This window comes from Aureimonas sp. AU12 (assembly GCF_001463705.1).
In the GTDB taxonomy this organism is placed as follows: Bacteria; Pseudomonadota; Alphaproteobacteria; order Rhizobiales; family Rhizobiaceae; genus Aureimonas.
Genome location: NZ_BBWH01000054.1, coordinates 1 through 45133 on the forward strand (window position 1 = coordinate 1; position 45133 = coordinate 45133).

Sequence of the window (45133 nt, forward strand, 5' to 3'; positions counted from 1 at the left end):
GGGGTGGTTCGGCTTGGTCAGCCGATGCTCGATGGCGTGGACCTCGCAGATCATGTCAAAGCGCATCTGCCGGGACCAGGCGATGTTACGGTTGCGCGGCTGCTCGGCGAACTGGATGCCCTTGTCGGTCAGGATCGTGTGGATCTGATACGGCACGGCTTGCAGCAGGTGTTCGAGGAGCTCCCAGGCTGTTCGCCTGTCGGCTTCATCGACCAGGTGGGTGACGGCGAATTTGCTTGTCCGATCAATGGCGACGAACAGGGTATAGCTTGCCTCCGCCGGTCTGCACCTCGGCGATGTCCAGGTGGAAGAAACCAATGGAATAGCGCTTGAAGCGCTGGCGCTGGGGCTTGTCGCCCTCGACATCTGGCAATCTGGATATGCCGTGCCGCTGAAGGCAGCGATGCAGGCTCGAGCGCGTCAGTGGGGGATCGTCGGCTGTAAAGCGTAGAGGCAGTCATCGAAGGGCAGCAGCGTATGCCGGCGAAAGGCAATCACCATGGCTTCCTCGGCCTTGGTCAGAACCGTTGAGCGCGGCTCGTTTGGACCTGTCTTCATGTCTTCCAGGGTTTGACGCTTACGCCACTTGGCCACCGTCTTCGGATTGATGCCCAGCTCCCAGCTCAACGTCGCGAGCGAAGCTTTCGATCGCTGTATTGCTGCTCGGATGGCGTGCGTGGTCGTGGCGCTGCCGTGACGAACCTGTCCCATAGAGCCACTGGTAGTGTCCGCGCTGGTGGTGGAAATTCGGACGTCAAACGGTGTGACGGAGGTGGCCACCGGATTGGCCGGCTAAGGTGGAGTTGCGAGACTTCAACCTGACCGGAGAACCCGATGACCGAGGACAGATTACCGCTTGCCGAGCTTCTGGCGAAGGCGGTTACGGCGATTTCCTGCGGACGATCGCCGAGAGCGTGATGCAGCTCATCATGGAGGCCGACGTGGAGGGCATGATCGGCGCCGGACGACACGAGCGGACGCTGGACCGGGCGACCTATCGCAACGGCTATCGGGACCGCTCGCTCGACACGCGGCTCGGCTCCTTGCAGCTTCGGATCCCAAAGCTTCGGCAAGGCAGCTACTTTCCGCCGTTCCTGGAGCCGAGGAAGCTCTCGGAGAAGGCGCTTGTCGCCGTCATTCAGGAGGCCTGGATCAGCGGCGTGTCCACCCGGCGCGTTGACGATCTGGTGCAGGCGATGGGCCTGTCGGGCATCGGCAAAAGCACGGTCTCGAAGCTCTGCACCCTATCGGCAAATGCAAGCATTTGCCTGTCGGGCATGGGGACATCGACGAGCGCGTCGGCGGCTTCCTCGATCGACCGCTCGTTGGCGATTGGCCCTATCTCTGGCTGGACGCGACCTACCTGAAGCAGCGCGAGGGCGGGCGCATCGTCTCGGTCGCCTAGCCAAATGCTGTGCATTTGGCTGACATAATCGCCGTGGCCGTCAACACGGACGGTAAGCGCGAGATCGTTGGCCTTCACATCGGCCCTTCGGAAGCGGAGACCTTCTGGTCGACCTTCCTCAAGAGCCTCGTGCGCCGCGGCTTGTCCGGCGTGAAGCTCGTGATCTCCGATGCCCATGAAGGGCTGAAGGCGGCTATTTGCCGGGTGTTCAGCGCCTCTTGGCAGCGCTGCCGAGTCCACTGGATGCGCAACGCCCTGTCCTACGTTCCGAAGGCGCAACAGAGCATGGCGGCAGCCGCCCTACGCCAGGCCTTCATCCAGCCCGATCGCGCTGGCGCGGCTCAAGCGTTGCGCCACGTCGCTGATCAGCTCCGGGGGAAGTGCCCCAAGCTCGGGGCTTTCATCGACGACAGCGAGACCGACGTGCTGGCGCATCTGGACTTCCCCAGCCAGCACCGCACCCGGATCCATTCGACCAATTCCCTGGAGCGCCTGAACAAGGAGGTGAAGCGTCGTGCTGACGTCGTCGGCATCTTCCCGAACGAGGGCTCCATCATCCGCCTCATCGGCGCGGTCCTCCTCGAGGCCAACGACGAATGGCAGACGCAGAACCGTTACATGCAGACCGAGCCAATGGCCGAACTCATGGCCGCCAGCACCAAGCCCGAAACCGTCCGACTTTCCACCGCAGCCGCCTGAAACGGAGCCGCTTCAGTTACACACCAATTTCCACCACGTTGACGGACACGACCCAAAAGTGTTTCAGAATGCGAGATCAGGGTTTGGCTCGGGCCGCCACGACCCGATCCAGCTCCTCGAGCTTGTCGCGCAAGGTCTCAGGCAGATCGTAATCGACCTGGAACCCTGGTTGGCTTTCCAGCACACGACGGATTTGCTGCTGAAGAGCCTTGTTGGCAAGGGTTTTTGCGAGATCAGACATGCACTGCTATCCAAGAATTCGCCTCGGTGAGGACGGGCTTGGATGGACAAGGTGTCGCAGCGTGCTGAGGTTCCCGTCAGGCAAACCGTCAGGTTGCCTTCTCGCAGGACGCAGCCGGATGAAACGGAATTATCAATTCTGTTTCATTGAATTTGCGCTCCGGACCGAACCCTAGAAATCGAGGTTCCATTTCCAGCGCTCTCCGATCGGCAGAGCTTTTCGTGCCGCTGCCCGGCGCTCGAGATAGCGCGGCCCAAGCGTTGCGCCACGTCGCTGATCAGCTTCGTGGGAAGTGCCCCAAGCTCGGGGCTTTCATCGACGACAGCGAGACCGACGTGCTGGCGCATCTGGACTTCCCCAGCCAGCACCGCACCCGGATCCATTCGACCAATTCTCTGGAGCGCCTGAACAAGGAAGTGAAGCGTCGTGCTGACGTCGTCGGCATCTTCCCGAACGAGGGCTCCATCATCCGCCTCATCGGCGCGGTCCTCCTCGAGGCCAACGACGAATGGCAGACGCAGAACCGTTACATGCAGACCGAGCCCATGGCCGAACTCATGGCCGCCAGCACCAAGCCCGAAACCGTCCGACTTTCCACCGCAGCCGCCTGAAACGGAGCCGCTTCAGTTACACACCAATTTCCACCACGTTGACGGACACGACCGAGCCTCCTTCCAATTCGAGGAAAGGATCTCACCATCAAACCCTGAGATCAAACACCTAGTAGGCATGAATACGTATCGATTCAGATGCTGACTAAGAACACGACTGATTCCTCATCCAAAAATTAATTTGAATGCCACTTCACACCACTCCATTCCACACCGCAGCTGCCGTAGAATAACGCTTGGACGTTGCACAACTTCATGATGTTTGCTTACACGCTAAGGTATTTCCTCAGCCAATTTTTCTTGTCTTTCATCTTTGCAAATGTCTTCATGCAACAATAGAACAAATCTTGATGCTGCTTGTCCGCAATAATAATTTGATAAGCATACCTTACTCAGATAATTTCATCGCTTTAATCATTTTTTTTACATTGAAAAATAAAAGGAGAGGTAGTCCTTGTCGGGAGATGTTCGATGAAAATTCGTATTGGTATGAAACTTGGTGCCAGCTTTGTCGCCATTTTGGCAGCCACTGCGGCGATCGGCTACCTGAGTTATGGGGCACTGGCCAGTGCCGAGCAGACGATCTTGGACTTTGCCAATCGTCCCTTCCAGCAAGTGCAGGGTCTCGGAGGCATCCAGACCGGTATCGCACGGGCCCGCATCTCGGGGCGTGCTATTCTGATCAACGGTGATCCGGCAGCTCGAGAAGGCGATCTTCGGCAGTACCGCGAGGCTTGGAAACTGGTGGACGAGCAACTGACTCGCTACACGAACGCCGTCGTGACCGACTCCGGTCGTGCCGCTATCGCGGGCCTTCGCCCGCAGATCGATGGTCTACGCGGCGTAATGGACGTCGCAATAACCGCGGCACAGGCAGTTGATCCCGACGAGGCAGTGAAGGCGAACCGAACTGCAAGCGAAGGGCTTGCTCGTTTCGATCGCGCTGTCGCAGATCTTGGCGCCAATGCTCTGCCGCAGTTCGCCGATCGCATCGAATTGTTGCAACTACCTGCCTTGCGGGCTGCATTGGCGATGATGACGGCAGTTGTGGAATTGGACGAGGGAGCCATGAACACCGCAAAAGCTGAAGTGGCCCGACAAGCCATGCTACTTGAAGAAAAAATCAATCTTCTTCGCCCGCAACTGGCAGCTAGCGAGATGGATCGTTTGAATGCAGCGGCGACGCAGTGGTCACGGCTGCATTCAGAACTAGACTCTCTCGTCGCGAAAACGATGGAGCGACGCTATGAGACAGCAGTTGCTGCCTTCAAGGCACAAGTTGAGCCAGCCAACACACTGCGAGATAGCGTCGCCCAACTCAACGAACGTGCCGGGAACGTTGCTAACGGCTTCGTTGGTGACATTAGTAATTCTATCGCTTCGTCCAACCGAACCCTTCTCCTTCTCTTGAGTGGGGCTATCATGGCTGGGCTGGGACTTGCGACATGGATGTCTCTGTCGATCGCACGGCGCCTTCGCCGCTCAGCCGATTTGGCGGTGGCGATTGGTTCAGGTGACTTGGCTCAGAACCTGAACGCCAAGGGCACTGACGAGATCGCGGATCTGCAGCGGGCTATGGCCGCGATGACGGAGAAGCTTCGAGAGATAGTCCTCGACGTGCAATCGTCGGCCCAGCAGGTTGCGTCCGGATCAACCCAATCAGCGGCGACCGCCGAGCAGCTATCGTCGGGCTCAACAGAACAGGCGGCGGCGTCTGAAGAAGCGTCGGCGGCGATTGAAGAGATGACAGCCAACCTGCGCCAGACGTCCGAGAATGCGTTGCAAGGCGAGCGCATCTCCCAGGAGGCTTCGGAGAAGGCGCGCCGCGGCGGCGAGGCGGTGGCCCGTTCGGTTGAGGCTGTTCGCACGATCTCGGATCGTATCAGGATCGTTCAAGAAATTGCTAGACAGACCGACCTTCTGGCGCTCAATGCCGCGATCGAGGCGGCTCGTGCTGGTGCGCACGGGAAGGGTTTTGCGGTCGTTGCATCGGAAGTGCGCAAGCTTGCGGAACGCTCGCAGGAAGCAGCTGTCGAGATCGCCAGATTGTCTGATGAAACCTTGTCGGTAACCGACGAAGCGGGCCGTATGCTAGAATCACTGGTACCCGATATTGAGCGGACGGCGGAGCTTGTCTCCGAAATTTCGGCGGCATGCCGAGAGCAGTCTGTCGGCGCCGATCAAATCAATCAAGCGATCGTTCAGCTCGATCAGGTCACTCAATCGAATGCCGGTGCAGCCAACGAAATGTCCGCCACCGCTGTACAGCTATCGACAGAAGCCTCGCGCTTGAGCGAACGCGCCAGCTTCTTCCAGACTGGAAATCTAGCGGGCACCGGTTTTGTGTCGCAAAAGGCCGGCGGAAGAGAAACCGTACACGCTCTCCAGGAACGAGTGAGTTCTCTCAACGCCGATAACGTTGCCAAGACGCGGCAGCCTGCTTCGGGGCGTGAGAAAGGCTTGGAACTGGAGTTTGATGGCCGCTTCGAACGTCGGAGCGCGTAAGGTAGGACCCATTGATGGGAGTGATCGGCCCTCACTGAATGGTCCGTCAGAATGTTAGGTGTTTGATCCCCGGCTTTGGCGGCGCCATCTTTACGTAGGAGATGTCCGCACCCTCTCAACCGACAGGCTTATGCTGGCATGGGCCGAAAGCCCATTTCTGGTTCGGACCGGTCGCCGCGAAGTCCTGATCCAGGAGGTTCGGCGCGATCGGGAAGGCGGGAAGGCTGTCGGTGGTGCGCTGGAAGCGCCGCTTCTTCCCGGCTTTCATACCGTTCTGGCGCATCAGACGGGCAACGCGCCGGCGCCCGATCGGCAAGACAGCGTCGCGGAGCTCGTGCACCATGCGCGGGCTGCCATAGGTCCCATTCGACAGGGCAAAGGCTGCCCGAACGTAGGCGAGCAGCATCAACTCGGTACGCTGACGGTGACAAGCCGGACGCTTCTTCTAAGCGAAGTAGCCGTTCGAACTGACGCCGAGGACCTTGCACAGGCGCTGGACAAGGAAATTCTTCTTCGCCGCGTAGATGAGACGGAACCTCATCAACTTCCCTCCTTGGCGAAAAGTCGCGGCCCTCTTCAGGATCTCGCGCTCTTGGCGAAGGAACTCGTCTCGAGCCGCAGCCGCAGCCGCTTCAGCTCGGCCGCCATGTCCTCTTGGCGCTCGGGAGGCGGCGCTTCCAAATCACACTGCTGACGCTTGTCGAGCCGGCGGCGCAACGTCGAACGTCCGATGCCAAGGTCCTCGGCGATCTCACGCTATGTGCGCCCGCTCGTCTCCATCAGACGAATGGCCTCTGCCTCGAACTCATTGCCGAACCGGCGCTGCGGCTTGCGCCTGAAATGCTCCTCTTTTCTTGCGAAGAACTCCACTTTCCAAGCCAAGTCCAGGCGGCACTTTCACCGAAGCCCGCAACGCCTCCGAGACTATGCGCGACCTCGCCGCCCAGCACTACGATGCGATAATCGATTCACCCTGGCTGCCCCGCACCGGCTCCAAAGCCTCCCACGTTAACGTCATCAGCGCCATAATCCAGTCGCGTGACTTCCTTACCGCCAAGGCCCGGTCCGAGAACGAGTTGCACTAACCCAACCTGCACCAAGATCCGCTTCGCCGGCGGCGCCGACTTCAACGACCACGACCTGATCTAGACGAAGCTCGACACGGTCCGCAGGCGCTACCCCGACACGGTTCTGATGCACGGTGGCAGCCCCACCGGTGCGGACCTGATCGCCGCCCAATTGACTGCCAACTGCAAGGCCAGGAAGCTCGGCATGACGGTGGTGCGGGTTGGGGGCTGACGCCCTTTCTTCCGTTCCCGGCCAGAACCGCCGTCGGTCCGACTTTCCGTCTAACGTTCACTCTGATCGTCTCATAATGACCACGCCCCAAAGCTTACGGTTATCTTAGTATACAAGCATTCCATAACAGAAAAAGCGCAATCAGCGGGGGAGGATGCGGTATACGACTTCCTTTTGATTGAAACGTAAATTATTGCAAGCCTAACATATAGAGTCATATCTATTAAAAAAGCAAAATACTGAATGCCATTTAATTGTTTTAGTTGATGACATCTGATACGAAGCCAAACGGCGTGAAATATCTCGTCGTTTTTTATTTGACCATAGTGCATGGCATTCGCGCCACGTGTAAAATTGAGCGCTTTTACAATGCCTGTTTGCTTTCTTTATCTCGTCCGTAAGTTTGAAGCAGAGGCTGGCATGGCGTCGATTGATCGCCTTCTCAAGACTGGGGGCGAGGAAGCAGAGGAAATCTTAGCAGATTGCCTGCTCAGGACATTTATCCAACGCTCTGATACGGAGGGATATGTCAGCCTGACACCGCTTGGTGTTCGACTAACAAGCGACTGACGAATGGCGACCGTTATCTTATGTGAAATGTTCGATACTCCCGACCAGCTGACGTGAAAGGATATACCGATACAGCTTCTCTTCGCCCTCGATATGCAAAGGGCGCGAAGCCCTACCGCCAATATAGCGCTGACGAAAACCCGTGACACAGCAAGCCGAGGGTCGATGACCAGCGGGTTCTGAGCGGCATCATCTTGTCAATTGCAACGGGCTGTGCTCACCAAAGGACTATGGTCCCGCCGAGACGTTGTACAATCGCTGGAAACGCTGGGGCGTGATGGGGATCTTCGTGCGCATGATGGAAGGGCTGGCTGCCGCGGGGGCCGAGCAGAAGACGGTGATGATCGACGCGACCTGCCTGAAGGCCCACCGCGCGGCATCGAGCCTACGGGTTAAAAAAAGGGGCTTGGACGACTGATCGGCCGCACTAAGGGCGGCATGAACACCAAGCTCCACGCCGTCACGGATATAAACGGTCGCGCCTTGAGTTTCTACATGACCGCTGGGCAGGTCAGCGATTATACAGGTGCGGCAGCTTTGCTGGACGATTTGCCGAAGGCGCAATGGCTGCTCGGCGATCATGGTTACGACGCCGCTCGGTTCCAAGATGCCTTGGAGGCAAACGGCATCCAGGCCTGCATTCCCGGTCACAAATCGCGGATTGAGCCCGTTAAATACGACAAGCGCCGCTACAGACACCATAGCCGCATGGAGAACATGTTCTGACGTCTGAAGGACTGGCGACGCGTCGCCACCCGTTACGGTCAGTGTCCGATGGTCTTCTTCTCCGCCATCGCGCTCGCAGCTACCGTCCTATTCTAGCTCTGATCAACGAGTCCTGACCCTAGCCATCCGTGCTGAAATTCAGGGGGTCACGCCAGAGGCGACTAAGCTTGCATCGCCGTCGAAATCATAACCTCCGATTCGTAGGGAGTTCGGCAGACCTTGTTGCGCCCATTTCGTTTGGCATCATAGAGTGCGCCATCGGCGCGCCGCGTTGCCGGCTCGAAATGGGTTAAAGCGGGCGGCATCTCGCTGATCCCGATGCTGATGGTGATCCGAATTGGCTTTCCATTCGGCAGGAGAAAGGGTTCAGCCTCGATGACCTGGCGCAACTGTTCGGCAATGGCTGCCATCGGGCCAGTGCCGACATCCGGCAGGACCGCCAGGAACTCTTCGCCACCCCAACGTGCCACGATATCGTGCTTTCTTAGGGCCTCACTCAGCCGCTGTGCGAAGGTGATGAGCACCGCATCCCCCGCCTCGTGCCCATGTGTGTCGTTGATCGACTTGAAATGATCGATGTCGGCCATCAGAATGCCGGCGAATTCCCGGCCAGTAGAGCGCTCTAGGCGCCGTGCGAGCGCTGCCTGAAACCCGCGACGATTGACGAGACCCGTCAACGGGTCGGTCGCGGCGATCTGCTCGAGCATGAGGACCGCGTGCTCCTTGGCCATGGCGATATAGCCGAAGTAGACAAGGATCCCGGACGCCTGATCGACGATCATGGAGATCATCGCGCTTTCGGTCGAGTTCATCGGAATGTCGGTACCCAGCAGCATCACGAGCGTCGCCGACAGCGTCAATGCATAAAGGGAAAGCGTTGCAGACACGATGTAGGCCGACCAGAGACGCTGTTCAGGCTTGCGGCGTACCGCTTCGACCGCACCCACGCCCGCATAAACGGCCATCAGGACGAAGACGCTCGCGAGCGCTGACCGCATCGGAACGCCGACTACCAGCGCTGTGACATAGGCGATACCCGGCAGGGCGATCATGGACATCACGATCGCGGGAGCGATCCTGCGCTGGTTGAAAAGGCGCAGCCCGCTCCATGATAAGATGAGGCTGGCAGCGTAGCACGTATAGATGATCAACGCCTCGCCGGACGTGAGCCATCGGGTCGGCGGAACGGCAGCCATTAACGCCGATCCGATCATGGAAGTCAGGATCGCGCCGATCCAGTGCCACAGACACAATTCGCGCGGTTGCCGCAGGGCGACGACCAGGAACACGACGAGGTAGGCGCCGCGACTGAGCGCACTCGACAGATGCAGCGTCTCGAGATCAAAAGGCATGACGCGCGATCCATCTTGATCGTTTGATGCTGAAAAGTATGCGCTCTGGGAAGTCCTAGCACGCTTCAGGCTTCCGTTCGTTTCGGACTTACAGCCTCCACCGGAACAGCGCTTGCCATCAACGACCTTGAGTGCATCACAGAATTTTCAATATCACGTAAATATCCATAGATTAAATTTTATATCAAATACATTTTGATGTTACGATTAGTAAGTTATAAATACGATGTATTAATGCGATGTAGATACGACAAATTTAGACCATTGCTATAAGCGTTACCAAGCTTTTTAGCTTGTAAAGTTGACGAATGAATTGTGCAGGATGTGTCGAAATGGCTATAAAGTCAGTATGTTTTGCCGCAGCAATGTTGATCCAGGGGCTCGCGCTGTCATGGTCATCTGCACAGGCTGCCGATCAGTTCGACCAGGATCTCGCTCCGCCTATGGCCACACAGGGATTAAAAGCTGGCAATTGGCTTGTCCGAGGTCGGATCGCGGGTCTGATGCCGGTGAACGAAACCTCGACCGTCGGATTGATCGGCGGTCACATCAATGTGCCCGATATGCTGCTTCCGGATTTGCAGATCGCCTATTTTCTCACAGACCACATCTCCATCGAAGGCCAAGCGGGCATCATTCGAACGCGTCCCCGCATCGTCGGCTCGTTCATCGGCGATTTTGATATCGGGAGCATCTGGAGCGCGGCAGGAGCTGCGTCCGTCCAGTACCATTTCATGCCGGAAGCGCGTTTCAACCCCTATCTCGGAGCCGGCATCAGCTACTCGCGTCCCGTCTCCATCAAGCCAGATGAAGGCATCACAGACTTCAGTGTGTCGGCGCAGACGAGCATCATGATCCAAGCCGGTGCCGACTACCAGATTGCAGGAAACTGGTTTGGGAACGCAGTTGCAAAGTATCTCTTCGTTCCTGAGCAGACGTACGAGAGCCAAAGTGCAACCTTTGTTTCCGACTCCAACATGGTTTTCGCAGGTGTCGGGATCGGATATCGGTTTTAAGCTCCTCACTTTTTCAGGCGCTACAGCATATTTTTGGGGTCTAATAACGTGATTGCGCGCGTTCGGACTTTTTGGGTTCAGGTCTGTCCGTTACATATTTTAGAAAGTGTTCGTTCAAGGCGCTTCGGCTGAAAGGGATTGAGTCCAACGCGCATAGGTTAGGCCTCAGGCTTATGCCGAACACAACAAATTGTGCCGGTGCAGCCGGGATGCAGAGATCGCTTCGCCGAATGCCGTAGCAAGCCGCCCGCCCTTGCGATCCTCTCGTTCCAAGAGAACGACACGTCGGGCCAACTGCGGATCGCCGAACGGTAGGCACAGGAGGCCTGGTGGCATATCCGACAAGGGAAGGACGGCCACACCGAGGCCCTTCTCGACCATCCGCAGGATGACTTCCTGACTGTCGAGGACCATCTCCTCACGAACCTCGAGCCTTTGACGCCGGAGTTCGCGCTCAATAGTCCGCCCAGCCCATGCACGACTATCAAAGCGGATAAACGGGTGTTTGGTTAGCAGATCGGGGACGATTTCCCCGGCGCACTCCGGCGGCGCCACGAGCCAAAATCGGTCCTCGAAGAGCGTCGTCCAGACAAGCCCCGCAGGGTATGGCCTCACAGGCTCGGTCGTCACCGCAGCGTCCAAGTCGCCCGTCGCCACGAAGATCGCCAGTTCAGCCGACATTCCTGCAGAAACGTGAACTCGGACGCGAGGATGTGTCTGACTGATCACGACCAAAGCATCGGGAATGACGCCCGATAGGGCGGTCTGGATCGCTCCAAGTCTGAGGCGACCTGCCAGAGCATGCTCGCCGCCCAACTCGCCCGCGATCCCCTCGTAAAGCGTCAAAATCTCATGCGCTCGTCGCAACACGATGCGTCCGGCTTCGGTGAGCTGGGGGCGGCGTCGGGACCGATCGAACAGTGGCATTCCGAACTGTTCTTCCAGCGACTTTACCTGAAGACTGACGGCGGATTGCGTGAGGCCGACGGCATTTCCGGCGCGCGCGAAGGAACCATGGTTAGCGATGGCAACGAGGGTTTTAAACGCACGAAGGGACATAGGCTTTCTACGCCTGCCGTACTGATAAGGAACGCATTCGCGAGTTGAATTTCCATTCAGGTATTCGACCGATGACGAAACCTCATCGTATGGACGAGAAGATAGCATTTATCCTGGGATGCCCTTTTCCGCTAGGTCGTGAACGAACCAACCTTGAGGGGAACGACAATGTCTTCATCCATCGCTTCTCCATTCGGCCGTCCATGCGTCAGGCAGGCGCGACGACCATTTCTGACACCGCCTTACGCGATAGAGGACAGCCGCGAGGTTCTTGCGTGACCGATCGGGCGAGCCTCGAGAAGGCATGCCGAAAATTCGTGTCCGCTTTTGGACTGCGGCCATGACCGAGACCATCGTCTACGCCCTCTTACCGATCGTCGTCCTGATCGGTTTCGGTTTCTTCCTGCGAGTCCGCTGTTTTCTCGACAAAGGGTTCTGGCCGCAGGCTGAACGGCTTGGCTATTTCGTCCTGCTGCCGAGCCTGTTCTTCCACGGGTTGGCGACGGCTGATCTCCAAGCGCTTCCCGTCAAGGAACTTGCGGGAACTCTTATCGTGTCCACGCTGGCGGTTGCCGGAACCGTGATCGGTCTGCGCTCATTCTCTCGGCTCGACGGCCCATCCTTCACATCCCTTTTTCAAGGCAGCGTGCGCTTCAACAATTATGTTGGTGTCACGCTGGCAGCGGGACTGTTCGGAATGAAAGGCATCGCACTGGCGGCCATCTGCAACGCGGCGATCGTACCGACAGTGAACGTCCTCTGCGTCCTTGTTTTTGCACGATACGGATCGGCGCAGCTCACCAAGCGCGGCATCGCGCGCCAGCTCGCGACCAATCCACTCGTGCTGTCGTCGCTCGGGGGGATCGCCTTTCAGCTCGTTGGCTTGGGCCTTCCACCCGGGCTGGAGCCCGCGCTAAAGGCGCTAGGGGCCGCATCGCTTCCGCTGGGTCTTCTGTGCGTTGGATCTGCTCTGAACTTTCACTCTGCTCGTCAGTGGGTTGGCCCAGTCACCTACTCGTCCCTGGTCAAGTTCGTCGCCATGCCGTCGGTCACACTGGCAGTGGGGCTCGGTGTTGGCCTGAACGGGCCGGCGCTGACAACCGCACTTCTCTTCCAGGCTCTACCCACCGCATCATCAGCTTACATTATGGCTCGTCAACTCGGGGGCAATGCACCGTTGATGGCGGGGATAACCGCGGTTCAGACGGTGATCGCGCTCGTCGCGCTTCCACTGGTCCTGATTGGGCTGAGCAACTGGACATAGGCTCAACGAAACGGTCAGTTGCCTATGTGGAACGGGACCGCTCAGCGGTCGCCGTCAGGTCCAGTTCCCCCTCGCGGCGGCTGTATGCTTATGTCCGGCTCCGTGCTGAATGAGAACACCGGAAGCCTAGCGAGGTTGAACAGCAGAGGCGACCACTTTCGCCATCACACACAAGGTTCAGGCCGCTATGCCCGAACCGCCTTCACCCAGCCTGATGCGCTGGCCGCAGACCGCTTTAGCCAACGCCTCGTCATGCGTGACGAGGATGACCGCGCAGCCGTCGCGATCGGCGGCTTCCACGATCATGTCGATCATCTCCTTCTGGGTGATCAGGTCGAGCCGCGAACTCGGCTCGTCCGCGACGATCAGCGCCGGCTTCAACAGAAGCACGCGCAGCAGCGAGAACCGCTGGAGTTCGCCGCCCGAAACCTGCCCCGGCATGCGATCGAGGAGGCTCGGGTGCAGTCGCAGACGCTGCATCAACTCGCCGATCCGATGGTCGTCCAGTCGGTGCCGCGCCACGAGGTCGGCCAGCGTGCGGCGCAGCTGTCGACGTGGCGGGAACGCCAGGACGGGATCCTGGTAGAGCTTCTGGAAGGCGGTCGGCGACAGGCCGCCGGCGCGGTGCACCGATCCGGCATCCGGCCGCACGAGGCCGAGCACGGCATCGCCGAGGGTCGACTTGCCGCAGCCGCTCGGGCCGGTCAGCCCGACGATCTCGCCCGGATGCACGCGCAGCGACAGATCCGCGAAGAGCTGCCGTCCGCCGCGCGAGACCGCGAGGTCCCGAAGCTCGAAGACGGCATCGGCGCCGGTGGCGCCAGCCCCGCCGGGGTCGCGCCCCGGCCATTGCCGGGGATCGGCGGCGAGAAGGGTGCGGGTGTAGGGATGGTCCGGCGCCGACAACACGGTCTCCGCGGAGCCGCGCTCGACGATCTCGCCCTTCCACATGATCGCGACGTCGCCGCCGAGCCGGCGCGCCACCTCGAGATCGTGGGTGATCGTCAGCAGGCCCCCGCCGGTCTCGATCCCCTTGCGAAGGAGATCGACGACGTCCCCGACACGGGCGGCGTCGAGACCCTTGGTCGGCTCGTCGGCGATGACGATCGGCGCGCCGCCCGCCTTGGCGGCGACGAAGGCGAGGCGCTGCGCCATGCCCCCAGAAAGCTCGAACGGATACCGCGCTGCCGCCTCGCCGAGGCCGACGCTGGCAAGGTCCGCCGCGCCGGTCTGTTCGGCCTCGGAAGCCGGGCGGCCGGCCACGAGCCTGTGCGTCTCCTCGACCTGGCGCCGAGCGCGCATCGTCGGGTCGAGGCTGAGCCAGGGCTCCTGCGGAAGCACGGTGATGGCGTGCCCCCAGAGCGAGCGACGTCCGGTGGCGCCGGCCTCCTCGGCGAGATCGCCGATCGCGATCCGGCCACGGGCCGAGAGGCCATCGGGCAGATTGCCGACGATGGCCTGCGCCAGCAGGCTCTTGCCCGATCCGGTCTCGCCGATGAGGGTCAGGGGACGCGAGAGCGACAGCGAGAGGCTGGTCGGCGCCACGATGCGCTGCGCCCCCGCATGGACCGAGACGTCGTCGATGGTAAGAAGCGCGGTCATCGCGAGCGGTATCCTGCCAGGAGGTTGAGGGACAGGACGAGCAGGAACACCGCCAGGATCGGCTGCAGCAGGATCCACGGGGCCTCCGCGTAATAGGGCAGGAGCTCGGTCATCATCAGGCCGAGTTCGGCCGTGGGCGGGCGCAGCCCGACCGAGACGAAGCCGAGCGCGGCCACCGCCATGATCGCCGTGGACGCGCCGAAGGCCGCCACGGTGAAGAGCACGGGCGACAACTCCGGCCAGAGGTGGTGGCGCACGATGTAGGCCGGCCCGAAGCCGAGGAGACGCGAGGCCTCGACGGCGGGCGAGGCGAGGATCGAGCGGGCGGTGGCCCGCGACATGCGGAAATACTCGATCCAGAGCACGAGCGAGATCGAGCCGTAGATCGCCGCGAAGGAGCCGGGAAAGATCGCGCTGACGAGCAGCACCAGAAGAAGCCCCGGCAGCGACAGGACGATGTCGCAGACGATCGATAGCAGGCGATCCGTCCACCCGCCCTTCCAGGCCGCGAGGATGCCGAGAAGGGTTCCGGGGATCCCGGCGGTCACCACGCTGAGAAGCGCCAGGCCGAGCGAAAGGCGGAGCGCCGCGCCGAGCCGGGCCAGCATGTCGCGCCCGAGATGATCGGTCCCGAGCGGATGGTCAGCGCTCGCGCCCGACAGGATCGCGCCGTAGTCCTGGCGCCCCGGGTCGACCGAAGACAGGAGGGGAGTGAGGGCGGCGAAGGCGACGAGACCCAGAAGCAGCGCCACGCCGAGGCGAGGCAAGCGGCGCGGCCGTTCGGCGACGACGGGAAGCGTGTCGGCGAGGCTCATGCGAAGGATCCCCCGCGCGGGTCGAGCCGGGCGTTGAGAAGATCCACGCCGGCGTTGAGGGCGACGAAGGTCAGGCCCATGACGAGTGCCGCGCCCTGCACCATCGGAACGTCGCGCTGGACGATGGCATGGACGAGCGCATGCCCGATGCCCGGCCAGGCGAAGAGCGTCTCCACCACCACGACGCCTTCGATGAGCATCGCGAGCTGGACGCCGAGATAGGTGACCACGGGCACCGAGACGTTGCGCAGGCCATGGCGCGGGAAGATGTGCCGTTCGGGCAGCCCCTTCAGCCGCGCGAAGGCATAGAAGGGCGACGCGACGACTTCGGCCGTCGCGTCGCGCGTCACGCGCGAGGACACTGCGGCGAGCCCGAGCGCGAGCGTCAGCGCCGGCAGGACGAGATGGCCGCCATGGCCGTGGCCGGCCGCCGGCATGAGCCCGAGCGAGAGGGCGAAGACGAGGACCAGGAGGAGGCCGAGCACGAAAGGCGGCAGGGCGCGCAGCACGACCGCCGCGACGAGAAGCACCCGGTCGAGCGCACCGCCGGCGCGGCGCCCGGCCATCATGCCGAGGGGGAGCCCGATGATCAGCGACAGCGCGATGGCCGAGGCGGCGAGGATCAGCGAGGCGCCGAACTGGTGGGCGAGTTCATGCACCACCGGTTCGCCCGAGACGAGCGAGCGGCCGAGATCGAGCGTCACGAGGTCCCAGAGCCACCGGCCGAGCGCCGTCCATCCCGGCTGGTCGAGGCCGAGTTCTGCCCGCACGGCCGCAGCCGCATCGGTGGAGACGAGATCGTAGCCATAGCGGCCCGCGGCGATCCGATAGGCCATGTCGCCGGGCAGGAGGCGCATCAGCGCGAAGGTGAGAGCGCCCACGGTGAGCGCCACGAAGCCGGCCTGGAGAAGGCGATGGACGAGACTGCGGATCATGGCTTCCACGCCATCCCGGCGAGGCCGAAGGAGCGCTCGAAGGGATCGATCGCCGCGCCCTCGACGGCCTTCGTCACCGCCGCCGTCTGCTCGTACCAGACCACGGGAATCACGGGCAGGTCGCGCTGGAGGATGCCGGCGATCTCATGGCGAAGGCGCGCCTGCTCGCCCGGATCGGTTGCCGTGAGCAGCGCCTGCATCGAGCGATGGAAGGCCGGATCGTCCCAGTTCATCGAGCCCCAGTCCGATCCGCCTTTCCGGAAGTCGCCGAGAAGGGTCACGAACGGGTCGGGCACGAGCGAGTAGTTGCGGGCCGCCAGCGCCAGCTGCAGCGTGCCGTCCTGATGGCCCGCCGGGATGGAAGAGGCGTTGGCGACCGAGACCTCGACGTCGATCCCCACCTGGCGGAACTGATCCTGAAGCGCGGTGGCGATCAGCGGCAGTTCGGGACGGTCGGCATAGGTCATGAGCTTCACGCGCAGCGGCTTGCCGTCCTTCTCGGCGATGCCACCGGCGCCGGGAACCCATCCGAGCGCCGCCAGCCGCGCCTTCGCGCGCTCGGGGTCGGTGGCGAGCGGCACGAGCGCGGGATCGTGCCAGGCCTCGACGCTCGGCGGGAAGAGCTGCGTCGCCCCGGTGCCGGGCGCCCGCAGAAGCGCCGCGGCGAGCCCTTCGCGCTGGATCGCCTCGCTTAAGGCCGTGCGGCCCTCCACGCTATCGAAGGGCGGCATCGCGGCGTTGATCTTGAGCTGCATGACGCGCGGCAAGGGCGCCTTGAGGACCTCCACCGCGCCGTTCCGCTTCAGCCGGGCGATGCTCGGCGGGTCGAGCTGAAATGCCAGGTCCGCGTCGCCGCCCTCGATCATCAGGGTGCGCGTCTCGCCGCGCCCGGCCGCCAGATAGGTCGCCGCTTCGATCGCTGGCTTGCCGCCCCAATAGCCTTCGAAGGCCGCGACCTCCAGGCGCTGCGGGGCTTCGAGCCGGGTGATCCGGTAGGGTCCGGTCGCGACCACCTGGCTCACCGTCCCGTCGGCGGCCAGCGACGACGGTGCGAGAACGATCGTCGAGTAATGCGCGAGGAGCGCCCAGAGCGGGGCGAAGGGCTCGCCCAGCCGGATCACGACGGCGCCGGTCTCGGCCGCGATGCTTTCGATCCTGGCGCGTTCGAGGACGCCCGGCTTGGCGCGGGCGCGGTTGAGGGAGGCGGCCGCAAGCTCCGCGGTGAGCGTGGTCCCGTCATGGAAGCGCACGCCGTCTCGGATGGCCAGCGTCCAGGTGAGGCCGTCCGCCGATACCGTCCATGCGGTGGCGAGCCCGGGCTGCGGCTTGCCCTCGAGGTCGACCTCGACCAGCGTCTCGCCCACCTGCATGCGCTGGAAGATGAAGCCGGACAAAGACGGGTCGGCCCCGCCGATCTCGAAGGGCGCGACGATGTCGAAAACGCGGTCACCGGCGGCAGCGGCGGGATGGGCTGCGAGCAGCGAGGCGCCGAGGAGAAGCGGTACCGCGAGGCGGGAGACGAGGGCGGATCGGATCATGGGACAGGTCCGTCAGTGTTGGATGAAGGGAGATGCTGGCTGGCGTGAGTGTGGGGACGCGAAGGGATCGCAGCGATCTCGTCATGTGTCGTTCGAGTCGGTCAGTTCGGAAAGGCAGGGGCCGCCTTCGCGAATGGAAGGCATCGTCATCGCGGATGCGTTCCATTGGGACGCAGGCATCCCGCCTCCGGTTGCAGCGATGCAAAGTGTGTGCGGACGTCCAAGACCGTTCGTTCGCGCAGACGACCTGCCTGTGCGTTGGAGCTGTGGTAAGCCACAGTGTGCGTCAGGTTCATGCGAGTCCCCCAATGAAGATTGTCTTGTAATGTAATAACATTACATTAGGCAAGGTGGTTGAAACGGGTCGATCTGCGGGCTCCGCAGGCCGGCATCGTCCACGAGCTTGCGATCCACACGGCCGATGCCGTGATCTCACCCGGTGAGGCCGTCATGCTGATCGTACCGGCGGCCGACAAGCTGGAGGCCGAGGTCCGGATCGCGCCCCAGGACATCGACCAGCTGTCCATCGGCCAGGAGGTCCATCTGCGGTTCTCCGCCTTCAACCAGGGGACCACGCCCGAGGTGACAGGGACGATCGAGCGCATCGGCGCCGATCTCACCCACGAGCCGCAGACGGGCCTCGCCTACTACACCGTGCGGGCGGGCATTGCGGCCGACCAGGTCCAGAAGCTCGGTGCGGTCAAACTCGTTCCCGGCATGCCAGTGGAGGCCTTCGTGAAGACCGGCGACCGGACGGCGCTGTCCTACTTCATCAAGCCGCTCAGCGATCAGATCGAGCGCGCGTTCCGAGAGGGGTAGACCTTCGGCCGGATCCTGCGATGTGATAGCCGTGGCGGCAGCCAGCAGCAGGCTTCAGGACGGGAGTGGTTTCGTGGCCGAAGACGAGGATCCCGCGATCGAGGTGTCGCCGCTCTCGGGAAACGTGACGCGCGATGGCGTGACGGTCGAACTGGCGATCTACCGGATCGCGGCGTCGAATGAGGGATGGACGCTCGAGGTCGTCGACAAGGAGAATGCGTCCACGGTCTGGGACGCCCGCTTCGTGACGGATGACGAGGCGTATCGCGAGTTCCACCGCTGCCTCGATGAGGAGGGCATCCTGGCGCTTCTGTCCGGCGACACCCCGACGGTTCACTGATGGTCGCCGCGATACGCTAACGGTTGAGCCAGCTGCTGGTTAGGGTTCCCGACATCGACCTTGCTACCGTGCAAGCTCGGTCAGCGCCGGGACCCAGCGGGTGCTGCTGCCGGTCCTTCTCGTCCTGCCAAACGAGTTCTGGCATCAGTCCCGGAGGATGAGACCGCGCTTCCATCTGTCTTCGAGCTTCAGCCCCTTCGTCGCCTCACGACGCCGAACCCGATAAGGAACCTTGGCGATCGTGTTGGAGGATGTCATAGGCGCCTCGATCGAGATCGCATCCGATCTGACGTCCACCGCCTCCGTCACGACATTGGCAGTCTCGGGTGGGATGGCGGTGACATCCAGGCTGTGGGTGTCCGGCAAACGACGGGCAGAAGACCGTCTCCGGTATGACCTGGGCTCGTCCGAAAACATCGGTTCCAGCTGCTCGGTCAGCACCGGCGCCGGGTCGATGCGTGAAACCAGGATCCGGCCTGTCCGATGCGCGGGTTGCGCATTCGAAGGCGCCTGCGCGGACCGCACTTCCGCTCCGGCCTCGTTGTCGGCCAGGGCCGCAGGGTCGTGGGTCTTCCGCGCAAAAGTTCGAAGCTCGGGCGTCATCACGTCCGACCAGATCGAGACGGGTTGCCCGGCGGCAGGCAGACGACGCTTGCGCTCGACGACGAACGGCTTCAGCTGACGTTTCATGAAAGGTCACATCAAATGAGAATGAAGTGCGGGTGATCGTTTGCGCCCGCCCAATAAACATATTGGCGTGAGGTTATCCACGCGAGTCATGCTGATCTGATTGCCCCTTGCAGCCCCATGCTGATGCATCTACGAGCACGTTAGACCATCGAGGTAGGAAAACCGTAGGTTCAAAATTGCACGTCATTGCTGTGGGTGGCGATTGATACTCGTTGCGCTTGGAGGCTGGCGTTCTGATTGCATTGAAACCTGACTGGAGAGCAGCATGAACTTGGAACCTGAGACAAACGACGATCAGCTGCAACGGACGGCCGGGATCGTCGCCGCCTATGTCAGCAACAATCATGTGCCGCGCGAGGAACTGCCGGATCTCATCCGGAAGATTTACGACGCTTTCGCCATGCCAGGCGTTGGTGCAGCCGCGCTGGCGCCGCCAGTTCCGGATCTGGTCCCCGCAGTCCCGATCAAGAAGTCGGTGACACCGGACTACCTAATCTGCCTTGAGGATGGAAAATCGTTCAGGTCTTTGAAGCGGCATCTTATGACGCATTTCGACCTAACGCCAGATGCCTATCGTCAGAAGTGGGGTCTACCGGCCGATTACCCGATGGTGGCGCCTAACTATGCGGCCAAACGCTCCGAGCTGGCCAAGGCGATCGGCCTGGGCCGCAAGGGGGCGCAAGCGAAGGGCTGACATCGTCAGGGGTTTGCGGGGCGGACCCGAGCAGCTGGATCAGCGCCAACCGATGCGACCCTTAAAGCCCACTGGGATGAACCTGGGCTTTCCGCCTCCTGTTCCCGACAGCAGGCATAAACCTGTCGAGATAGCCGCTGACGGACACACGAACGTCTTACGGTTTGCCTTGAATGGTTCAGGAGGCGATGATCCAGTTTGGATGGGTCCGCGGGCATTTTGTACCGCATGGAACGCGGGTCGTTTTGGGCATACCCGTAACGGACCTTACCGTCAAAAAGCAAGTAGGTGGTCTTAAACCCGACTGTGTGAGATGGTGTTGCTGGTGCAAAGCGCGGCTTATGCCTATAGTTAGAGGGTCAAGACGCCCCACATCTACGAACCAACCCGGCTGGAGAACGTGCCATGCGGAAGTCGGCATATGCGTCACAGAAACCGTGGACCTATCTCGTTGAGGTCAATAGGCCACGCGGGAATGACATACGACGCAGCATAAGGCGATGGGGACGCCAAGGTGTCGAGGCCGAGCTCATTCCGCATCTTACAACCGTCCGGATCACTCGCCCCCAAAACATGTCGATAGATACGTTCAAAAAGCTTCTTCGATCAGAGCTTCATCCTCGCCGAGGCTCGTTGATGGTCTTCTGTCGCTCCAACGGCAAAGCCTTCCGCTGCTCGAACTACGGCAATTCTCGGGGTCGTTTCATTCAAGAGCTATAAATGTGGATAGCGCTTCAACTGCTAACTAATCGCAAAAGAGAAATCGTGCTCTAAGCGCTCTGGACTTGTTCCAGGTCGAAATGCGTTCGTTTGCCGTTTTGCTATCTCGGATGACCGGCCGGAATGAATAGGCTTCACACGCCTTTCATTAAAAGCACACTCCAACCCAGATGTGACACCACTAAACAAGTCTTCTTTTGTCAGCTTTGTTCCACCAATTCTAACAACAATGACTGCTTGGTCTCTCACAAGCGGGGCTACGCCCTTCCATACTTCATTTAAGAATCTCCAATAATCTTTCAAAACAGTATGTCTGTCATCGCGATTAATGCGATGCTTTGGTCGATCAGCACCTCCAAGAAACCACAACCTCAGCCACTGATCTTCAGAATAATCCGTCGTATCAAGATATGGAGGCGAAGTTACAACAAGAGCGACTTGTCCTAAAGCGTCTTGAAAGTTTTCCGTTGCGCGCCGAGCATCATCAAGGACAACTTTCCCCTTCGCCTCTGGCGGACGCTTTAGGAAACGAAACTTTGCCGCCTCACGCAGTATAGGAAATGTCTTCCTCTCCGGAGCTGAGAGGTTACGTTCACGCCACCAACGCACAGAATAATCGGGCTTTGTGCTTATAGTTCTGGGCATCCTATTACTTAGTACTGATTGAGAGCGATGAGATTCCCCGTGCAAAATGCCGAGCATGATAGCACTTATAAATCGATCAACCGGATCACTCTGCCAATTGAGATACTTTTTGAGGAAGACAATTTCTTCGAGCGTATTTTTATGAAAACAGTATTCAAAAAACTCTGGTAAAGTCTCGCCCACGAACAGGTCGTCATTGAACTGAACTTCTAGTTCCGAAATACGCTCTAAAATGCTTTCGAGAGATGGGACGTCGGCTTTGGCGCCAGCTACACAAGCGGCGACAGGGTTCACATCCGATCCGATCGCTTTGCGTCCGTTGAGAAGACTTTCCAATATTGTCGTTCCGCGGCCGCAAAACGGATCAAGCACAAGCTCTCCAGGACGCGTGTGCGCAAGCAACTGCTCAGCGACGAACGCCTCAGGGAACATTGCAAAATACGGGCATATGGAATGCAGCGGATGTCTCATGCAGCAGCTCGCTTTTCAGCTAGTTCCTGCATTACCCCTTCGACCCACTCATCAACCTCGTTGATACGGTCAATGCCGTCGATGTTAGTCGGAGGCCCCCCTGGGGCGCCTAACGCGAGCGCAGATGATTGAGCGATCCGACCACGATCAAAGATGATTCCGAAAGTAGCCTCTCTGACAGCGAACTTCCTGGTGACACCTTCCCGATAAACAAGCGGGCCACCGCCAGCTGCGCGCGGTGGTTCCTCTAGATCAAACCATAAGGGAAACGGTAAGCATATCGCCGGCAAGAAATGCTCGAAGCGTTCATTGACGAACCACTGCCGTATCGATTTAACATCAGATGCGACCGGCTTATCCTTCCAGTCCATACCAGACGCAACTTGGACGAACATTAGCAATGTAGCTGCATGCCCATCAGAAAAGCCGCGCCATGCGATTATATCAACGCCGCCGTCTTTTAGTTTTGCGTCAAAACCATAAGGTATAGAGTCTCTTATTTTATACGATCCATACCGGGCCCAAGCGGCTGTCAACGCTGGCAGAAAACCGTCTCCGGTCGCCCTAGGGAATCCAAAAGACACAACTTCAGCGTTGGTATATCCGCCTACAGCTATACATGAACATATCTGAAACACGTTGCCAATTTGCTGGACAAAATAGCGCTTTTCTTTTGGGACTGCGATGAGATTGTCTCTCATACCTGAGTCTAATAAGCAAAATATGTAGATCAATTCGCCGGATTCTACGCTCTTCCAAGATTCCTTACGCTTCAAGATTTGAGCAGAACCAAAAGCCCCTAATGAGATTAACTCAAAAGGGTAAGAAGAGCCGACTAGTTTTATGCGAAGTTCAATTTCCTCGGTAACACGCTCCTCTAAATCATCAGAGGATCGCTCCGTTACTTCTGGCTCTCCACCATCGTCTGCATCTTCTTCAAAGTCTTTTGGCGAAGAACGACCATCCGTAGTTCTACGCAACTGTGTGCGGAGAGCAGAAATTGCAACTTCTCCGCTTTCGTTCGATAAAGCCAGAAGTTCCAGCCAATCGGCAAAGCGCGCGCGCTTAGAATTGAGATCGGGAGGATTAATGTGCACTCAGATATCCTCGTCGCCGAGGCTTTTCTTCAGCATGTTGTCCCGAAGATTACGGACAGTGGTAGCAAGGTTTCGAACCATCGATAACAAGGTTTCGTCACCATCATAATGGCTCGACAGCCCCAAAGCCCCTTCGCACTCCTTCGAAGCGCCGATCAACGCCTCTTTAAAGCGTTCAGATGGGGGCTCTACCTGCTCAAACGCTTGGTCCAGCCGCCGCGTACTCGCCAAGACACCAAGGGCTGTCTTGTTCTCGATAACACGAACTAGCTGGTTTAGATTCGGGTTCTGACTCGCAATTACTGTTGGCTCTTTCTTCGACTCTTGGCCATACAACCAAGACATGACCTGCTTCAGCTGTTCAGTGTTTTCCTTGGGAACAGGGGTCTTTGTATCTTCGTCGTCTTCTATACCGAGATATGACCGGACTGATGGGCGAGAAATTGCTGTGTAGAGATGAGAGAAAGCAAATCTCTTTTTTGTTCTATCGTTAATATTAAAGACGTTGTCGTTTTGCGCCTGTTCCAGGACACGGTATCCGGCAACGAGCCGCCGGATCGTGTTGTGATTGTCGCCAAGCATCTTGCTTACGACATCGACATCAGCCCCTTCGTTCAACCACTCGGCAGCATATTTAGCTTTGGCATAGGCGTCCCATTTAAATGGGCCGTTTATATGCTTGAATGCAATAAAACGACGTGCATCCGCTCGATCATCAACGAACCGGACTCTTACGTCGGCGGGCAAAGGTTGCGGGTTATCAATATTCGGAAGTTTATAACTTATATCCGAGCGAAGTTTAGCGTCAGAAATCAGCCTTATCGCCGCGAGGCGGCGATTTCCCTCGAACACGATATTGGTATTTTTCTGTACAATGAGAGGTTCATAGTCAATCCATCCAGATGATAGTATGGACTGAACTAGCTCTTCGACATCATATTCAGTAGTAAGATACCGAATAGAATCTTCCTCGGTTTGGAATACCTCAGTTGGGACGCGCGGATTTTGCGGGTCAAAGCGCAAATCCTGGATTGGCACCATCGAGTCCTGAGTGGCCGAAACGTTGGGAACGCTAGACATGATCCGTGTCCCGTTCAGAGTCCGGGGAATGTGTTGATACGGCGTTCGCAGCCGTCCAAAGTGCACGGCTGATCCATTCTTGAAGCGTCGTGTCCTGCTGCGCAGCGATCAACCGGAGCGTACGATGCAACTCCGGCTCTAAGCGGATGTGCACCATTCGGGCCTTCTCGGCAGCTGCCGGTCGCTTCTGTAAGTCGGTACGAATGATCAAACCTCGGTGTATCGTCGCGACATCAGTAACATCGATATATGCGTTCGCACATCCCGAGCGGGCATAATTCACTGAAATGAGAGGCTCTTGGTTTCTTGATTGCATAACGGTAGGGCCGCCTCGACCAGAGCTCTCCATAGCGAAGGGAGGGGCGGCCCGGATCACAGCCGCCCCCTTTGTCTGCTCAGGCGGCGATCCTCCGCTCGATCTCCGTGAGGAACGGCAGGTTGATCCGCCGGTAGAGCGGCAGTTGCCTGCGGACCTCGTCGTGCAGCGTGGGGCTCGGCTGTCGATCGATGCGGATCAGCTCCAGCACCTGGCCGACATGCATCTGATCCGTGCTGAATGGCCTGACGGGATCGATGATCCAGTTCTCCAGGGCTTCCACCAGCGCACCGTCTTCCCGCCGGTATTCGGGCCGCCCGTCGTCGGGATCGATGCCGAGGTTCTGACAGGCCGTGCGATAGGCAGGCGTGCCCCAGCTAAAGCGCGGGGCATCCATGATCTCTCGGTAGAGGGGGAACGCGGCCCGGATCGCCTGACGCTCGGCACGCGGCGTCAGGGCCATGGCGACGATTTCCGGCAGCTGGGCGAGCAGGACGCATCGCATGGCGAACACATGAACCTCCCCCGCGTCCTCCAGCTCGAACACGGCCATGTCGCTGCCCCGCGAACCCGCGATCGCTTCCAGGCCATCCTGATAGATGCGGTCCGGCAGCGCCTCCACGTAGGCGCGCACCGTGATCGGCCCGCTGTTCGACCGCTCGTGCAGGCGCCAGCTTTCGATCTGCCACTCGCCCGTCGCCGGATCGCGGCTCGCCCGATGCCGGCTCGACACCCAGCGCTGCCAGCCCGGGCCCTGTTCCTCGTTCATGCCACCCTCCATCTGAACCCGATGGATCGTAGGTTGCAGACATATGATATGCCAACCGTACGGATTGTGCAGCGTGTGAACATGATGACCTTGGTCAGCCTACTCTCATGCCAATTGGCCGCTATCGCTCGTACCCGCCGCGATCACGATCCCTGTCCCGCTCGCGCTCCTGCTCGCGGCTGCGCTGACGCTCTTCCGGCGTGATCTCACGCGCATGCAGCTCCGCCAGGCGCTCCGCGATCGATCGTTTCTGGACCGGCTCCGCACCGGTCTCCCGCTCCTGCGACGGCTCGCGCTCTTTGGGGCCTTCCACGCGCTCGCGCAGCGCCTCGATGCGCTCGGGGACGCTGAGCTTCGGCCTGTCGTCCTCGCGCCCCTCGGTGGGCCCTGCATCGCGCGCTCTCAACGCATCGAGACGCTGCGCAAGGGTCCGCCGCTCGCCTTCACTCTCCGGCGTTCGTCCCGGTGCCTGATCCCGCCCTATCACCTCCCCGCGCTCCGGCGCCGGCATCGCTCGTTCACCCACCATGCGTTCGGCAGCAAGCCGCTCCTGTGCCCGCGCCTCGAGCGCAGCGATGCGATCCGCAACCGACACGCGCTCGCTGGCAGGAAGCGGCACCGGCGCCTCAAGTGGCGTGTCCCGCTCCTCGCGCATTTCCCGCAGCACCCGCGCCCTGTGGCTTTCCCTGGGAGCCTCCCGCTCGGCCGCGTCCGGAACGCGAATGGCTTGGGCCCCGTCCGCCAGCAGCCGCTCGGCGCGCTCGTCGCGCCGGCCCTCGACCTCGAGCCCGCGACGCGTCGCGTAGTCCAGCGTCGTTTCCTTGGTGTTGGCGTGGCCGAGCCCGGTCACGAGCGCTTGTCTGTCGACGAAGTCGTCGCGGCCCACATGAAGCTGCACGGCGTCGCGGTGACGGGTCATCGCGACATAGGCGAGATGGCTGTCCATACCGCCCGACGCCAGCACGTAGGATCGGTCCACGGTGGCGCCCTGCGATTTGTGGATCGTCGTCGCGTAGCCGTGATCGAACTTGTCGTACTCGGCGACCGGCACCATCACGACGCGCCCCTTGTCCTGCGCCTCCTGTCCCGGCCCCTGCGCCCCGTCCAGCCTGACGACGATCTCGCCGTCCCGGATCGCGCCGACGGTTCCCAGCATGCCGTTCTTCACCCCGAGATCCCGATCGTTCTCCAGAAACAGGAAGCGGTCGCCGATCGCGAAGACCCGCTCACCGTCGTTCGTCCGGTAGGAGCGCTCGACCTCCAGCTCGCCGCGCTCCCGGCGCTCGCCCCGGATCGCCTCGTTCAGCTCGCGCACATCGGCGCGCCGATAGGTCAGCACGAGCTGCGACGCCTCCGGCTTCGCGTCATGGTCCCGCATGACCTCTGCCACGATCGCGCCGCGTGCCGCCTCGCGTGTTTCCGCGAACCGGATGGCGCCATGCCCCTCATAGGCCGAGAGACCCTCGCTGACGCGCAACCGCGCGAAGTCATGGCTCGCCTCGCGCTGCCACCCGTCGCGCTGCCGGCGGACCTCCTCCAGCTCGGCACAGCCGATATGCTCGGTGACGGCCCGGAAGGCCGCACCCGCCTGGATCGGCTGAAGCTGCTGCGGATCGCCGACGAGCACGAGCTTGGCCCCGGCGCGGTCCGTCTCCTCGATGAAGCGGGCGAGCTGACGCGACGAGACCATGCCTGCCTCGTCGATCACGAACACGTCGCCTTTGCTTAAACCACCCCGCCCGTTCGCCCAGCCGTATTCCCACGAGGCGAGCGTGCGCGAGGCGATGCCCGAACTCTCCTCCAGCCCCTCGGCCGCCTTGCCGGCGAGCGCAGCGCCATGGACGCGGTAGCCCGCCTCCTCCCACGCCTCCCGCGCGCTCGTCAGCATGGTGGACTTGCCCGCCCCCGCCAACCCGACCACCGCCGCGCAGCGCTCTTCGCCGGTCACATGCCGAACCGCCTCTCGCTGCTCCTCGGCCAGCCAGGTCCGAGAAGCGAGGGAACGCTCGACATGGTCAGCCTCGACGCCGTGCCCGCCGCTCTCCGACATGCGCACCGCGCGATCCACCATGCCGGCTTCCAGCTCGATCATCTCGCGTGTCGAATAGCGCGCCAGCTCGGTGGCGTGCCCGTGCCGGTCCTGGGTCTCGCCGCGAAGCTCCACCAGCTCGGCGCTCGCCATCACCTGCGCAAAGGCGTTCTGGAACTCCTGGGGATCGTCGATCGCGCGGTGCAACGCGCGCGCCACGTCGTGCCGATCGAACACGCTCTTCTCGCCGGTGACGAGATGCAAAACCTGTTCGGGGTTCTCACGGATCGACTGCGCGTTCTGCCGCGCCGCGTCCTCTTCGAGACGAACCCGCGACACATCCATGCCGCGCCGCTGCATCTCGGTGGCATGGACGCCCATGTGCTGCGTCGGCGCGATCTCCAGCCCGCGGGCCTCGTGCGAGCGATGATCGATCCGCTCCACGTGACCGGCACGGCCCAGATGCTCGTTGGCGTGATGCTCCCAGGCCTGACGCAAATCGCGCAGCTGCATGTGCGAGGTCGGCAATCCCTCCGCCAGCAGCCGCGCGTTGCGCCACTCGAACTGCGTCTTCTCACCGAGCCCGGAAGACGTGACCTCCCGCGTCGTCATCAGAATGTGCGCATGATGGTTGCGGATGTCGGTTTCGCCCGAAGGCGAATGGATGGCAAAATCGACCGCGGCACCGTAGCGGTTCGCCAGATCCTGCGAGAATGATCGCGCCAGCTCGATCCGCTGGTCCGGTGTCAGCTCATGCGGAAGCGCGACCTCAAACTCGGTGGCGACGCGAGCGTCCTTTCGCTTCTCGGCCTTCTCGGCTGCGTTCCACAAAACAGAGCGGTCCAGCGCCCAAGCTGCATCGACGCCTTCGGGCAGCACGATCTCGGTATGACCGATGCCGGATTTGCCGCGATAGTCGTGAACCTGCCCATCGCTAAGATTGATCAACCGTTCGCCGGATCGATAGGCCGCTGCCGCAACCGCACTGCGCCCGGACGAGCGCGACAGCGATTTCATCGAGCAGTGGTAGATCGCCATGCGGTCTGCGGCTCCGGCTCACGTATCAGGCCATAGGCAGGCCTCCCTATCTCGTCGGACGTTGCCGCAGAATGGCTTGCCCCGCAAGCCGGAAGTGCGCTCTTACAACATTCTGACGAATGATTGTTGCGATCTGCAGCGTTTGATTTTGGACGGTTGGAATGGAGTTTGATGGGTGTGGAGAAAATGGATGGAAGGGAATTCTGGGATGATGACGAGATGGAAGATGGATGGGGTTTGAATGATATTTGAGGAGATATTTGGAGGGATAGAACGGTGTTGTGTAACGGAAACGGTTGGGTAAAGGAGGATGGATGGGTTTCTTAACGAGGGGATTTGAGTCTTGGCGAAGCTGTCGATCGAGGAGCGGATTGCGCAACTGGAAGCGCGTAAGCGGGCGCTGAAAGCAAGGCTGACGAAACACGATCGGGCGAAGGACACGAGACGTAAGGTGCTTCTCGGCGCGCTTGTGCTTCAGCAGCTGGAGGCAAATCGCGATGCGGAATTCAGACAGCGACTGGCAAGCTGGTTGAAGGGCGAGCTGCCGGGTTTCCTGACGCGCGACGAGGACAGGAAGCTCTTTCCGGAATTCATCGAGCAGGCATCGGCGCCGACCCCCTCTGATCCCGCGACATCGCTGGCATCGGACGAGGCAGGCCGGGAAGGGAATGAAGGCAACGGCGGCGATCACGGCTCTCACGCGAACTGAGGACCGCCACCATGTCGGCCGATAATCCGAAGACCTTCTGGAGCCGGCGCACCGAGCCGACCATGATCGGCGCGACGCTCGCCTACTTCCTGTTTCCGCTTTTCGCTCTCGTCCATTTCTCCGGACGCAGCCAAGCCATGCAGGAAACGCTGAACGAGCCCTACGTCCAGCTCCTCTTCCGCTTCTTCAACTGGATCGCGCCGACGGTGGAAGGCATCTACCGCATTCCGCTCGGCCCCTACTGGAACTACTGGGCGCTGGGTCAGGGCGCCTGGATCGCGCTCGCGATCCCGCCCTTCCTGATCGCCGGGTTTCTCTGGCTCGTTGGCTTCGACATCATCAAGGCCTTTTCTCCGCCAGCAAGGTCCACCTCACACGGCTCGGGTCGCTACGCCACCAGGAGCGAACAGAAGCGCTTCATGCGAGGGTCGCGGACGTCCCTGCTCATCGGCGCCAACGGCAAGCGCAGGTTCTTCCATTACGACGGTCCTGAACACCTTCTGACGCTGGCCCCGACGCGATCGGGCAAGGGCGCCTCGGTCATCATCCCGAACCTTCTCCACCTCGATCGAAGCGTCATCGTCATCGACCCCAAGGGCGAAAACGTCCAGGTCACCGCGCGCCATCGCGCGACCTTCGGGCGGGTGTTCGTCCTCGACCCCTTCAACGTCAGCGGCAAGGCCGACGCTTCCTTCAATCCGCTCGGGCACCTCGACGCGGCCGACCCGAACTTCGTCGACGACGCCGCGACGCTGGCGGCCGCTCTCATCGTCACGCCCCCGCAGTCCCGCGACCAGCACTTCGACGACGGCGCCCGCGCGCTCCTGCGCGGTCTCATCATGCTGGTGGCCGCCGTCGAGCCGGAGGAACGGCGCAACCTCGTCACCTTGCGCGACTACCTCACCTACCCGAAGGAGAAGTTCGCCGGGCTTCTGGAGATCATGACCGAGATGACGGAGGCCGATGGCGCGGTCGCCGCCGCCGCCAACGTGTTTCGCTCCAAGAACGACCGCGAGGCCGCCGCCATCCTCTCCACCGCGCAGGAGCAGACCAGCTTCCTCGACAGCCCCCAGCTGCGCGCCTCCCTCAAGACCTCGTCCTTCGAGTTCGGCGCCCTGAAGACCGGGATCGCGTCCGTCTTCATCGTCCTGCCGCAGTCGCGCCTCGCCTCACATGGGCGATGGGTGCGCCTTCTCGTCACCCGCGCCCTTCAGGACATCGAGCGGACGCGCGTGAAGCCAAAGGCGCCCGTCCTGTTCCTGCTCGACGAGTTCGCCTCGGTGGGCGACATGCACGCCATCAAGACCGCCTTCGGTCTCATGGCCGGATACGGCCTCCAGCTCTGGGCCTTCCTCCAGAACTGGGGCCAGCTCGAGGAACTGTATGGCAAGGGCGCTCATACCTTCGTCGCCAATGCCGGCGTCTTCCAGGCCTTCAACACCAATGACGAGCTGACCGCCCGCTACGTCTCCAACCTCTCCGGCGACTCCACGCGGGCAGAGACTGTCGGTCGCAAGCTCCTCACCCCGGAGGAAGTCATGCACCTGAAGCCCACCACCATCTTCCTCAAGATCAAGGGCGTGCGGCCCTTCTTCGCCGCAAAGGTCCAGTACTGGACCCACAGGCGCTTCAGGAGGCTCCACGACAAAAGTGACTTCAACTGAGCGCCGCGTGAAGGAAGCCAGGGATGGGACGATCGGTGCCGGAACCCGAAAGCCGGGATCAAGATCTCGGCCGATGTCTTCAGCGCCTTCGCCAGGCACGCAACATCACATTGGCAACCTTCGCACGACGCGTCGGCGTGAGTTGCGCCGACGTGCAGTCCTACGAGGATGGAACCTGCCGCATTCCGGTGCGGGTTCTGCGTCGTGCGGCGGAAGTCCTGGAAGTGCACCCGATCGATCTGTTTCGGGCCGATGCGGTGCCGGACGCAGAGCCGCACCTGACCCTCCACTAGAAGGCAGACCATCGCAGGCCCTATGTTGGATCCCGGCACTGAGGCTTCGGGGGATGAATGCTGAGGATCAGACAGCATGAGATCGGTGATGGGGGAGCGGCCTACAGTCCGCCTGGCGACGGGCCGTTTCCGACCGTCATGCTGTTTCACGGCTCGGAAGGCGCCTGGGCCGGCTGGAGCGACCAGACCGCCGCGCTTCTGACAGCTCACGGCTTCCTCGCTCTTCCATTCCGTTACGCAACCGGAGGCAACCCCTGGCACGCGGGCCGGATCGTCGACGTGCCGCTGGATCGCAGCGTGAAGGCCCTCGTGACTTTGCGCGGTCATCCCCTCTCCAGCGGCCGGGTCGGCCTCTACGGCGTCTCGCGGGGCGCCGAGCACGCGCTCCTGCTCACCGCGCTGATGGCACGCGACGCGGTGGACGGATTGCCGGATGCCGTGGCGGCCCATGCCGCGCCCGACGTCATCTGCGGCGGCTTCGATGCGGCGGGCGAGCGCGATGCCGACGACCCGAACTGGCGGTCATGGGATCCGGCACACCGGGCATGGACCTGGCGCGGATCGTCCGACGACCTCCTTCCCACGATGCCGATCGAGATCGAACGCTACGAGGGACCGCTTCTTCTGACCCACGGTACGATGGATGCGATGTGGACGGTGGCGATGACCCGGCGTCTGGAAGAGCGTCTTCGCCGGCACGGACGACGGCCCGAGGTCCGATACGACGAGGGTGACGACCATTGCCCGATCGGCGCCGCTGCGGAAAACCGGCACAACGAGCGTCTCGTTGAGTTCCTCTGGAGAGCGCTGGGGGCGACTGTCGAAACCAACTCGACGGTTCACGATCCGCTGTGGACACTCACCCGTCGTCCGAGAGATGACGAAAGGACGATCAGGAGAGGATTCGGGGACGCGTTCATGAGAGCCTTTTGGAGCGATTGCGGCGTCGAGGTCACCCCCAACCAGGCCAGGAGGGTCGACCTCAAGGAGGCTGGCCTGATCTGGTCCGACGAGGTCCGCGGCATGGAAGGCAATGTCTTCGGTCTGATCGATGACCAGGACAGGACGATCCAGTTCTATATCGAGGCTGACATTCCGGACGATGTCGACGATGCCCGTCATCTTCGGATCGTCCTGATGGATTTTCCGCAACCCGAACAAAGCGGATCCTATGGAAGGCGCGTGACGATGGGTGAAGTCCACGGGCTGATCGAGACGGCCTTCAAAACCGGGCTCGACCATCGCCATTTCAGCGAGCTGACGTTCATAGCCTGGTAGCGGTTCGACCGCTGTCGACCCTTTAAGGCCCTTCCCGCACCATCAGATGCGCCGCGAGAGCGCTCGTAGCATTCTCAAGTGGAACATCCTCACTTGCGGAAGCGCTCGCGATAGCTGTTCGGGCTGACACTCATATGGCGCAGAAAGGCACGCCGCATCGTTTCCGTCGAGCCGAAGCCGCAGCGAGCGGCGGTTCGCGTCACGCTGGTCCCCTCTTCCAGAAGCCGCCGGGCGCCGTCCAAACGGATCAGCTCGACTCCATCGGCAGGGGTGCGGCCCGTTCCGGCCCGTGTGCATTATCGGGACATGGATTCACGGTAGGGCTCGTCGAGGAGCGGCATGAGTCCGTCGGCGCCGAGGTCGAGGTGATTGGACCAAACATAATCGCCGGTGAGGTTGATGCGGTCCCAGCCGAGCGGTGAGAGTTGCGCCTGCATGGCCGGGTCGATCGGTCTGCCCTGGCGCCGGAGTTCGTCGAGCGCGCGGCCGAGATAGCGGCAGTTGAACAGGATGATCGCGGCGGTGACGAGGTTGAGGGCGGCCGCGCGCGTCTTCTGGTTCTCCAGCCCCCGATCGCGGAAGCGGCCGAGACGATGGAAGGCGACGGCCCGCGCCAAGCCGTTGCGCGCCTCGCCCTTGTTCAATTCGGCGGTGACCGCGCGGCGCAGCCCCGGGTCCTCGAACCAGCGCAGCGTGAACAGCGTGCGCTCGATGCGTCCGATCTCGCGCAGCGCTGCGGCCAGGCTGTTCTGCTGGCGGTAGGCTGCGAGCTTCCTCAGGATCAGCGACGGCGTCACGGTGCGATCCCGCATCGCCGCGATCACCGGTTCGATCTCCGACCAGTGCCCGACGATCAGGTCCCGGTTGAGCCGACGACCGAACAACGGCGCGAGCCTGCCGTAGCGCCGGGGCGGCTCGAAGGCGTAGAGGCGCCGATCCGACAGCCTTGGAATGCGCGGTTCGAAGCGGAGGCCGAGGAGGTGCATGACGGCGAAGACGATGTCGGAGACCCCGCCGCCGTCGACATGCAGGGCGGTAAGGTCGACGTCGCTATCATGACCGAGGATGCCGTCAAGGGCATGGATGGCCTCGCCTGCCGTCCCGGCGATGACGGCCTGATGCAGCGGAGCGTATCGATCGGTGACGGTGGTGTAGATCTTCACCACGGGATCGCGGCCGTAATGAGCATTCACCGCGCCGCCTGCTTCGCCGGGACCGCCGAGATAGAAGGCCTGCCCGTCGGCTGACGCGCTGTGACCCGGACCGAACCAGGCGGCCATCGGCTCGGCATGGATGGCGTCGGTGAGGCAGGCGAGTGCGGCGCGGAACGTCTCCTCGCGCATGTGCCAGGTCTGCATCCGGAGCAGGGCGCGCCGCGAGGCCACGCCGCAGACCTCGGCCATGCGCGACAGGCCGAGATTGGTGGCTTCCGCGATCAGCGTGGCGAGGAAGGCGCGTTCGTCCGCCGGCGGGAGTCCGGTAGAGACGTGGCCGAAGTGTTCGACGAAGCCGGTCCAGCGGCTGACCTGCGACAGGACGTCGGTGATGCGCGTCGTCGGCACCATGCCGTAGCATGCCAGGGCAAGCGGCCTTGTATCGTCATGGTCTCCGGCGTTCCCCTCCTTGGGGAAACGCAACCGATCGCCGGCGAATAGAGCCGGATCGCGACCGTCGAGATTGCCGGCGACCTCGCGCAGCGGCCGGTCGAGCCGAGCGGAACGCTCTTCCAACCAGGCGTGGGGATCGCCAAGCGAGAAGGCGGGATGCGACGACACGCCGGGCGGTGCGGCGAGCATCACGGCGAGCGAGCGATGCGTGCGGGAGGATGGAACCCAGATGCCGCCCGACGCCAGCGCGTCGGCGAGCGCGCTGTAGGTCGCCAGTTCCCAATGCGTGCGGTCGATCCCGCCGCTTGTCTGGACATGCCGCAGCCAGCGCCGTTCGAGATGACCGAGCGGTGGGTCCGAGGGCAACGCCCTGCGCCCGTCACCGCCGAGATCCGCCAGGATCGTCATCGCCTGACGAAGCGAGGCGGTGCGAGGCCGACCCTGGAAGTCGAAGGCCCGCAGGAAGACGGGTCCCACCCGCTTGAAGGTCCGATGCTCCGCCGCGATCTCCTTCAGAACGTCGCTCTTGTGAGGTGAGGCGGATCGACGGATGATGCTGGCGTCGGTCTCGATCGTCTCCAGCGGCGCGATGGCCTGCACCGCCAGCGCGATGTCGGCGCCCGAACGCGCCGCCCTGGTCATCGCCTTGAGGACGCTCGCCACACGCGCGAGCCGTTCCCGCCCTTCGCGACCGGACGCCGCGACCCGTTGTTCCAGCCGCTTGCGCGCGCGAAGATGAGCGCGGCCCACCAGGGCGCCGAACATCGCGATCGCCGCGTCGGTCAGCGTGGCATCCATCTCGCGCAGCGTGGCAAAGAGAACGACGCGGCGGCGGGACGGACGCATCTGCTGGAAGGCCTGGGCGGTGTAGCGGATGCCTTCACGGGCGAACTGTTGGAGACGGGGTTCATGTCGGGGCCCGACGGCGAAGTCCATCGCCCCGGTCTGGCGGATCACTGCGACTTTCTCCAGGATCTCTCCCAGCGAAGAGGACGAGACGCGCGGCGTCGGCTCGCGCAGCCAGGACAGACGGCTTTGGCGCTCATGCACCTTATCGTCGATCAGAGCGTCGAGACGCGCCCGCATGTCGACGCCGAAATCGGCATCGATCCCGGCCACCATCGCAGCGTCGGCCCGGTGCATCGCTTCGGCGGCCATGCGCTCGACGACGCTGAGGCCGGGGATCACGATGCGACGGGCGCGCATCTGGGTCAGCAGACGGTCGAGCAGAACGCGGCCGTCGACGAGGGTCTCGGCTTCCCGGGTCAGCCATGTCATCAGATCGGTGCGTAGCGGGCGGCTGAGGTCGCGGAAGCCGAAGCGCGCTTTGATGACGGCGAGTTGGTCGTAGCGCGTCGGGGTGCGCCGCGCGAAGTCGGCGATCACATCGGCTTCGACCCCGACCTGTTCGGCGATATGGTCGAGCATTGTCGCCGGCAGCAGCTCGCCGCGACGAAGATGGCGTCCGGGATAGCGCAGGGCGCAGAGCTGGAGGGCGTAGCCGAGCCTCGTCGCCGGCGTGCGAGCCGTCGTGACCGCAGCAAGGTCGTCCGTGCCAAGACCATGGTAGCGAACCACCATCGCCTCGTCGTCGGGCAGGGCCAGCAGTGCGACGCGCTGCCTTGCGGTCATGGGTATGCGTCCAGGCACCGTCGAACCTCCAGAAACCTCTTGCCTTTCGACGATCAAATGAAAGAGGATTATGAAAGGCGCAACACGATGAGGTGCCGTCGTGCGGTCTGCCCTTGCCGATACGGCCGTTTGTGAAAGAGTCCGAGCGTGAACCAGCCTCCCTTCCTGATCGGCTACGCCCGCGTGTCCAAGGGCGACGAGCAGTCGAACGCCGCCCAGCGCCGCGCGCTCGACGGGGCGGGATGCCGCCGCCTGTTCGAGGAGACCGCGAGCGGCGGGCGATGGGATCGACCCAGGCTCCAGGAGATGATCGGCCAGCTTCGCGAGGGCGACATTGTCGTGGTCTGGAAGCTCGACCGCCTGTCGCGCAGCCTGAAGGATCTCCTGCACATCATGGAGCGCATCCAGCTCGCCGGCGCCGGCTTCCGCTCGCTCACCGAGGCGATCGACACCACGACCGCCGCGGGCCGCATGATGATGCAGATGGTCGGCTCCTTCGCCGAGTTCGAGCGGGCGATGATCCGCGAGCGGACCTCGGCCGGGCTCGCCCTGGCGCGCGCCGAGGGACGGATCGGCGGCCGCCGCCGCAAGCTCGGCGACAAGCAGCGCCGCGAGATCGCCGAGTCCGTCACTTCGGGCCGCAAGTCCGGCGCCGAGATGGCCCGCCTCTACGGCGTCAGCGAGCCCACCGTCTCGCGCATCGTCGCCGCGTACCGCCAAGGCGTCATCGCGTCATGATCGTGGACGGCCCGGGATTGAGGCTCAGCGCTTCCTTCTTCTCGAACCTCGTCGAGCCCCTTCTCCGGCGTCGTTTCCCCGATCTTCGCTACGCGGCGGCACGGATCGGCCAGGGGTCGGAAGTGCTGGGGTTCGATACCGAGATGTCGGCCGACCACGACTATGGTCCAGCCATCCAGTTGTTCGTCCGCGACCAGGCCTTTCCCGACACGGCGGCCGCGATCCTCCAGCTTCTGGATGACGAGTTGCCGCAAGCGTTCGAAGGATGGCCGATCCGCTTCCCGGCTAATACCCGATTGCCGTCGGGTCCCTCGCGCCCTGGAATGTTGTGGTCAGGTCATGGAGTCGAGATCTACACTGTCGGTGCATGGTGCGATCGCTTTCTCCAGCGGCGCTACGAGACGGACCTCGCCTGGCGCGACTGGCTGTCCTACCCCGAGCAGCACTTTCTTCTGGCGACCGGTGGCCGCGTGTTCCGTGACGACCTCGGCGATCTCAGCGCGTTGAGGGAACGCCTTTCCTACTTTCCGCGCGACGTCTGGCTCTACAAGATCATGGTCCAGTGGGGGCGGATTGCGGAAGAGCGTGCCTATGTTGGTCGAGCCGGGAGCGTGGAAGACGAAATCGGTTCGGCCGTTGTCGCCGCCCGCATGGTCGAGAACCTGATGCGCCTGGCGCTTCTCATTGAGCGCCGCTTCGCACCCTATCCCAAATGGCTCGGAACCGCCTTCTCGCGCCTTCCTTGTGCGTCGAAGCTGTCGCCGATCCTCGAACAGGTTCTGGCCGCCCGGCGATGGTTGGAGCGAGAAGCCCTCCTTCAGGACGCCTGTCGTGCGGTTGCCGAGTTGCAGCTCCGCAGAGAAGTGCCAGGCGCGGGCCACCCGACCGACGGCGAGCTTCACTCCCGTCCGTTTCGGTTCGTCGACACGCTGCGCATCGGCGATGACATCCGCGCCGCGATCGAGGACGACGAGCTGCGCGGCCTTCACGAGTTCGGAGCGCCCGATCAGTTCCTCAGCAGCAACTTCGTGAAGGCTGTGCCGGAGCTCACCCAGGCAACGTTCACCGGCCTTCTCTCAACGGAGTTCGGCAAATCCCGTCGAGGGTAACCCATGGCGGATCCACCAGCTTCACCCCGGAAGCGCTACCGTGAATCCATGTCCCGATAATGTACGGAGGCCGTTCTGCCTTTGCCGACATTTAACGGTCGCACGTCATCCTGAAGCCGGTGAGTGGAGAGGGACCGGATGTCGAACCAGGCGATGATCGGGGTTCTCGCCTATGGTCTTGCGATCAACCTAGTCGCCTACGCCGCTATGGTGATGGACAAGGCCAAAGCGGAAAACCGTGTCCGGCGCATTCCCGAGGCGACGCTTCTCCGGCTGGCTTTATTGGGCGGTAGTGTGGGAACCGTCCTCGCGCAACAGACCATGCGTCACAAGACGCGCAAGGAGCCGTTCCGCTCAAAGCTCATCGGGATCCTCGTGCTCCAGATCGTGGTGCTGATCGCCCTGACGGTCGCGCTGGTCGTGGCCGGTTCTCCTGAGGCGCTGTGGCGGCTTCTCACTTTGTGAGACCCATGGCGTCCACCGGGGGTGAGAGCGTCATGGTCCCATCCACCGCCGATCGACGAGGGAACGGCCTGGAAGATCGGACAAGCGAAAGCGATCATGGGGTGCGAGCCGATGACGAAGTGGACGAGGATCGCGCTGGAGGGCCGCTGAGCGGCGTCAGGCCTTTGGCACGACCTTTGCACCTATCCTTCTCCAAAGCCTTCCACGGGGCGCGAAGCGCCCTGTGACCGCCAATCCGAGCGCAGCGGAGGAAGAGATGGTTTGGGTTTGGTTTTTGGATGACAGAAGTGTCACCCCCTTCTCTCTCGGATCGAAGACCGCCTCGAACGGCCGAAACTCCGCCTTCGGCGTCTCGGCCAGCCACCGGGCGAGCCCCCTCGCCTCCTCGTAGAACGGCGCGACGAGGGCCGTGAGCTTCACGGTGAGGCCGAGATGCAGGCCGCGGCCTGAGCGCAGGATCTCCAGCTCGACATAGCCGAAGCGCACGAGGTCGACGAGGTAGCGCCGGATGGTGCGCGTCGAGCGCGCCATGATGTTGCCGGCGGTGCCCTTGGTGATCGACGTGACGCGGCCCTTGCCGCAGCGCGCCCGCAGCACCTGGAGGAAGGCCTTGGCGTTCGGCGTCAGGCGATCGTCGCGCGCCGCCGTCGTCGCCATGGCTTGCGCGTACTGGCGGCTGTCGTTCGGCGAGGGGCGTTCATGGCGCGGCCGGGCGATGGGAGGCCTGGGGACGCCGTCTCTGCCCTTCCCGGCGATGCCGGATGACGGCTTCGCCGACACGGCGCCGATCGCGGCCGAGCGGCGCTGCGCCTCGGCGACCGAAATCAGCCCGGCGCGTTGCTCGCGCCAGATCTCGGCGCGCGCCGCAAAGTCCGGGTGCGGAGCCTCGGACACGCCCTGCACGAGGGCAAAGAGGTCCGTTCCGGCGTCCGCGCCTGTTTCCAGGGCGCGCGTCGGCACGGGCACGCGTCGAGGCGTGCGGGATCGTTCTTCCGTCATGGTCCCTTCCTTGCGCGAGGCAAAGCAAGGCCGTGGCGGGAAGCCGCGTTTTCATTTGACGATGAAGGAAATGAGGCGTATTGCTAAGGGTAACCACACCTTCTTAGAAACGGCTCCGGCGGCTCCCGCTTCGGGGCCTTTTCTTTGCGCTATGGCGTCTCCGCTACTGTTCTGAGGGGCACGTTCAGGCTGCTGATAGAGCCAGAACGGCCGTATCGTCAGGAGTCAGGGTGTTTGGATCAACCTTTGCGATCAACAGCCGGATTACGTCTGAGCGTGATGACAAGCCCAAACGCTCCTTGATCGCATCAAGGGTCTCAATCTCGCTTTCGAACAGAACCGTTTCAGAAGCACGCATCCCGATCGCTCGGCGCTTTGCTCTAGTCACTGATGTTCGCGACGAAAGTACGGGCATGAGTCCCCCGATTCCCTGATTCCTAGTGCCGAGCTTAGGCGAGTTGGCACTAGGAAGATACCGACACGTCATGGCGGTTGGACAGCTTCACGTAAGCTTCCAACCCCCTTCGGGACTTCGATGCATTCCCAATCCCTTGCGATGCAGAGGACACCGCCATCGAGCTTTCGAACAAATCGGATTGCTAACAGCTTACAAACTGACATCATTTAGAAGATTTTTGGCTTGCTTACAGCTGATTTTCTGCTAGTCATCTGTTTGCCTTCGGTTGATAAGCTGATGGACAACCCATCGAATTGCCTGTCGCTTAGGTAGACCTCATGCCAGTAATCAGCTTCGTATCCTCCAAGGGTGGAGTAGGCAAAACCACCGGTGCCGTCATCTTGGCAGGTGAGTTGGCATTAGCAGGGAAAACGGTCGCCATGGTCGACGCGGATCCGAACGAGCCACTAGTGGCTTGGTCTCGGATCAGAGATATTACATCGACAGTTCACGTGTTCGCCGATGCTTCGGTAGAGACAATTATCGATACGATCGACGATCTTCGCTCTAGATTTGATTTTGTAATAATCGACCTTGAGGGTCGAGCAGCGGACCGAATTGGCTTTGCTATGACCCGCTCTGACCTCGTACTAATTCCTGTTCAAGGCTCTTTGCTTGATGCAAATGAGGCGGCAAAGTCTGTTAAGTTAATTCGTCAAATGTCGCGGGTTACAAATCGCGATATTCCATACCGCGTGTATTTCTCTCGTTTAGCTCCAGCCATACGCGAACGTACTCTTAGAGATATAGAGGACCAGTTTGCAGAGAATAAAATTCCGACACTAAGCGTATCAACGGTCGATCGAGCTGCATTCCGGGCCATGTTTAGCTTAGGCGGTACCCTTCATGACCTTGATCATTCCGATATTGGTGGGCTTGAACGTGCGAGAGAAAATGCTGTGGCATTCGCCCAGTCGATCATAAGCGTCCTCGTGGGGGGGGAGAAACAATGAACAAGCCTAAAGCACGGCTGGATTTTGGGTCGATCGAAGATGTTTCTCTTCCTAAGCCGAATGAAGAGCAGGTGCGCGCAGCTGCCAAAGCCGTTGGTTTTCAACCAACAAATGGTGCAGTCCAAGCTAACGCCGCTGCTACAGAGCAGCCTTCGAACGTCCGCCGCACTAGGAGGAAGACTGGAAGGGTGCATCTCTTTTCAACGCGTCTGAAAATCGAGACAGTCGATGCGATCCATGCGTACGCCGACGCGCATGACATAACACTTGCAGAAGTTTTGGAGCGTGCAGTAGCGAGCCTAAGCGCAGAGAGATAGCCTTAGAAGGGTCATCATTGCGCGTAAGCTGATTACAAACTGCTATCACCTCGTAGCTCACGATCCATCGCCACCACCTCTTTAACGCGATTGATGAACTCTGCTCATAAGCAATTTCCACGCCCTTAAACGATCGGTTTCGCGCAGGGTAGGATAAGGCTGCGCCAAAACCAGCTACCGCCTCTATCGCGCATGCGCTATAAACTCGGGCCGTTTCCGCGCAGCTTTGAGCCCGAATGTCACGACTTTTTGCCTACGTGCGCGTCTCCACAAACGGTCAGACCACCGACAACCAGATCGGCGAGATCCGTGATGCCGGTTTCGAGGTCCAGATCCGGCGCGTCGTTTCCGAAACCGTATCGGGCTCGCTCGCAGCCAAAGAGCGGGAAGGTTTCCGCAAACTCCTCGATCGGATGGAGGAGGGCGACATCCTCGTTGTCACGAAGATGGACCGTCTCGGACGCAACGCCATGGACGTCCGCGCCACCGTCGAACTGCTCGCCGAGATGGGCGTCAAGGTTCACTGTCTGGCGCTGGGCGGGGTGGACCTGACGAGTTCGACGGGGCGCATGACGATGAGCGTCATCAATGCGGTCGCCGAGTTCGAACGCGATCTCCTGATCGAGCGCACCATGCCGGGCTCGTGCGGGCCAAGGAACAGGGGAAGGTGCTGGGTCGTCCCGCGAAGCTGTCCGCCGAACAAAAGCGTGTCGTTCGCGAGAGGCTGGGGGAGGGGGACTCGATCTCCGCGCTGGCGCGAGAGTTCGTGGTCAGCCGTCTGACGATCCAGCGGGCACGGGATGGATCAGTACCTGCGGTGCCATCTGATCGGTAGCTTCGTCTTTGGCTAGGATCGGCAGATAACGACCCTGGCTGTGTCAAAACCCTACCCATGCTATTCTCATCAGGGTTGACCGGAGGGTGGCATGGGACGCTTCGTTGTCGGTGCCGATCGCGATCAGGCAACGCTATTTCCGCCCTGCCTCGAGGACTGGATCACTGAGGACAACCCGGTCCGAGTGAACGACGTCTTTGTCGATGCGCTGGATTTGGGCTCTCTCGGCTTCGAGGGTGTCGAGGCGGCCGCAACGGGACGGCCCGGCTATCACCCTGCCGCCCTTCTGAAGCTCTACGTCTATAGCTACCTGAACTGCATTCCCTCCAGTCGGCGTTTGGAGCGCGAGGCCGGTCGCAACGTTGAGGTCATGTGGCTCATGGCTCGGCTGTCGCCCGATCACAAGACCATTGCTTAAGTTCCGTCGGCAGAACGGCTCCGCCATCGGGCGCGTCTGCGCCCGCTTCGTCGCCCTGTGCCGGGAGATGGCCCTTTTGACGGGGACGCGCGTCGCGATAGCTGGCTCCAAGTTCAAGGCGGTCAACAACCGCGACCGCAACGTCACCAAGGCCAAGCTCGAGCGGCGCCGTGAGCAGATCGAGGAGAGTGTTTCACGCTATCTCGCTTAACTCGACACGGCAGACCGGCAAGAGCCGACATCCGAACTCGCCGCCAAGGTCGCTCGGCTGAACGAGAAGATTGCCCGTCTCGGCCAGGAAATGGAGCGCCTTGCAGGCTTGGAGACGCAGATGGACGCCAGCCCCGATCGTCAGGTCTCGCTGAACGATCCGGACGCCCGCTCGATGGCGACCAGCGGTCGAGGGTCGGGCATGGTGGGCTACAACGTCCAGGTGGCGTGGACACCGATCACCATCTGATCGTGGCCCACGAGGTCACCAATGTCGGATCGGACCGGGCGCAGCTCAGCGGCATGGCGCAGCAGGCCAAGCAGGCGCTTCAGGTCGATCGGCTCGAGGCTGTGGCCGACCGCGGTTACTACTCCGGCGTGGAGATCGTGGCCTGCGAGAGCGCCGGCATCGCCGTCACGCTGCCACGACCGATGACGTCCGGCGCCAAGGCGGCGGGACGCTTCGGCAAGGAAGATTTCTTGTACCGCCACGACGAGAACGCCTACCGCTGCCCGGCGGGTGAGACGCTCCCCTACCGATACATGACGGTCGAAAACGGTATGACGCTCAGCCGCTACTGGACGAACGCCTGCCAAGCTTGCCCGCTGAAGGCGGACTGCACGAAGGGTCAGGAGCGGCGCGTCACGCGCTGGGAACATGAGGACGTTCTGGAGACCGTGCAGCGCCGGCTCGATGCCGATCCTCAGGCTCTGCGGGTGCGGCGCGAGACGGTCGAGCATCCGTTCGGCACGCTGAAGCCCCGGATGGGCGCCATCCACTTCCTGACCCGGACGCTACCGCGTGTGTCGGCCGAGATTGCCCTCCAAGTCCTGGCCGACAATCTGACGCGTGTCCTGAACATCATGGGAAGCCAGAGGCTCCTCGCCGCCATCAGAGGCTGATCAGGCGGCTACGGCACCTCGCTCCATACCAACACGCGAGCCGACCGCCTCGTCCTGTTCCCCGATGATCGCAAACCGCAGCCGCAGAGCACCGTCACTCAATGATCAACCATGCGATCCGCACCGAAACGTCAAACCATAACCTGGCTCGACGTTTTGACACGGCCTGGGTCGAGTGCGGTCGCACACCACTCCTTCACACGCTTGGCGACATGGTGAAATCGTCGCCTGGAGATCAGCATCGTGGACAATCAACGCGTTCCGGTTCCGCTGCCTCGCTTTTGGATCAGCAAGTTCCGGAAAATCAAGGCAGCGGTGTTGGTTTGCTTTCTCGTCGGCCTGTTTGTCGTCTCGTTTGTCGTGCCGAAATGGCCCGACCTGTTGCGGGATTGGATGCCGGAAAACAGGCACGCCTTCCTCGGTGTCATGCTTCTCATCTTCGGTAGTGTCGGCTTCCTGACCATAAACGCAGTTGTGATCGCCTGGCGTCGGCTCGAACGATGGCGTCTCAGTCGTCGTACATGGCATCGACGCCCGTCGCGTTCCTCCGGGCGGGAGTTCGGGCCATAAACGATCTAATCAACCCCGCCGGCCACCGTCTCTATCTCACCGCCAGTGAGCGCGCGGCCTTCCTCGCTGCCGCGGCCAAGGGCGATCGCGAAGTCCGCACCTACTGCGAGGTCCTGCACATCGCAGGCTGCCGGATCTCCGAAGCGCTGGCGCTGACCGTCCGGCGCGTCGATCTCGATGCCCGTTTCCTTGTCTTCGAGACGGACGATGGACTGGAAGCGGTCGACCAGGCTTCGCGCTCGGGCCAGGACTGGAACACCTTCCTCGATCGCGGATCGTTCATTAAGCCCGGCAACCCCATGTACCCGCCACGTCCTTGAGCGATCCCTACCGACGGACCGTCACGCTGGCTCGTTGTGCTTGATCGGCCTGAACAGACTTCGGCCCACTGCAGATTATCATCTTAAATCAAATGCCATGAACCGCAATAATGATTGCGCCGCATAGGCTATCGCGACAATCACTAATTACTATATAATAGTCTTTTCAGAAATAATAATATAAATATGCATCAACCAGAAAGCATGATATTGATAACAGATTGCATAAGTTGATGAAAAGTGGTTATGGTGCTTCTACGTTCGGCCTGCTAGTCTGCAACGCCGGTTGAACAGGAGCTTGCCGCCTTGCAAACTATGCCAACATCGTCGAGGCCACTCTCCCGCGACGCACAGCGCTTGCTCGATAGGCTCAGGGGGCCGTTCACCACCTCTATGTGCAACAGCACGGCAGCTGTTGAACTGGTCAAACGCCAGTACGCCGCGCGCTCGACCGTTGGCTTGCTTCTGACGGTCAACGGAATGATGCACGGCCAAAAACCCTGACCGGGATCATCAGTCGGGTTGTCAGGCCGACTGCATTAGCCCGCTCAGAGGTCTCGCCTGCCCAAACGGGATCGGACGCTTTACCCTGGCTCTCGCCCGGCTCCTCCTTCTCCTATGGCCGCCTTATGTCCTTCTCGCCAGCCGATGGCTCGGCGACGTCTCGTGGTTCTCCGCAGCGTCCGCGAATGCGGTGCTAGCCGTCCTTTGGCAAACCGATTCTGGCACGATTGCTCGCCGCCTTCGCGATCTAGGCCGCTAACCGTGTCCTCGACGGACCGTCGGTTTGGCCCGGCCCCCTCGTCAAACGCTCGGGCTCCGGCACCATGATTAGGCCGACTGGCTGGACATGACCGAGGCTGCCAATCTGCTGGGATCCGGCGAGATTATTCTCGGCGAGGCCTACCGCGTCGATCGCACTTGGGTCGCCGCCGCACGCTTCAATCCCATCCAGAAGGTCACCTAGGTGGGCGGAGGCCAGCATCCGCTACGGCGCACCGACGCGCTTCTCGACAACAGTCATGTCCTCGCCTACATCGGCTCGTGCGGTGGCAAGACCCACAGTCTAGGTGTTCAGTCCCGGCATCTGGTGGATCGGATTGACGATGAACCATTGTGGCTCTGACGTCCAGATTTTGGCGATGTATTCGTAGGGCGTCAGGCCGCCGAGCGTTTTGAGCCGGCGGGCAAAGTTATAGGCCGCCATGAAGTCGGAGAGATGCACCCGAAGCTGATCATGGCTTTTGTAGTGGAAGCGTTTGACGGTGGCTTCGTTGATGGTGCGGCTCATCCGCTCGACCTGTCCATTGG

At 61.5% G+C, this 45133-nt stretch carries 35 protein-coding genes and 8 pseudogenes; 22 read left to right on the forward strand and 21 right to left on the reverse strand.

Going from position 1 to position 45133, the window contains the following annotated elements:
* A pseudogene (locus AUL33_RS22870) lies at positions 1-711 on the reverse strand (DDE-type integrase/transposase/recombinase); the annotation flags it as partial.
* A gap of 123 nt (positions 712-834) precedes the next feature.
* On the opposite strand from AUL33_RS22870, the pseudogene AUL33_RS20690 reads away from it, so the two are divergent.
* A pseudogene (locus tag AUL33_RS20690) lies at positions 835-2104 on the forward strand (IS256 family transposase).
* A 76-nt stretch (positions 2105-2180) separates the two neighbouring features.
* On the opposite strand, the gene AUL33_RS22385 reads toward AUL33_RS20690, so the two are convergent.
* Entirely contained in the window at positions 2181-2345 is a 165-nt protein-coding gene (locus AUL33_RS22385) for a hypothetical protein (protein ID WP_156419540.1), read from the reverse strand.
* A 245-nt stretch (positions 2346-2590) separates the two neighbouring features.
* Here AUL33_RS22385 and AUL33_RS20695 point away from each other — a divergent pair.
* Positions 2591-2956: pseudogene (locus tag AUL33_RS20695) on the forward strand (transposase); the annotation flags it as partial.
* Between the two features lie 471 nt (positions 2957-3427).
* Positions 3428-5461: a methyl-accepting chemotaxis protein gene (locus AUL33_RS20700; RefSeq protein ID WP_082652792.1), complete on the forward strand. Its 2034-nt coding sequence runs from the start codon at positions 3428-3430 to the stop codon at positions 5459-5461.
* 151 nt (positions 5462-5612) lie between these two features.
* On the opposite strand, the pseudogene AUL33_RS21840 reads toward AUL33_RS20700, so the two are convergent.
* A pseudogene (locus AUL33_RS21840) lies at positions 5613-6241 on the reverse strand (IS3 family transposase); the annotation flags it as partial.
* Between the two features lie 411 nt (positions 6242-6652).
* Between AUL33_RS21840 and AUL33_RS23060 the strand changes: the two are divergent.
* Positions 6653-6760, forward strand: coding sequence for a hypothetical protein (locus AUL33_RS23060; protein WP_374754459.1), 108 nt, complete (start codon positions 6653-6655; stop codon positions 6758-6760).
* Between the two features lie 716 nt (positions 6761-7476).
* Positions 7477-8152 (forward strand): annotated as a pseudogene (locus tag AUL33_RS21850) (IS5 family transposase); the annotation flags it as partial.
* A 65-nt stretch (positions 8153-8217) separates the two neighbouring features.
* Here AUL33_RS21850 and AUL33_RS20720 read toward each other — a convergent pair.
* Positions 8218-9408 (reverse strand): diguanylate cyclase, encoded by a 1191-nt coding sequence (locus tag AUL33_RS20720; RefSeq protein WP_062213007.1) that lies wholly within the window; start codon positions 9406-9408, stop codon positions 8218-8220.
* Between the two features lie 332 nt (positions 9409-9740).
* Between AUL33_RS20720 and AUL33_RS20725 the strand changes: the two genes are divergently transcribed.
* Positions 9741-10424, forward strand: a complete 684-nt coding sequence (locus tag AUL33_RS20725; RefSeq protein WP_192843246.1) for an OmpW family protein — start codon at positions 9741-9743, stop codon at positions 10422-10424.
* 171 nt (positions 10425-10595) lie between these two features.
* Here the strand turns inward: AUL33_RS20725 and AUL33_RS20730 are convergent, their stop codons facing one another.
* Positions 10596-11483 (reverse strand): LysR family transcriptional regulator, encoded by an 888-nt coding sequence (locus AUL33_RS20730; protein ID WP_062213013.1) that lies wholly within the window; start codon positions 11481-11483, stop codon positions 10596-10598.
* Positions 11484-11823: 340 nt separating this feature from the next.
* On the opposite strand from AUL33_RS20730, the gene AUL33_RS20735 reads away from it, so the two are divergent.
* A complete protein-coding gene (locus tag AUL33_RS20735; RefSeq protein ID WP_062213018.1) occupies positions 11824-12747 on the forward strand; it encodes an AEC family transporter in 924 nt (307 codons plus the stop codon).
* A 177-nt stretch (positions 12748-12924) separates the two neighbouring features.
* Here the strand turns inward: AUL33_RS20735 and AUL33_RS20740 are convergent, their stop codons facing one another.
* From AUL33_RS20740 to AUL33_RS20755, 4 genes are read right to left on the reverse strand one after another with little or no spacing between them, the layout of a single operon-like run.
* Entirely contained in the window at positions 12925-14349 is a 1425-nt protein-coding gene (locus tag AUL33_RS20740; protein WP_062213021.1) for an ABC transporter ATP-binding protein, read from the reverse strand.
* Positions 14346-15164, reverse strand: a complete 819-nt coding sequence (locus AUL33_RS20745; RefSeq protein WP_062213024.1) for an ABC transporter permease — start codon at positions 15162-15164, stop codon at positions 14346-14348. Before AUL33_RS20745 ends, AUL33_RS20740 begins: the two co-directional genes overlap by 4 nt.
* Positions 15161-16099: an ABC transporter permease gene (locus AUL33_RS20750; RefSeq protein ID WP_062213027.1), complete on the reverse strand. Its 939-nt coding sequence runs from the start codon at positions 16097-16099 to the stop codon at positions 15161-15163. The genes AUL33_RS20745 and AUL33_RS20750 overlap by 4 nt, the downstream gene beginning before the upstream one ends.
* Positions 16096-17637, reverse strand: a complete 1542-nt coding sequence (locus AUL33_RS20755; protein WP_062213030.1) for an ABC transporter substrate-binding protein — start codon at positions 17635-17637, stop codon at positions 16096-16098. The genes AUL33_RS20750 and AUL33_RS20755 overlap by 4 nt, the downstream gene beginning before the upstream one ends.
* 354 nt (positions 17638-17991) lie before the next feature.
* On the opposite strand from AUL33_RS20755, the gene AUL33_RS20760 reads away from it, so the two are divergent.
* Together AUL33_RS20760 and AUL33_RS20765 are read left to right on the forward strand one after the other, a co-directional pair.
* Positions 17992-18456, forward strand: a complete 465-nt coding sequence (locus AUL33_RS20760) for an HlyD family efflux transporter periplasmic adaptor subunit (RefSeq protein WP_062213033.1) — start codon at positions 17992-17994, stop codon at positions 18454-18456.
* Positions 18457-18529: 73 nt separating this feature from the next.
* On the forward strand, positions 18530-18796 hold the full coding sequence (locus AUL33_RS20765) for a hypothetical protein (protein ID WP_062213036.1): 267 nt from the start codon (positions 18530-18532) through the stop codon (positions 18794-18796).
* Between the two features lie 144 nt (positions 18797-18940).
* On the opposite strand, the gene AUL33_RS20770 is transcribed toward AUL33_RS20765, so the two are convergent.
* Positions 18941-19486, reverse strand: a complete 546-nt coding sequence (locus AUL33_RS20770) for a hypothetical protein (protein ID WP_062213039.1) — start codon at positions 19484-19486, stop codon at positions 18941-18943.
* 265 nt (positions 19487-19751) lie between these two features.
* Between AUL33_RS20770 and AUL33_RS20775 the strand changes: the two genes are divergently transcribed.
* Positions 19752-20180, forward strand: coding sequence for a MucR family transcriptional regulator (locus AUL33_RS20775; RefSeq protein ID WP_062213043.1), 429 nt, complete (start codon positions 19752-19754; stop codon positions 20178-20180).
* A gap of 741 nt (positions 20181-20921) precedes the next feature.
* Here the strand turns inward: AUL33_RS20775 and AUL33_RS21855 are convergent.
* The 6 genes from AUL33_RS21855 to traA all read right to left on the reverse strand — a co-directional run bounded on the left by AUL33_RS21855 (position 20922) and on the right by traA (position 28345).
* Positions 20922-22016, reverse strand: coding sequence for a DNA methyltransferase (locus tag AUL33_RS21855; protein ID WP_082652795.1), 1095 nt, complete (start codon positions 22014-22016; stop codon positions 20922-20924).
* Positions 22013-23113 (reverse strand): hypothetical protein, encoded by a 1101-nt coding sequence (locus tag AUL33_RS22390; protein ID WP_156419541.1) that lies wholly within the window; start codon positions 23111-23113, stop codon positions 22013-22015. Before AUL33_RS22390 ends, AUL33_RS21855 begins: the two co-directional genes overlap by 4 nt.
* Positions 23114-24193 (reverse strand): ParB N-terminal domain-containing protein, encoded by a 1080-nt coding sequence (locus tag AUL33_RS22395; protein WP_156419542.1) that lies wholly within the window; start codon positions 24191-24193, stop codon positions 23114-23116.
* Positions 24186-24542: a toxin-antitoxin system HicB family antitoxin gene (locus AUL33_RS23065; RefSeq protein WP_374754460.1), complete on the reverse strand. Its 357-nt coding sequence runs from the start codon at positions 24540-24542 to the stop codon at positions 24186-24188. The genes AUL33_RS22395 and AUL33_RS23065 overlap by 8 nt, the downstream gene beginning before the upstream one ends.
* A gap of 46 nt (positions 24543-24588) precedes the next feature.
* Positions 24589-25278 (reverse strand): hypothetical protein, encoded by a 690-nt coding sequence (locus tag AUL33_RS20780; RefSeq protein WP_156419544.1) that lies wholly within the window; start codon positions 25276-25278, stop codon positions 24589-24591.
* Between the two features lie 121 nt (positions 25279-25399).
* Positions 25400-28345, reverse strand: coding sequence for a Ti-type conjugative transfer relaxase TraA (gene traA, locus AUL33_RS20785; protein ID WP_244492377.1), 2946 nt, complete (start codon positions 28343-28345; stop codon positions 25400-25402).
* Between the two features lie 343 nt (positions 28346-28688).
* Here traA and AUL33_RS20790 point away from each other — a divergent pair, with 343 nt between their 5' ends.
* From AUL33_RS20790 to AUL33_RS21860, 4 genes are all read left to right on the forward strand, one after another.
* Positions 28689-29054, forward strand: a complete 366-nt coding sequence (locus AUL33_RS20790; protein ID WP_062213057.1) for a hypothetical protein — start codon at positions 28689-28691, stop codon at positions 29052-29054.
* Between the two features lie 11 nt (positions 29055-29065).
* Positions 29066-30718 carry a type IV secretory system conjugative DNA transfer family protein gene (locus AUL33_RS20795; RefSeq protein ID WP_062213060.1) on the forward strand — a complete coding sequence of 551 codons (1653 nt, stop codon included), beginning with the start codon at positions 29066-29068 and terminating at the stop codon, positions 30716-30718.
* 23 nt (positions 30719-30741) lie between these two features.
* Positions 30742-31011, forward strand: coding sequence for a helix-turn-helix domain-containing protein (locus AUL33_RS20800; RefSeq protein ID WP_062213061.1), 270 nt, complete (start codon positions 30742-30744; stop codon positions 31009-31011).
* A gap of 138 nt (positions 31012-31149) precedes the next feature.
* The gene (locus AUL33_RS21860; protein WP_244492378.1) at positions 31150-32289 is read left to right on the forward strand and encodes a S9 family peptidase; all 1140 of its coding nucleotides are present in this window, start codon (positions 31150-31152) and stop codon (positions 32287-32289) included.
* A gap of 89 nt (positions 32290-32378) precedes the next feature.
* On the opposite strand, the pseudogene AUL33_RS21865 reads toward AUL33_RS21860, so the two are convergent.
* Together AUL33_RS21865 and AUL33_RS20810 are read right to left on the reverse strand one after the other, a co-directional pair.
* A pseudogene (locus tag AUL33_RS21865) lies at positions 32379-32567 on the reverse strand (helix-turn-helix domain-containing protein); the annotation flags it as partial.
* A gap of 18 nt (positions 32568-32585) precedes the next feature.
* Positions 32586-35528, reverse strand: coding sequence for a Tn3 family transposase (locus AUL33_RS20810; RefSeq protein WP_062213064.1), 2943 nt, complete (start codon positions 35526-35528; stop codon positions 32586-32588).
* Between the two features lie 147 nt (positions 35529-35675).
* Here AUL33_RS20810 and AUL33_RS20815 point away from each other — a divergent pair, with 147 nt between their 5' ends.
* From AUL33_RS20815 to AUL33_RS20825, 3 genes are all read left to right on the forward strand, one after another.
* Positions 35676-36266: a recombinase family protein gene (locus AUL33_RS20815; RefSeq protein ID WP_062213066.1), complete on the forward strand. Its 591-nt coding sequence runs from the start codon at positions 35676-35678 to the stop codon at positions 36264-36266.
* Entirely contained in the window at positions 36263-37375 is a 1113-nt protein-coding gene (locus tag AUL33_RS20820) for a DUF4037 domain-containing protein (protein WP_082652798.1), read from the forward strand. Before AUL33_RS20815 ends, AUL33_RS20820 begins: the two co-directional genes overlap by 4 nt.
* A gap of 138 nt (positions 37376-37513) precedes the next feature.
* Entirely contained in the window at positions 37514-37840 is a 327-nt protein-coding gene (locus AUL33_RS20825) for a DUF1294 domain-containing protein (protein ID WP_082652799.1), read from the forward strand.
* Positions 37841-37996: 156 nt separating this feature from the next.
* On the opposite strand, the gene AUL33_RS20830 is transcribed toward AUL33_RS20825, so the two are convergent.
* Both AUL33_RS20830 and AUL33_RS22995 read right to left on the reverse strand, forming a co-directional pair.
* Entirely contained in the window at positions 37997-38800 is an 804-nt protein-coding gene (locus AUL33_RS20830) for a helix-turn-helix domain-containing protein (RefSeq protein WP_244492380.1), read from the reverse strand.
* Positions 38801-39023: 223 nt separating this feature from the next.
* Positions 39024-39326, reverse strand: coding sequence for a ribbon-helix-helix protein, CopG family (locus AUL33_RS22995; RefSeq protein ID WP_306302803.1), 303 nt, complete (start codon positions 39324-39326; stop codon positions 39024-39026).
* A 248-nt stretch (positions 39327-39574) separates the two neighbouring features.
* Between AUL33_RS22995 and AUL33_RS21875 the strand changes: the two genes are divergently transcribed.
* The 5 genes and pseudogenes from AUL33_RS21875 (at position 39575) to AUL33_RS20850 (ending at position 43822) form a co-directional block, all read left to right on the forward strand.
* On the forward strand, positions 39575-40249 hold the full coding sequence (locus AUL33_RS21875) for a ParA family protein (protein ID WP_082652801.1): 675 nt from the start codon (positions 39575-39577) through the stop codon (positions 40247-40249).
* Positions 40246-40566, forward strand: a complete 321-nt coding sequence (locus tag AUL33_RS22405) for a stability/partitioning determinant (protein WP_156419545.1) — start codon at positions 40246-40248, stop codon at positions 40564-40566. Before AUL33_RS21875 ends, AUL33_RS22405 begins: the two co-directional genes overlap by 4 nt.
* Before the next feature lie 236 nt (positions 40567-40802).
* Positions 40803-41401 (forward strand): annotated as a pseudogene (locus tag AUL33_RS21880) (recombinase family protein).
* A 91-nt stretch (positions 41402-41492) separates the two neighbouring features.
* Positions 41493-42932 (forward strand): annotated as a pseudogene (locus tag AUL33_RS20845) (IS1182 family transposase).
* Positions 42933-43453: 521 nt separating this feature from the next.
* Positions 43454-43822 (forward strand): hypothetical protein, encoded by a 369-nt coding sequence (locus AUL33_RS20850; RefSeq protein WP_062213081.1) that lies wholly within the window; start codon positions 43454-43456, stop codon positions 43820-43822.
* 1066 nt (positions 43823-44888) lie between these two features.
* On the opposite strand, the gene AUL33_RS20855 is transcribed toward AUL33_RS20850, so the two are convergent.
* Positions 44889-45133 (reverse strand): integrase core domain-containing protein (locus AUL33_RS20855; protein ID WP_156419546.1); only part of this gene is annotated, 245 nt, incomplete at its 5' end.

Bases quoted from the DNA above. Each gene is read 5' to 3' on its own strand.
- AUL33_RS22385 (WP_156419540.1), bottom strand. From the start codon at position 2,345: ATGTCTGATCTCGCAAAAACCCTTGCCAACAAGGCTCTTCAGCAGCAA.
- AUL33_RS20700 (WP_082652792.1), top strand. From the start codon at position 3,428: ATGAAAATTCGTATTGGTATGAAACTTGGTGCCAGCTTTGTCGCCATT.
- AUL33_RS20720 (WP_062213007.1), bottom strand. From the start codon at position 9,408: ATGCCTTTTGATCTCGAGACGCTGCATCTGTCGAGTGCGCTCAGTCGC.
- AUL33_RS20725 (WP_192843246.1), top strand. From the start codon at position 9,741: ATGGCTATAAAGTCAGTATGTTTTGCCGCAGCAATGTTGATCCAGGGG.
- AUL33_RS20730 (WP_062213013.1), bottom strand. From the start codon at position 11,483: ATGTCCCTTCGTGCGTTTAAAACCCTCGTTGCCATCGCTAACCATGGT.
- AUL33_RS20735 (WP_062213018.1), top strand. From the start codon at position 11,824: ATGACCGAGACCATCGTCTACGCCCTCTTACCGATCGTCGTCCTGATC.
- AUL33_RS20740 (WP_062213021.1), bottom strand. From the start codon at position 14,349: ATGACCGCGCTTCTTACCATCGACGACGTCTCGGTCCATGCGGGGGCG.
- AUL33_RS20745 (WP_062213024.1), bottom strand. From the start codon at position 15,164: ATGAGCCTCGCCGACACGCTTCCCGTCGTCGCCGAACGGCCGCGCCGC.
- AUL33_RS20750 (WP_062213027.1), bottom strand. From the start codon at position 16,099: ATGATCCGCAGTCTCGTCCATCGCCTTCTCCAGGCCGGCTTCGTGGCG.
- AUL33_RS20755 (WP_062213030.1), bottom strand. From the start codon at position 17,637: ATGATCCGATCCGCCCTCGTCTCCCGCCTCGCGGTACCGCTTCTCCTC.
- AUL33_RS20770 (WP_062213039.1), bottom strand. From the start codon at position 19,486: ATGAAACGTCAGCTGAAGCCGTTCGTCGTCGAGCGCAAGCGTCGTCTG.
- AUL33_RS20775 (WP_062213043.1), top strand. From the start codon at position 19,752: ATGAACTTGGAACCTGAGACAAACGACGATCAGCTGCAACGGACGGCC.
- AUL33_RS21855 (WP_082652795.1), bottom strand. From the start codon at position 22,016: ATGAGACATCCGCTGCATTCCATATGCCCGTATTTTGCAATGTTCCCT.
- AUL33_RS22395 (WP_156419542.1), bottom strand. From the start codon at position 24,193: ATGTCTAGCGTTCCCAACGTTTCGGCCACTCAGGACTCGATGGTGCCA.
- AUL33_RS23065 (WP_374754460.1), bottom strand. From the start codon at position 24,542: ATGGAGAGCTCTGGTCGAGGCGGCCCTACCGTTATGCAATCAAGAAAC.
- AUL33_RS20780 (WP_156419544.1), bottom strand. From the start codon at position 25,278: ATGAACGAGGAACAGGGCCCGGGCTGGCAGCGCTGGGTGTCGAGCCGG.
- traA (WP_244492377.1), bottom strand. From the start codon at position 28,345: ATGGCGATCTACCACTGCTCGATGAAATCGCTGTCGCGCTCGTCCGGG.
- AUL33_RS20795 (WP_062213060.1), top strand. From the start codon at position 29,066: ATGTCGGCCGATAATCCGAAGACCTTCTGGAGCCGGCGCACCGAGCCG.
- AUL33_RS20800 (WP_062213061.1), top strand. From the start codon at position 30,742: ATGGGACGATCGGTGCCGGAACCCGAAAGCCGGGATCAAGATCTCGGC.
- AUL33_RS21860 (WP_244492378.1), top strand. From the start codon at position 31,150: ATGCTGTTTCACGGCTCGGAAGGCGCCTGGGCCGGCTGGAGCGACCAG.
- AUL33_RS20810 (WP_062213064.1), bottom strand. From the start codon at position 35,528: ATGACCGCAAGGCAGCGCGTCGCACTGCTGGCCCTGCCCGACGACGAG.
- AUL33_RS20820 (WP_082652798.1), top strand. From the start codon at position 36,263: ATGATCGTGGACGGCCCGGGATTGAGGCTCAGCGCTTCCTTCTTCTCG.
- AUL33_RS20825 (WP_082652799.1), top strand. From the start codon at position 37,514: ATGTCGAACCAGGCGATGATCGGGGTTCTCGCCTATGGTCTTGCGATC.
- AUL33_RS22995 (WP_306302803.1), bottom strand. From the start codon at position 39,326: ATGACGTGTCGGTATCTTCCTAGTGCCAACTCGCCTAAGCTCGGCACT.
- AUL33_RS21875 (WP_082652801.1), top strand. From the start codon at position 39,575: ATGCCAGTAATCAGCTTCGTATCCTCCAAGGGTGGAGTAGGCAAAACC.
- AUL33_RS22405 (WP_156419545.1), top strand. From the start codon at position 40,246: ATGAACAAGCCTAAAGCACGGCTGGATTTTGGGTCGATCGAAGATGTT.
- AUL33_RS20850 (WP_062213081.1), top strand. From the start codon at position 43,454: ATGGCATCGACGCCCGTCGCGTTCCTCCGGGCGGGAGTTCGGGCCATA.